We start from the raw sequence: 53,175 nt of genomic DNA, 5'->3' as shown, positions 1-53,175 counted from the left end.
TTTTTTGGGGCGCTTCCCCTACCCGTTTATGGTGTATTTTTTTAGTTCAGTAAATCTGTTGCTGTTATTTTCTGTTTGCTTCCATTTAGTCTAAACTCCAGTTATTCGGCAAAAAAATAACCTGTATTGTTTGAGGCAATACATGGTTATTCTGGGTTATTATTCTGTCAATTACTGAGAATAAGTCGGAGTTATTTAATCGTCCTCATCTTCTTCATCTAATTCGTCATCTTCATCTAAATCTTCGTCAAGTTCATCTTCAATATCCTCCTCATCTTCATCCAGGTCTTCGTCTAGTTCGTCATCTAAATCGTCAAGTTCTTCCTCTTCTTGTTCTTGGAAAGAATTACGACGTTCCAAAGATGCGCGGTTGAATTCAACTAAATCTGCTATTGCTTGCTCTGGGTCAGTGCTGATAGTGTCGTACAGCATACTCATGAAAATTGCCACTACTTCTGGTGCATATTTGAGTGCATCTGGTTGTCCAAACAATTTAGTAAATAATTTGGTATTCCATTTTTGCCAATCAAACTTTTTGTTACCACCTTTCTTTTTCACCTGAGCAGCAATATCAAGTCCGAGTTTTTCACGCGCTGCATGACCGATTTTAGTTGAAACACGCGAATCCCGTAGCTGCAACTTAACGCCATATTCTTTGAAGATTAGGTTCCGCAATTCCTTCAACAATGCTAATGCCTCTTCTTGTGGTGAAGCATTCGCTACCTTTGATTTAGTTGTTGCAGATGCGCCATTAGTTTTGGCAGATGTTTTAGTATTAGCTCCGTTGCGATTGTTGTTATTGGTTCTAGCTCTAGCGATAGCCATTTTACAGCTTCCTTTAATGAAGTTAATTTTTCACCTCCTTGCCGCAATCGCGGCTTTTACATCCATTCCCCTTCAATTTCAAACCTATTTTTTTAGATGAACCGGAATTTTGGCGGAGTAGTTTCTGAAATTAACGCTGTGCTGGAGCCGATCGCTCTTTTTCACACAAGAAATATAGCCAACCCGTTAGTAATAATTATCCGTGTGGCTAAAGCATCAGTAATAAATTTGCTCTAAAAGGGGAAAGTAAGTTGTTGAAGTCAGATTTATGAAGTTGACAGACTGGCCTGCTCTAGCTAACCAAAATACTCCAATTGTGGCTGTGGAGTATCATACGCCTGACAGAATGCAAATACTACAGCAGTTTTACCATTGGGGTGAAGAACGTTCTTTGTCAGTCTTTGTCTGGAATCCTGGTTACTGTGGACTACAGCAATTAATTCAGCATCAAAGTCAGTACATCTTACAGTCAACTGACAGGGGTAAAGACGGGGACATTATTCAGTATCTTCTGGAGGAATATCAACCAGGCATTTATTTACTGGAGGGAGTTCTAAATGAGGGTGATGGTAGCAAAATAAGTCAAAAATTTAGCTATCAATTACTAAATGCCTGTCATCAAGCTCTCTGGAGTCAGCAACGTCATTACTGGGTGTTATTGGAAACTTACGTTCAACTACCTCTAGAATTACAGCCTTTTATTCCTGTGCTATCAAATCCACTTCCAGATCAACAGCAGGTACAGATGGTTGTAGAGCAGTTTTGTGATGCCTGGGTTGGAAGTAGCCATCCCCAGCTTCAGCAGTTTGCAGAGTGCGATCGGCTGCGCCGTGCCGTAGGCGATCGCAATTCTTGGTTAAAGACAACAGAAAAAACATCAGCGCTGCAATTGCTCTTTCGTGCCTGTCAGGGTTTACCCATAGGCGAGATAAATATGCTACTACAGCAATGTTTAGGTTTTACAGAGCAGCTTGAGGAAATCGCCCAATTAGTGCTAGAGCATAAAGTTAGCAAACTGCGGGGTCGGGGTTTAGAGTACATTGCTCAACCGGATGTACCTTCAGCCGGGGGATTAGATTTACTGGAGAAAAGGTTGGAAACTATTACCTGTCTACTTCAACCTCAAGCAAAGCAATATGGATTGAAGTTTCCCACTGGGATGCTCTTATGGGGCCCACCAGGTACTGGTAAAAGTCTTTCTGCCAAGTTAGCAGCTAAGAAAATGGGATTGCCACTGTTAGCAGCTAATTGGGGTGTACTACTGGGCGATCCTCATCCCGACAGAGCATTAAAGGAGTTTATTGCTTTGGTGACTTCCCTTTCTCCCTGCGTACTTTATTGGGATGACTTTGATAAAGGCTTTGCTGGCTGGGACTCCAATGCAGATGGAGGTGTAGCACGGCGGCTATCTGCGGCTTTGTTGACTTGGATGCAAGAGCATCAAGAGCCAGTTTATACCATTGCTACTGTCAATCGCTTGTCAATGCTACCTGCGGAGTTAGTTCGCCGTTTTGATGATATCTTTTTTGTGGACTTACCCCATGAAGGGGCAAGATATGAAGTTTTCAATCTACATCTAGCTAAGTATTTTCCAGCATTTCGAGATAATAACTCACCTTGGAGTGATGATCAATGGCGTAGACTTTTGGCTGAATATCGCATTTGCAGTCCAGCAGAAATTGGTAATGCAGTCCGTCGTTGTGCTGAAGAGGCTTTTTATCAAGGTAGACCAGGGGAAATTAAGTTTGAGGATTTGCTGAAACAGCGACAAGAATTCACACCAGCTATGGAGCGAGAGTCAGAACAGATACAGGCAATTCGCAATCAGGCTATTTATGCTAAACCTGTGGCTAGTCTGGATGTTTCTCGATTTGCTTATCAGCATCGGGAGTTATTTGGGTGAGTCGAATGTAATTTTTGAAATTCAGCTTGTGTCGGATTTTAAAATACCGATGGTAGAAGTATGGTTGGGATTATTGCTGGGTGGGTTTACATTAGAACAACGTGGTAATTTTTATCACAACCAAAATATCTGGGTGAAAAGCTCTCTAACTTCGACTGGTGACATCCTTGGGCGCTGACTCTGAGACTACAGCACCGGCTGACCAACCTCACGGGAGCCCTATATTTCCCTTACAAATCAAAATCAAGGCTGAAGGTTTGGTCATCAGAATCCTCTGGTTTAGAGTCTGTAGATAGCTCTTTAGTCGGCTGAATAAGTTGGTTTGACTCAGTATTAATCGGGGTGAAAGCTACTTGTTGAGTAGGGAATGTACCCTTTCTGAAAGCAAAATAACAATCAATGATAAAGTAAAGCGTCTCCAGGTAACTTTTACCTAATTGCTGTGATTCTGCAAATATCCGCTCACGATAGCTATCTTTGATCCGAACTTTTTCCGGTGTCAAGTCTTGTTTGTCTGTCATTGTTATAGCTTCCCAGATGTGTTTGGTGAATTCTTGCTCATAATGGTTTTTGCCATTTCTAGAAGCCCAAAGACATTAGCTTCCACTGGATTATCCAGAATTTTGAAACCGTTCTTTTCTAAGAGCTTCTTAAATCCAGGTAAGAGGCAACCTCCACCTATAGCCCAGATTTCATCCCCTTGGTGCTTGGCATCAAGTGTCAGATTCACCACTTTCTTCAAGTATTTTTCATACCAATCTTTCAAGCAAGCGCTGTAGACATCTTTGATATCTATGTCACGGCTGTACTTGGTATGTCCCATTTCCAGACAAAATCGGATTTTGGAGGCATCCCCGATTTTTCCCCCATTTAGATGTTTCATTTTTTGAGAGATATCATCGATGAGAACTTCTACACCGATGGGATAGGCAGTGTGAACTTCTCGTTTCCCCTGGTTGTAACGAGAATACAGAGTCGTTCCATTGCCAAAGTCCAAAATTGTTAATTTTTTCGGCAGTTGATGGCCAAATAATGCACCCATTCCCTCTAGCACAACTTTCAGCACTTCTACTTTCACCTCTGATTGTTTGCCAGCAAGTATCGGCTGATATTCTCCATTTAGTACTTTTTGCAGTTCGTCAGCCAGACCAACATCATGTAAGCTGACAACTAATTTTAAGTGCCAAGCCTTACGGTGTGGCAGATGTGCCAATGCACCAAATAAAGTCAACAACGCATTATTGACTTTATTTTCATTGTTGTCTGTATTCCGGTCAAAATGATAACCTGTGCGGAAGGCTGATTCTCCAACAGTGTAAGCAGTACCATTAAAAACTACTCGTCCGGGTACATCTTCCATCTCGGCATTGGTTATATAGCTGGGGACACGAACTACTTCAAAGCCATCGACTAAAAGTTTTAGGCTTCCATAACCGTTATCAAAGCCAGCAGGAAAAATTTTTTGTAAGGTATGAATGTTCGACATTGGAGGAAAGGTAATACGGTTCAATTTGTAAAAGTTAGCAGTTGACGAGATATGGGGCAGCAGAGGAGAGAAGAATAAAATGACTACCTCTTTTTTCTCCAGCCTCAAGAGCTTATCATACCCCCTTGGGGGCTAAGTGGGGTATAAAGTGTCAGTCAGTCAAGTGTACCCCATAAAACACCCATATATACCCTATATAGGTGTCAAATACTCATCGAAGTCCTGAATCGTTTTTGGGGTACATATAACCCCTATATAGCCCCCAGCATCATTTTTGAAGTTTTATTTTATTCATAAAATAAAACTGGTTTACTAGATTGCGTCGTTATATAATTTAGCCATTTATGAATGACTAAATTCTGTCTTGATTAAAATCAGCAGCAACTAAATAGGACAAAAACCTATCTTTACAGAACAGCCATCTTCCTTCCCAAAGAGCAAGACTTTTTGAGAGCTAAAGTAATGGCTAAATAGCGTTAAGTACAATTTAGTCATTTACAAATGACTAAATTATATAATGACTAAACAACTTAAAAACAACATTATGCATTATGATATTGACTAACTTACACCATGCTGCTGGTAGTCAGTAAAATGTTAATTCTTACTTGTGCATCCTTGTCCGGTGGCCAGGGAAAAACAACTGTTGCAATCTTGTTGGGTAGAATGCTTGCTCAAACAGGACAGCGTGTACTGATGATTGATGCCGATCCCCAAGCGAACCTAACTTTTTACCTGGGGCACGAAGTTCAGCAGAATCAACCCACACTTTTAGAAGTTCTCAAAAAACAGATAAATACTGAAGACGGTATTTACGAAATCGGAGAAAACCTATGGTTAATTCCTGCTGATGATGGATTAGATAATGCTCAGGAATTTTTGTCCGGGAGCGGTATGGGAGCTATTGTTCTGAGCAAACGCTTAAAAGAGATATCAGATTTATTCCAATACTGCATTGTCGATGCGCCACCTCAGCGATCGCAAATCTGCCTTACATCGTTGGGGGCAGCTGACCATATCATCATTCCTGTAGAAGCATCATCCAAAGGTGTAAATTCTCTCATCCGAACTCTAAGTTTAGTTGAGGAACTTCAAGAAATTGATGCTTTTTCAGGGATAGTGCTTGGCATCTTGCCATTCAGAGATAAATGGGTAGGTAATAACCAAGTCGCACAAAGTAAGGCGAGTATCAGTGCAATGCGAACAATTGCCGAAGAAATAGTCGTTTTACCTTCAATTTTAGAATCTGAACAATTTAAAAAGGCCATAGATAAAGGTGTAAGTTTGTCCTCTCTAGGCTTTGAACAACTCGAAACTCCTTTCCAAGAAATTATCGAGAGGTTACAAAAGAATGTCTGATGTTTTTGAGCGCCTTAAGAAAAAGACACGTCCAAGTGTTCCAGCACGGGATACAACACTTGTAAAAGTACAACATGATAACTTACTAAATGACCAAATTACTGAATTTAGTCATTTATCTGAGAAACCAAAACCGGATTTAGATAGTGAGGAAGTAATAAACGATAAGGTAAGCACTTCTAATCAAGAACAGCAGTTAGAGTTACCCCAGATCATCAGGCGAACAATCAGGTTAGAACAGGATATTGATACCAAGCTAGATACGTTTTGCAATGTAAATAAAATTACTAGAGATACTTTCCTAGAAGGTGCATTTATCGTCTGCTCAGAAAATGAGGAATTATTGCAAGAGGTACTAAACCAAGCTAGAAAACGTTATCAACAGCGTAAACAAGCTGGTGAACAACGCAAATTTCAGACATTGGCTAAGAAAATTAACGTTAACGATTAAGTTAACCCTAATCCATCCGTGATAGGCTACGGGTATTAGCGTTTGCCTAAAGATGCCAGAAGACACTTCAAACTGAGCGCTCCTCATCAGAAAACTGAACAGTCTAGGGTATTGGCTGCCTCTTGTAACAGTTCCACAGTTGTTGCCAAAAGCGTTCGTACACGAGTTAACTGATTTCGGCGCTCAATCCCCAGCCGTGCTTCAGTGTTTCGCGGATCGTCATCATGGCTTAAATGAACAACTTTCACTTTCTGCTGTTTTTCGGATGGTTCAAATATTGGCTCAGTCGCAGTGAGTTTGTTGTATCCATAAACTCCACTTGGGCGCTTCACATTATAATGATGTACTTCACAGCCACCAGGAGCAATGTAGCATCCTTCTAGATTATTTAAGTTATGATGCAATCGTTCAACACAGGCGGCGATCGCTTCCATTTGTGCAGCAACGCCCAGCGATTGTACACTTTGAGGACAACCTCTCGACATCAGCATCATCACTGCCGCTTCGCGGCGCGTGGTTCTAAAGATTTCCTCTCTGCGTTCCCACTCCTGTTGCCGTTGTTGAGAGGCAATCTCCCGCACGCGAATTAGTTCGATTTCCTCGTCTGGAGTCAACTTAATAGCTGCTCCACAAGTTGGATAATTGAAGCATTCTCCAGGGTCAATACCCGGTTGCAACATCATTGAGGCACAGTCAAAGCCAAGTCCACATATCTTACGTGGCATAATTTCAAATTAGTTCTAGCTTAATAAATTTATTTTAATAGCTAGAACCGGAGGCTGTGGGAGGGCATTAATATTAATCGTAGTTTATGTCGGATAAAAGATAAGGGTATCTTATTTTGTCTTCACACCGCGATCGTGTATACTGAATTTTTAAATTCAGAGCCACCGAGTGCGATCGCATAATTATTGTGAATAACCCTGAACTAAATAATTTACCTCCGATTAAACTCATTCCTCTGAACGCTGAAACAGCATTGCTGACTGGGCGCACGGCTAGTACAAGACCACCAACCGATATTCGGTGGGTAAAAGTTCTGGAATTTTTACGCAGCAACAATCTCGCACCCAACAGCCGCAAACTCTACGAACGCGAACTCAAAAGGTTTTTGGCTTGGAGTGAGCTGCACTATCATGAACTGCGTCCACGTCACCTTGCGCTATATAAAGAATATCTCCATGATGAAATACGGACTGATGCAGGTAAACCGCTTTCAAAAAGCAGCATCAATGCGGGAATTGCGGCACTCAAAAGCTTTTTCAAATGGATGTGTTACACGTATCCTGAGATTATTGCTACTAATCCTACACTGGGGATAAAACTGGAAAAAGTGCCACTACCACCAGCCCAGAGTTTAACCCCAGAACAGATGGAACGGGTTTGGTCAGCGTTGGAATTGCTGGGAGAAACAAAGCAACGGGATACAGCACTAGTTCACATTCTCAGTCATGGACTCCGGGCTGGGGAAGTTGTACAGCTAAATGTTGGATCATTTGATGGCAAGCTGCTATTTTTACCAGACACCAAAACCAATGAACCGCGCCTAGTGCCACTGCGAAAAGAGAGCCGGGAGGTTTTAGCAGAGTATTTGCTTACGCGCTCACAGCAAGGAGAGGTGTTGTCCAGCCTTAGCCCACTGATGATTTCACACCATGCTTCATACAAAGGTGAACGCTTAAGTTATCACGGCATTTACTTCGCTGTGGAAAAAATTGGTGAAATAGCTCACATTGAGGATTTACATCCTCACTCCTTTCGTCACACCTACGCTACTGACTTATTGCTATTGGGAGTTGACCCCAGCCATGCACGAAAATTAACAGGGCATCAAAGCGAGAAAGCGTTTCGGCGGTACACGCTTCGCAGTGAACAAGAAGCGGCGATCGCTGCCTACTATCGTGCCATTGGCGAAGAAGTGGAGTAAGGTATGCCCAAGCCACTTGATCCCAAATGTCAGCTATGCTCCAAATTACCAGCTTCTCAAGCTAAACTACTGCATGGGCCACAAGGGGACGGGTGTTGGAATCCAAAAGTCTGCCACAATCGCCGTTCGTTTTACCGCCACCGCTCGCAGAAGAATTCAGCAGAAATTGATGCGATGGGCTACGCCCGACCGGAGGTCATCGCAGTCGAACCACCAGCAACATATTTTGCAGTGCTGTATTTGTATAAAGAACCGGGGGATAAGCCGTTGCACGCCTTGGGTGCAGAACTCTGGCTTGGGCAAAAGCCTATTTGTCGCCTAGAACCAATTCACTGTTTTGGGCTAACTGTCCTTTGAATCATAATGTGAGAAAAATTTTGATCCATAAATTAGAAAAGAGTTAACGAAAATTCAGGCTTTCGCGCCAATCACAAAATTAAACTTTGCATTCATACATGAGAGAGAGTTGAAATTCTGAATCATAATTAGAGAATGAGTTGAAAAAACACATTTGGACAAAACTTGTACAAAAAATCTCTAAAAAAATTGCCCAATTATAAACTTTCAATTCAAAATATGGTTCAAATGCCCATGTTATGGTTCAAAACTTCTGTTTTAGTAGATATCTGAGTAAAAATAAAATATTTCATTGTCCAAGCGATCGCTCTGTTGTTGGGCGATCGCCTACTCAAATCGTGGCTGAATAATAATGATAATCAAACCGAAAGGAGGGATACGAGCGGCGCTCGTATCCCTCCTTTCATCTTCTAAACGATAATCATTATTAGTAAAAAAACTCGAATGTTAAAAGTGAAGGATAAACTGAGGTACTCATTTTTGAAGCATATCATGAGTTAAAATCTCATTTTTTGTTTCAAATCACACTAACGGCTGGCAAGATCCGTGCCTATACAGATCAGGTATTGCAAGCATTTGCATTTCAATATGGTGTCTCACTGTATCAATATAAGGATATGTTTGAGATTACCTCAAGCTACTGCCCAGTGCGACCCTGCCCATTAAATCCTGAATCTTTTCGATGACCACATACCGCCAATTAACAATCTGGGATGTGCTGGATGAGATGTCAGAAGCTCCACCAACATCAACACTAGCACCGGTGTGGGAATGTTTAGATGTCGAGCTAGAAAATTTACCCTTGGAGGCACAGTTATCAACCGCAGCGTTTGCCTTCAGTCAAATTGCGGATATTCTTAAGTCTCGTGCCGAAGTGCTGTTGCAAGATACCCGCTCTCTTCATAGCCCAAAGGGGCCAATTGTTAGTACCGATATATTTGCTGGGTTAGTACGGACAACAATGCACTTAGATTTAGATGATTTGATTGAACCGGAAATACCACAAACGTTTAAACCGCATAGGCCACACCAATTTTCACATCCTACTGAAGAAGGTGATTCTGTAATAGCACCTGTTGAGAAAGCGAATGTTTTGGCAATGCTCGATGAGGTGACGAGTTTAGAAGATGTTTACAAGTTGGCAGGTGATGAAGATGTGCAAGAATGGCAAGGCGCGATCGCCAAATATCTTCTACATGTAAAAGACGAAATTTCCTTAAATAAACTACAAAGTGCATTGAAAATATCTATAGTTGAGGTATGGCTGGGACTGTTGCTAGGTAATTTTACATTAGAGCAACGTGGAGATTTTTATAACAGCCAGGATATTTGGATAATTACAAACGCTGATAAACTTGTTATAAAATAGGCTTATAGCTAGGATAAAGTGGATGAAAATAGTCTATAAATTAATTTTTGGCTATTAAGTAGTAGAAATTTTTGTATGAACAATTCAATTATTTGCTGACAAAATTAAATTGAGAAGATTTAGAGAGCGAGAGTTAAGAAAGTAATTTGCTTTAAACAAACTACGACGAATTTGTGCCAAATCGTAACTTTTAAAAATTACCCAAGGAAAATCAGGGTAGCCATTACCAATAGGAAGAAAATCATTAGTAGGGTATAAAGCTTTAATATAACGCTCTAGTAAAATACGAAAATCAAAACTCATAGGAGAATTTGCATCTCCTATGAATGAGGATTGAAGAATTTCATCCTTTAACAAAAAATGTAGGGGAATAGCTAAGTACTGATCGCTAAAATTACTAGAATCGCTTATTTGCTGAGTGTTACCCTCATTTTGGAGCAGGTGTTCTATAAAATCAATGGCAAACAAAATTTCATTTTTGATATTTTCTGAGTAATCACCTTGACTGATATTTTTTAGTGCATTCCTAAAGTTTGTTGTTATATAAGAGCGAATTTGAGAATAAGGATCTATACTATAACGTGATGTTACAGTATGATTATTCATTGGGATAATCAATAATGAACCGTCCATGTAAACCTGCGGACTAATTTCTATTTCTAACAATTCAGCCATACAGGAACATTGGTCAAAGAAAAAATCCACTCCTAGCTCCAATAAGGACAGCAAGCTAATTTTTTTTCTAGCTGGTTGCTGGACAACAGAAGAATTGGATATGCGAGGAGATTGAATTAGAAATTCGGATGACTTAAATAAAGTAAACAGATTTTCACAAACAAGTTTAATATCCTGATCATCTGGATGTAACCGCTGGTGACTTCGTAGTAACTGCATCAAAGATTTAATCCGAGTGCTGAAAGTCTCACCGCTTGAATATATCGCTTTACCACCGACGGGAATCATGGCTACGTTGTGTCCACCTAAATTCCCAGCACCCAAAATTCGCGTCATTATCGCCGCCCGTAAGACGAGTAGAGAACCTATTAAATTCGCGGCGCGGGTACTTTTACTTTGTTGATTATTAGGTGCATTTGTAAAAACTTTTTCAATAATGTAAACTGTTATTTTCTTATGAGCGCGGTCATTATTTTGTCCCTCACCAAACTCACCTCTACCTCGATAAATTACCTGAATTATCTCCATCAGGTTATTTTCTATCTGAAATCTTGGTAGTTCAACAATTATGTGTTTAGCAAGGGGAAAAGAAATACCACGAGCCGCAGATGATGTCATAAACACTACCCGTACCTGATTCTTGCGTTTGAGCAGCATTTCCAGATCAGCTACTTGGGAATGTATCTCTAGATAAATATCATTTTTCTCGAAGCCAAAAAGTCTCTTTTTGACTAGGGAAATTAATTGTCTTAGACGTTGTTTATCCTGGATATAAACAATTAATTGTCCTAATTCTGGGTGATTAACATAGTGGATTATTTCGTTTATTAAAGACTCATCTCGTGCTGATTGACCAGGTGTAAATTTAATGGAACCATCATCGTTGATTTTGTTCACTTCAAAAAACACTTGGTAAGTTATCTCAATTTGTTTAGCTGGATATGAGTTAACATTAATAACAGCAGAATCAACATTGCCTGGCGGTGCAGAATAACCGCCAAAAGAGAGATAACTAACTTCTAATGGTTCTTGCTTTTTATCAACAAAAGAACAATAGATTTTATCTGGTTCCGCTTCCTTTGTACCGAGATGCGGTTTAACAACATCAAGACCTGTAAGAGAAGCATCGGCAATAATCAACTTTGTATTGAAACCGTATGAAGGGTCAAATAACTCAAGTTTTTTTCCTAACCATTTCTTCATAGAGTGAAACCACTCAACTCCAGCATTGTCACCTGTTACTTCGTCAATCATGACAATGATATGCTTTAGGCGTGAAGATAATTCACTCATTAACTCCGGAATTACATCACCATTATTTGTAACTGAACGAAATAGTCTCTCGAAATTATCTAATGAGTCACCTCCACTATTCAATTTGCGGAGGGATTGAGTTGAGCAGGTAATTACAATTTTATTTTTTTGCTGTTTGATGAGAATATGACCTGCGTCACATAAACTTCTAATAACTCCGGTTCCGGATTTGTTGTTGTAGCCGAGCGAAGAGCGGGACTGACGATTTATTAAATTCTTTCGGTTGGTATTCCGTTTTTTATCATATTCTGCACCATGAAAAGTTACCCCTAAGCTTTCAAAAGTTTGGTTATTGCCATTAGAATAATATCTCACCGTAGGCTGGTTATTATTGGTAGCAATCAGAGCGTGACTCGTGGAAATACAATACAGGTCATCAGCGAACAAATTACCTGTTTTTCTATCTATAAATTTATTAACCGTGTCTTCGTTTACAGAGAGACGCGGACTAATGTAGAAAAACAGGAAACCCTCGTGAGCATGTTCGCGGATAAAATTCACCACCGCTGTTGTTTTACCAATACCCGGATTCCCGGTTAGAAACAGATTACGATAATTACCTGACAGATGTTCCTGAATTATTTTTGCGTGGGCATTTATTAAAGAAATTTGCTCAGTTAGATGGTATTTTTCACTGATTGAAGTATCTAAAAAATCTGAGGGATTATTAAAATTTGTAAGTATTTCACTGAAACACACAGTTTTATCTTCTGTAACATTAGTATCACATAATGAGTCCATAAAATTGTGGACTTTTTGTTCATGAGAAAGTTTATCTGGCTGAGATTTTTCTATTAATTCTTCTCTTACCGAAATTCCTACTTGTTCAAGCGAACGTGAAAGACAATATACAGTATTTTTTTTAATTAAATTAAGCATCTTAAACAGCGTATTTTCATAAGTATTGATGGAATTTTCTCTATCCGACTTTTGCCGTCCCTTCATCGATTTATATGCCTCGGCGCAAAGGTCAAGAATGTGAAAGTCCTCCCGGCTAACATTTAAGGTGCTAATTCCTCGTGTAGTGTAACCTATCGTTGTCACTTGTACGGTCGCATCCTTGGGTATTCTATTTTCTGAATCAAGAAATTTGACGAAACTTGCTGAGTATGATGCTGCCTGTACCAACTTAACAAAATCTTTGTCGTAATAAGAAAAAGCTGTAAGATAATCCTGAATATATTGCCCTATTAATTGCTGATTAGTCCCTTTTTGGGTGTCAATTTTTAATTGATGATAAACACTTTTGGACATTAAATAACGCAGTTCTGCTTTTAAATATCCAAGAATAGACGAAGCGCTTGATAAATTCCATAACTCAAACTGTTCTTGTTCATGTCTTGACTCATCATTATCTTTCTGAGAATTCAATTCATTATCCTGATTATTCTCCACAGTAAAGGCGGACAAATCAACACAAATAATGTAATATTCCTTGTTTTTTTCTCCGTCTTTCGACATCAGCATCAATGTATCCGCTTTTAAAAATTCTCCTGTGTCGGCATACTTATTTATATAAGGTGTAACCTTATCTGCGGTAATATCAAACTGCGAAAGAATCTGAGAGTATCGGTCATGCTGATGTTTTTCTAGCGTTCTCATGCTGGCTTCATCTGAGAGGCAGCATTGCATATACAGTAGTTCCCAGTTTCTATTAGAAGCGGACGAAAATTCCAAGGAGTCCATCAATTCCTTCCATAAACCTAAACCACCGAGATGACCTCGTAAGAGTAAAAATTTACCCCATGCAGCCCATATTCTTTGACTCTCCGCATCAATAAATCCTTCTAACAGTTTCATCTCAACAAGTTTATTGACTACTCCTCGATGATTGATACGTTTCAGGTCATCAATGAATAAATCCATGTGGGCATATTTCATCCCTGATTGATGAATTGCTGTCAATATTCCTGCATTGAATGCTAACTCGAAAAGATGTCCCTGAGCTTCTCTTATTTTCATTTTTAATTTATTATAAGAATTATATTCAGCTTTTCAACAATAATTTGCTGAGTTCATCAAGGTGTGATTGATATAAATAAAATGTCTTATAGTTCAATTAAAATTGAACTTGAACATTACCGTTTTCAATCTCCCAACGATTATTTTCTAGTATCAAGTAAATTCGTTCTCGTAAAATTGGGTGGTTATAGTGCCTCACTAAGAAATCATTATAATCTCTAGGAAGTTCTGTCCACGGGTCTGTTATTTCGTGTTTATCCAAAAAATTCTCAATCTCTTGAAGAAAGGCAAGTAGGGTTTGAGATGAATTGGCAGAATCATTAATCACATCTTTTACATCTCTTGAGTCACCCAAGGCGTTGTCAACTTCTGTCAACCATGCAAGATAATTCATCTGCACCCCAGGAATGCAATGCTTACCTCTTGCCGATGATCTGCCGATTGCATTATCGCCAATTATATCGTTAAGTGGGTCAAGCTTAGGTAACAATTTCTCCGACTTACTTTGTTTCTTTTCGTATCTGGAATAATGCAATAGTGTCAAATAAAACGTAATATCATTTTTTAATTGACCTTCCTTAATTAGACCATTCATAACCTTCGTCATGTCGAGTGCATCACCTGGATGAGCATTCAAAAGTGTTGAATAAGTCGTTGCAGTGTTATAAAAAGTCCTATCTTTCTCTATGGTCTTTACTGTAAGCAAATTAAAAAATATTACCTGGGAGCGATTGGGGTCGTTAAATAAGTTACTTAGTTGTCGTACATCCTGAATATATAAGGTTTCTTCTTGAGTTTTATCGTCAATGCACAAGGCACTGTAACTGTCATATAAAGCAGGGTATATTATTAGATCATCGGCAATATCTTTGAGGAACTTTATTATATCGGGTGACATAAAAAATAATTCATTTTGTTGGTCTGTCACTCGCAATTGTTCAGAAAAGGGAGTTTTAGCGATGTATAAAACATCCTTAAAACCCTTATCGTACATCTCATTAATTACATCTCGAAGCGCCCACGGAGTGCGATGCAATTCATCTAACCAGTAATTACCTGCTAAAGTTTTAACTCGATTTATCTTTATACCAGTTTCGGTGTCCTCCACCGCTACTATTTCACCTGTCAAATTCGCAATATAATTATCTTCCAAACGTGACGAACGAGCATCACACTTGTTACTAGACACCATTACTATTAATAATTTTTTTAGTATCCGTTTATCGTTATTTTTGCTATGGTATTTTTGAGGTAATACAGAGTACAGTGATTTCTTCGCATTAGCAATTCTAAAACGGTCAATTTCCGGTAAAACTATCCCTTGAGAATTGATGAACATAAAATCACTTAATAAGTGATTCCATTCTTTAACCGTTTGACGAATTAGTGCTTCCTGTTGTGTTGTTTTTTCTTCCGGTGTTTCATGCAGTATCCACTGCCCTACAAATAAACTTTTGTTTTTTTTCACCCTACTAGTGAGAAGTTCTAGGATTATAAATCCAAGGGTCTTTAATGTAAGCTCGTATTTGAAACGCCCTTCTTCTGTAGCTTTTTCTAAAGAAACCTCCCCTATTTGAAACTCTATAATTGAGCCATCAAATACAACACTGCTGAGTAAATCACTAGCTTCGTCAGCATTGTTAAGTGTATTAACTTGCTTCAGGAGATCAGGTTTTTTACCTAATAATTGTGCAAGTTGTTTTATATTTTTTTTATCGCGCTCAAACTGTTGTGCATTATTAGATTTTACAAACTTATGAAAGACAGTGAGCATTTGTATATCGTCAGTTTGATAAGCCATATCAAACTCACATTTTTTTGCTGCTCGATAGAAATTATCTGTCTCAAATTTCAGCTTTACGGGTAGCTGGATAATTGCTTCTTTTGTTACCCCCTGTAGGGAAATAAAGATATGCTTGAGACATTGTTTCAAATTACCCGAAGAAAGTTCTTCTGCAAAAAATCTATCGGTACTACTTATTTCTGTCAATTCAGAAACCAGTAATTTCTTTGATATCCCAATACTTATTTGTTTCTCATCTGATAATAAAAAATTTGGATATTTTAAATATTTTTGGATAAGTTTTACTATTGTTTTTAGGTTGTGTGAAACTAAATCTTGATTAATATCACTAACAAACTGCACCAACAAGTTTTGCTTATTTGCATCACTCTGATTATCTGGGTTACTGAAAATAGGCAATACTTTGTCTGTAAAATCCTTAACTACATCAAATTGGAGAACATCTTGATAACGATAATTTACTTCTGAGGGATCTGAGGGATTAGGACACGCAAATGCAAAATAATAAAGAATAAAATATTTAATTATTTTTTCAACCTGCCAATCTCTTTCTTGCGGGGGTTTTTCATCAATTTGTTGATTATTTAAGTTTGAATTTGGGTTAATTATGTCAAGTCCGTAAGCGAATGAAGTAGCGTATTTAACTGGATTATTGACGCGCCCATTGAATTTAAATTTTAATCCAAAAGTTATTGATGTTATACCTAAACGTGGGTCATCTGTCTGCCCAATACAACCATTAATTTGCCCAACAATAGGTAATTCAAAAAAAGCATCCCTACGAGAAAATAATTCTTTAATATTTACGGTCACACCCTGATATATTAAATCGTAATAATCATCAGCTTTCTTCGGGTCATTGATGAATTTTTCTAATAATCTAATGCGTCTACTGTAGTCTTTCAAATAAAATGATGCTTCGTGGGATGATATTTGACGTGAATTTTCTCCTTTACCATCCTTATATATGACTTCTCTGTTTTTACTTAAATCGTTACATTCTTCACCAATCACTTCTGCCCAAAATTCTAAAAAATTTATCTCCGCTTCTCTTTTTAATCTTCCGATTGTTTCTTGATTAATTAATTTTTCAAGTAATGATAATTCCTGAGAGCCATGAATCTTGATAGACTCCAGATTAGTTCTTACATTGCGAATTACATAATCAGATAGTTCTGACTCATCATTCATCTTCAGACGAACATAGTTTTCTAGTGCCGTTAATACAAGTTCGCGGAATCGAGTTGCACTATTTATTTCTATGGTGACTTTGTGGTTTATAATCGCAGGATTATCAAACTCAGACTCTAAGGCTAGTTCTTGGCTACCTAATCCAGGCGACTGGGGAAAATCCCAGGTAAATAAGGAAGAGTTTTGAGGTTTTTTTGCCAAGGGCGTAAGCATTGAATCAATTAATTGCTCAATGATATTATCTGCGATTTGTGCATTGGAATTTAAACCTGTGCTATTCCTAATTTCATCTATTAAAAGTTTGGATAAAGTCGCTTTTATTGATTTAATTTTATTTTTAAATACCTCGCGACAAGCATCGGTCATATTTATTGACGCTCGATATGTTTTTTCGTCTTTTGACAACGGTAATCTTATATCTTTAGCTTTAGCTATCTGGTAAGCAAAGGCATGAATATCAACGATTAATCTTAATCTCCCGTTATTAGAGTCTTTTTTCAAAAAAAATATTTTTCCTCCTGACTCTCCATTCAATTCCTCATCTATTTTTGAGAGCAAATCTCTATAATCTGGTCGCGGTAGTCGATTTCTTTCTTCCCTTAACTGATTCTGATTCTCCACTCTGTATCGCCCCTTTTTTAGTTAAGTGAAACCGGGTTATGTGTTGTTTAGCTTCTTATAATTAGCTCAATATAATACAACTAATATTACGAAGAAATCATTTTATATTCACAAAAATAGACCCTTTTCAGGGAAAGTATATAGCCATTGCCTGTACCCCACATTTCGCAGGTGCGATCGTAAATACTTTATTTTGAAAAATGACCTAAATGCAGCATTTTGGAAGCATTACAGCATCACCATTAGATATAAGAGTACAGGATATTGACCACTGCGGGATAGTCGCAGGCATCTGTGACGAAATGGAACTAGTAGAGCAAATCAATGGCTGCTTGTTGCCGTTGCCATCCGCAAGAAATAATCAGTGCAGGTCAAGTGGTAAAAGCAATGATTCTCAACGGATTAGGGTTTGTCAGCGCCCCATTATATCTGTTTGAAAAATTTTTTATTGGCAAAGCTACAGAACACCTACTGGGAGAGGAGATACATCCAGAACACTTAAACGATGACCGTCTAGTTCATTATCAACAAATAACTTTTGCTTGAATGCTAATCACTCGTCTTAATTTCATCCTAATTTCATATCTGTGTGAAAAACTATTAAGTTAAGTGGTTAAGTTAGCTTCGCGAACAAATTCCAAGAGCGAAACGCTAGCTTGCTTGCCAAAAGCGGTTCCCCAAATCCCGCTTAAAAAGTCAACCAACGTCTAAGCACAAATCCAGACCATAGTAACTCAAGGACACAAAATAGCGATGGGAATCTCTAACAGTCTCCAACCACCTACAGTAATTCGTTGTGTTTCCGGCACAGTCCTGAGCCTTTTATTACTGACAACTCCCACATCTGTGTTAGCTGGTGCTGGACACGATCATACTGGTGGAAGTTCATTTCAGGGTAGTGGAAGCGAAGCAAGTGGTTCTGTCGAAGTTGATGCCGAAACCGCCCAGAGGTTGGGAATTAAAGTCGAACCAGTGAAACGGCAACGGCTAGCTTTGGGTATTAAAAGCACTGGACAGATTGAAACCTTACCTAGCCAAAAAGTGGAAGTGAATACCCCTATTACAGGGGCAAAAGTGGTTGAATTGTTGGTGGAACCCGGTGCTGTAGTCAAAAAAGGTCAACCCCTTGCCGTTGTCACCAGTCCTGACTTGGTGGAGTTACGGGTGAGTTCCCAAGAAAAACGAGCGGAAGCTATAGCTTCTTTGCAGCAAGCGCAAGCCGATTCAAGATTAGCTCAACAAAATTATCAAAGATATTTACAAATATCTAACGCCGACATTGCCCAAGCACAAAGCCAGGTAGCATTTGCTGAAGAAAAATATAATAAGGATTTACAGTTAGCTAATGAAGGCGCTTTACCACGTCGCAACGCGCTCGAATCTCAAACACAATTAGCGGAAGCAAAAGCCAAACTCACCTCAGCTAACAGCAGACGAGATATCATTGAAAGCGAAGCCCAAATGAAACGTGCTCAGTCTGCTGTTCAAGTAGCACAAGAGCGTTTACGTCTTAGTGATTCTGCTTATAATACTAGACTGCAACAAATAGGCAACCGTCCTAACGCCAAGGGATTGGTGACAGTGACTGCTCCCATCTCCGGTAAAGTTGCCGATCGCCAAGTTACCCTTGGTCAAACTTTTAATGATGCAGGTGGCACACTCATGACTATTGTCAATGATAGTCGGGTTTTTGCCACAGCCAATATTTATGAAAAAGATTTAGACAAAGTAAAAGTAGGTCAAAGAGTAAGTCTAAAAGTTGCTAGCTTACCAGACCGTACCTTTTCTGGAAGGATTACACAGATTGGTGCGGTAGTACAAGGGGAAACACGGGTTGTCCCAGTACAAGCTGAAGTAAATAATCCAGGCGGACAACTCAAACCTGGAATGTTTGCGGAATTGGAGGTACTAACAAACCAAGCATCCGCACCTATCTTGGCGGTTCCTAGCTCGGCTGTAGTTGATGCGAATGGGAAAAAAATGATCTACGTCCAAAATGGGAATGCTTTCCAATCTGCGGAAGTGACCTTGGGCCAAACCTCTGGGGACATGGTTGAGGTGAAGACGGGTTTGTTTGAGGGAGATGCGATCGTCACCCAACGTGCGCCCCAACTTTACGCTCAATCATTGCGGGGTGATAATAAACCAAAAGAAGAACACAACGAAGAAAGCGGTTCTCCCGCAGAAGAAACTGAAGTTAAAACTAACAGTTTCTCACCACCCTTGTGGTTAACAGCAGGTGGAGGAGCAGCACTTGCGACAGTTGCTTTCATGGGAGGTGCTTTTTGGTCTAATCGTCGTACCCGTTCACGTTTAGTACCAGCAGGTAATTTAGAGTACGACGGGTTCAATTATGAAACAGAGGTTTATCTCGATAACCACAAGCAACCAACCCTGTCTACTTCTGATAAAAATGTTGAGGAGCATGATCGTCCTCGAAATTCAGATGGTATTTAGAAATTAGTGAAGTTGCAGATAATAACTGAAGTTGGGTTCTGTTAGATTTTCTAACATCAAACCAACCTACAGCAAGACTATTTAGATTGTAAACAGAACAGTTTATAAATCTCATGCTCCAGACGTAAAGATTATAAGAATGTAGTTTGTTCATATCCTATTTAGGAATGCTGTAAATTTAGAACAATTATCAACTCCTTGTGTACTTATGAGTGAGACAGTAGTTCGCCAACAGTATGACCAAATGGCGCATTTCTATGACCAGAGGTGGAATACTTATATCACCAAGACACTTACTTTTCTCAAAACTTGGACGCATATCTCGCCACAAGCCACAATTCTTGATGTCGCCTGTGGAACAGGGGAATTTGAGCATTTACTACTCAATGACAATCCAACACAACAGATTATGGGAGTAGATATTTCTGAAAATATGCTGCTCGTTGCTAAACAGAAATGTCGTAATTACCTTAATGTCTCATTTTCCACTGCATCTGCATCGGCATTACCTTTTAGTAGTAGCAGTTTTGATGTAGTTGTATCTGCTAATTCGTTTCACTATTTTGATGACCCCGATGCTGCATTGGCGGAAATGAAAAGGGTTCTCAAGCCTGATGGTAAATTAGTAATTTTGGATTGGTGCAGAGATTATATTTTGTGTAAAATATGCGACTTTTTATTGAAAATATTTGATTCAGGACACAAGCAGTGTTACTCCCAAGCTGAATTTCATCAACTGCTTACTTCCTCAAACTTTGAAATATGTGGCGCAACTAAAGTTCGCCTTGGGTTGATTTGGGGCTTGATGCTAGCAACAGCCACACCTAATATTTAAATTTTCTCACCCGTTTATCACAAAGAAACAAACCCTTCGCCATTTCTTAACCAAAAACTAAATGATTAGTACAGTTGCTAGATGGGTAATTTCTCGACGCTGGCTCGTAGTAATTGCTGCACTCATTTCCACATTAGTCATCATCTTTAATACCATCCCCAAAATGCCCCTGGATGTTTTTCCAGCCTTTGCACCTCCCCAAGTCGAAATTGAGACAGCAGCCCCTGGACTAGCACCAGAAGAAATCGAATCTTTGGTGACATTACCAATTGAAAGTGCCATTAATGGAACCCCAGGCTTAACTACCGTTCGTTCCTCTTCTTCAGCCGGACTTTCTGTAGTCAGAGTTGTTTTTGGCTGGGGAACAGATATCTTTCAAGCCCGCCAGTTGATACAAGAACGACTGCAACAAGCCATAAGCAAGCTACCAGAAGGAGTCGAAACCCCACGAATTGCCCCCACAAGCTCCCCCATCGGTACTGTATTAAAGTACGCCTTGACTGTGGAAGGGGAAGGCAATAACCAATCTGCCACCAAAATCGACCTCATGGAAGTCCGCAGAATTGTTGATTGGCAAGTGACGAATCGCCTTTTAGCAGTTCCCGGTGTCAGTCAAGTACTTGTGTATGGCGGCGATGTGCGTCAGTATCAAGTGTTAGTAGACCCCAATAAACTACAAGCTTTTAATGTATCTTTACAACAGGTAAGTGAAGCCGTACAAGCGGCAAATGTCAATGCTCCTGGTGGCTTTTTGACTACTCCTGACAAACAAACTTTAATTCGGGGAATTGGGCGGATTGAATCCCTTGATGATCTTCAACAATCTGTCATTGTCGCTCGTCAAGGAACGCCCGTCCGCCTGAGAGATGTCGCCCAAGTGCAAATTGGTGGTGCTGTGAAAATCGGCGATGGTAGTTTAAATGGGAAAGATGCTGTTGTGGTGATGGTGAATAAACAACCCCTAGCTGATACTCCCACCGTCACCCGCGCTATTGAAGCCGCAATATCTGAGCTAAAAGCAGGTTTACCGAAAGAAATTAAAGTAAATCAAACCTTCCGCCAAGCAGATTATATCGATACTTCGGTGGAAAATGTCAGGTCAGCCTTGGTGGAAGGTAGTATCATTGCAGCAGTTATCCTCATCCCTTTTTTAATGAATTGGCGGACTCTTGGAGTTGTGCTGTTGAATTTTGCCCTGACTTTTATATTTTCATTGCAAGTATTATCTTTTTTGGGCTTGGGGCTGAATACAATGACTTTGGGAGGATTAGCGATCGCCATTGGTACAGCGATCGATGATGCCATTGTCTATGCAGAAAATGTTTTTCGTTTGTTGCGACAAAATAAATACTCTCCCAACCCGCGTCCAGTACTGGAAATTGTTTTTGAAGGAGTACAGGAAGTCCAGGAATCTCTAATTGGGGCAACTTTAATTACTATAGTCGTCTTTTCTCCAATATTTGCCCTCGCTGGTGTGGAAGGTCGGATTTTTGGCCCAATGGGTCTTAGTTATCTGGTGGTAGTTGTAGTCTCTAGCTTAGAAGCGCTGCTTGTAAGTCCGGCTTTATGTGCAATTTTATTACCTCACAATAAAATGTCAGTGAGGGAACCCTTTGTACCAAGAGTTTGTAAAAGGATTTATTACCCTTTTCTCGATTTTGCTATCAGAAATTCGATAGTTGTTATTACTGTGGCTGCGGCGGGAATGATAGCAGGAATTATTATTTTTCCAACTTTAGGACGGGCATTTTTACCTGAATTCCAAGAAACAACTTTGGTAAATACTTTAGCACTTTACCCAGGTACATCTTTAGAAGCTACCAATAGTGCTGCTTTTGCTTTGGAAGATAAACTCAAAGACGACCCTAGATTAAAGTATATTCAATTACGCGCCGGACGCGCCCCCAATGATCCGGATGCTGCACCTGTGAATTTGGCTCACCTTGATATTGGGTTGAGTGACAAAGGAATGAAAAATCGTGCAGCTACTGTGGAATGGTTGCGCGAAGAATTTAACAAAATACCAGGGGCTGCATCTAATATTGGGGGATTTATTGCTCACCGTATTGATGAAATTTTGTCTGGGGTCAGGAGTCAAATCGCGGTCAAAATTTTTGGTTCCGACTTAGAAGAACTTCGCAAGCTTGGAAAGCAAGTTGAAGACGCAATAAAATCTATTCCGGGAATTGTAGATTTACAACTAGAACCACAGATCCCTGTTGAACAAATTCAAATTAAGTTTGACCGTGTTGCTGCATCTCGTTATGGTTTAACTATTGGACAATTATCTAATATTATTGAAACTGCGCTCAATGGAAGAACAGTATCTCAAGTTTTAGAGAAGCAACAAAGCTTTGATTTGGTTGTGTGGTTGCAACCACAGTATCGCAAAAATCTACAAACAATTGAGAATTTGTTAGTTGATACCCCTGATGGGAATAAAATTCCCTTAGCTAAAGTTGCTACGGTTGCCTATGGCACTGGCCCTAATACTATAAATAGAGAAAATGTTTCGCGTTTAATTGTGGTATCTGCTAACGCTAAAGGCAGAGATTTGCGCTCTGTAGTGACAGATATTCAAAATAAAGTTAAGGCACAAGTGCAACTTACTTCAGGTTATTTTATCCAATATGGGGGTCAATTTGAAGCAGAAGAACGAGCCTCACAAAATATTCTGGTTTTCAGTGCTATTTCCTTTGTTGTGATTACAGTACTAATGTATCTTTCTGTGAAATCAATCGCTTCAACAGCAATGATTATGATTAACTTGCCCATTGCACTAGTGGGTGGAGTAATTGCGGTAGCTTTTACAGGTGGAGTTGTTTCTGTAGCCTCATTGGTGGGGTTTGTAACTTTGTTTGGTGTGGCTACTCGAAACGGATTATTATTAGTAGATAATTACACTACAAAAGTTGCGATAGGAATGTCTTTAAAAGAAGTATTGATTGCTGGGTCAATGGAACGACTCAACGCTATTTTGATGACATCTTTAACTTCAGCTTTGGGTTTAGTTCCGTTGATAATTTCAGTGGGGCCAGGGAAGGAAATTTTGCAACCTCTTTCGATTGTAGTGTTAGGTGGGTTGTTTACTTCTACGGCGTTAACTTTGCTGGTTTTACCTGCTTTATATTCTAAGTTTGGTCGGTTTTTGTTACCTAAGCGAATTGCGGCTGTTGTGGAAAATGGGAAGGTAGCGGGATCTGTGTTGGAAAATTGATTTTGGGGATAGGGATGAAATGCGAATTTTACAGCTTTCATCTTCTAAAACAATCAACTGTCAAAAATATTTACCCTCCCTTTTATTTGTTAAGATTCTAGATATTAAAAGCTTTGATAACTATATTTCTTGTTTAATGAACACCTTTACAGTTTTTTAAAGTTTAATAAACTCTGTAAAACCTCACGGAAAAGTGTTTCAGATGGAGCTAGATAAGAAGTTTGTAAGATTTATCAGTATCGATTAATTAGTGTTTCATTTATATTTTTATAAATATCTTAATTTATTCAATATTTATTCAATGGAGGTTAACCTATTCATGCCTAACTCAGCATCTCAGGTAACTAAACTTAAGAGCAAGAATAACGAATTTTCATCTACAGCAGATATAGTGCGTATCTATCTTCATCAAATTGGACGTATACCTCTGTTAACCCATGAGCAAGAAATTTTTTTTGCTCAACAAGTTCAGCAAATGATAGCAATTATTACTGCGAAGGAAAAACTATCTGAAAAATTACAGCGTGAACCCACTCTGCAAGAATGGGCTAACAAGATGCAGTTGAAAGAAGATGTGCTGCTGCAACAACTCAGTCAAGGAAAAATTGCCAAGCAGAAGATGATTCAGGCTAATCTGCGGCTGGTGGTGTCTATTGCTAAAAAATACCAGAAACGCAATATTGAGTTTCTAGACTTAATTCAAGAGGGTACATTGGGGCTAGAACGAGGGGTAGAGAAATTTGATCCAACTCTTGGATACAAGTTTTCTACTTATGCTTACTGGTGGATTCGTCAGGAAATTACACGAGCGATTGCACAACAATCCCGCACCATTCGTTTACCCATTCACATGGGTGATAAGCTGAACAAAATTAAGCGTGTTCAACGAGAGTTATCTCAAAAGCTTGGTTACACTGCCGACGTGACTGAAATCGCCCAAGCGCTTAATCTGGAACCCAGTCAGATTCGAGAATGTTTGCAGTTTGCTCGTCAACCTGTTTCCTTAGATATGCGAATTGGGCCTGAGCAGGATACTCAATTGCAAGATATGCTGGAGGATCATGGAATATCTCCCGAACGCTACGCGGAGCGGGAATTACTCTATCAAGACATTCACAACCTATTAGCAAAGCTGACTCCCCAGCAAAAGGAAGTATTAATCTTGCGCTTTGGTTTAGCAGGTGAACACGAACTTACTCTGGTACAGATTAGTCAACGTATGGGCATTTGTCGGGAACGAGTGCGACAAGTGGAACAACAAGCTCTCACACTTCTACGAAGATATGGGGTTAACTCACACAGCTATCTGGCTGATGCTCCTTAATTTTGAACGCTTGTAGCAGTTATTTGACTTTCACCCTTTGCTTCATCCACCAAAAGGTTCCCAAACCTGCAATAATGACACTGATCGCCATAGCTCCAGTAAACCATTGATTCCCAGACTTGGTTGACTGACTTGATGGTAATTCTTGCTCAATTTTTTGAGAACTTGTAACTGGTGCTGGTGTCGATGCTGCTACACCACTAGCTACTATTACCTCATACTGCATCTGGAAGGGTTTAAAATTACTTTCGACTTTGGGAGTGCAACCTAACTCTAACTGATAAGCTCCTGTTTTAGGAAAAACAACATCTGCACCAGGAATACCCTGATATCTCTCAACTGAAATCGCTTGCACCGCAGGCTGTAGTACAGGCGAATCTTCCTGTTTACGGGGTTGAGAGTAGACAGCCATTTGGCAATTCGCCTCCGACACTGGCAAGATTTTCCCTCCCTTGCGGGTGAGTGCAACCCAGACTCTCGCTGTTTCTCCTGCTTTGGGACTGTGATTTGGTTCAACGTGCCAAGTACCAGCCACATCCCCCGATAGTTGAATGTTATGTGCTAACACTGGGGTGACGAGCAGTGACAGAAATACCGCTCCCATCAAGCTTACATTAATCTTTGATTGGTGTGACATTGTGGTGCATGGCAGCTGGTAGTCGAATTCTTAACTATGGCGATCGCTTCTGTCAAGAGACAAGGTGTCAAACTGAACCGAACGTCATAGCTTGCAAGTAAGTTGAAACTGCCTCAGACTATCTTTAATTAGAGAAATAGCACTGATGCTCAAAAACAAGGCAACCATTAAACTAGCTACTGCATCTGCCCATAGCCAATTAAAAAAATAAACACAACCAGCGGCCAGAATTACACCGATAGAACTGCCAGCATCAGCAATCCCATGTAAGAAAACTCCCCGCAGATTCAAATCATGATGACTATGTTTGTGCAATGGTTGGATAGTTAAACCGTTAATTACTATGCTCAAGGTAGCTACAGCCAGCATGGGTAAGCCTGATACAGGTTGAGGATATTGAAGACGTTCCACAGCTTCTAAAGCAATGAAACCAGCTAAAGTTACTAAACTCGCCCCATTTAGTAACCCTACCCAAGCTTCTATTTGCTGGTACTTAAAATTCGTTTCACCTGAAGATTGACGCTCTGTTAACCAGACTACTAACACTGTCAATCCCAAAGTCACAACATCGGAGAATAGGTGTCCCGAACCTGCTAAAAGTGACAGGCTACCTCCCAAAATTCCAACTCCTAATTCTATTAAAAATAGGCTACTCCGCAGCCCTAAAATTACCCAAAGTAACTTTAACTTTTGCGTATCATCTACAGTTGTGGTGTAGTAATGGTGGGAATATCGCAATTTTTTGTTGGTAAAATTCATCTTTATTTTTTACATTCAAAGCTTCTAGTTTAAAAATTGAGGATAGATGAAAATTAAAGCAATGGAATATAACGGATACTCAACGATGTTTTAATGCCGGTGACAGTATTGAATACATTTGAAATAGTCGAATATAAAGCCTAGCATCTTTGTGTTGTTGCCACTCAATCCAGGCAATCACCCACTGAGATTTACTATGCACTAATAACCAATACCAAAGACGTTTGCTCCAAGTATCTAAATCCTGGGGTACTGTAACATTCAAGTGTAATAACCGGATGGCGTAGGTAGCAGCAGATTTCTCGGCATTTCTAGCAAAGATGAGTAACAATTCTCGTCGATATGCCAAAACTTCCCGTTCAGCCAAGGCTTGGTAAAGTCGGAATGCAGCTCGTTGATGACGATAACTGCATTGGAATCCAAAACATAGGAGCGTTCGCCAATGCAGAACAGAGTTCTTTCGCAATATGTCTTTGTCCATAAAATTTACCGTCTTAGTTAAGAGTAAATTGCAGAACGAGGAGATAGAAAGAGAAACAGAAATTTATTGATCCAGATGCTCTTGTGTTTCAATTTACCGATTATCTATGACCAAGCAAATAAACCTTTCCCCTTTTACCGGACTTACACCCATTATGTTTGAATTGGTGAACTACAAGTTTATCTACCCTTACTTAATTAGTTTTAAACAACGTTTTCTTGAGCAAGAGGACATGGGTAACTCGGATCGCCAGTTTCTATCTGAAACGTGGTGTGTTCAATTCCAAAATGATCTTGAAGCTCTCGATTTACCTGGACTAAAAAAGCATCGCCGGGATGTCCTGTGGGCATTACCAAGTGGGCTGTAAGGGCTGTCTCTGTGGTACTCATACCCCAAATATGAAGGTCATGGACACCAGCTACATCGCGGAGTTCAGCTAGATAAGTGCGGACGGCAAGCGGTTCAATACCTGCTGGTACAGCATCTAATGCCAGGTCTAGAGAGTCTTTCAACAGTTGCCAGGTTCCAACTACCACTACGACAACGATAATTAAACTTACAACTGGATCAAACCACAACCAGCCAGTAAAAACAATGGCAATGCCAGCTAATACAACCCCCAACGAAACTCCGGCATCAGCCGCCATGTGCAGAAACGCTCCTCGAATATTTAAGTCCTTTTGACGACCGGACATAAACATCAAGGCAGTAACTGTGTTGATGATAATCCCTACTACAGCAACGCCGATGACTGTACCTCCCGATACTGAGCTAGGTTCGCTAAAGCGACGAACTGCTTCCCAAGCGATCGCACCCATCGCTAGAAGGAGAACAAGTGCGTTGACGAGAGCCGCCAAAATTGAGGAACGACGCAATCCGTAGGTATGCCGTCGGGTTGGTGGTCGTAGGGTGAGGGCACTTGCTCCCCAAGCTAATAGTAGTCCCAATACATCACTCAAATTGTGACCAGCATCGGCAACCAAAGCAAGCGAGTTTGCTCGGTAGCCATAGACTGCTTCGACAATCACAAATCCGATATTGAGGGCAGTACCAATTGCGAAAGCGCGGTTGTAGTTGCCATGAACGTGTTCATGTCCCTGATGCTTGTGGTCGTGTACCATTGCTTAACCCTTCACAGTCTTAGTTCTAAATAGCCGCATTCCATTTGCAGTAACTAATAAGGAAGTCCCTGTATCTGCTAAGACGGCTACAGCTAACCCAACAAATCCAAAGGTTCCCAACAGCAGAAATAAACCTTTTGTGACTAAAGAAAAGACAACATTCTGTTGAATTACAGATACAGTGCGACGGCTTAGTTCTACTGCATAAGCAAGTCGTCTCAGGTCACTTCCCACGATCACGACATCTGCTGTCTCCAGAGCAATATCTATTCCACCAACCGCAAAACTGATATCCGCAGCAGCAAGCGCAGGGGCATCGTTAATACCATCCCCAACCATACCTACTACTCCTTTTTGACGCAGGAGTTGAATTTCTTCAAGTTTATCTTCGGGTAGCAGTTCTGCTCGGTACTCTGTAATTCCAACTTGCTGGGCAATCTGCTTGGCAACAGCAGTGCGATCGCCTGTCAACATTACCAACCGCTTTAATCCAACCCGCCTCAACTGTCGCAGGGCTTCTGTCGCTTCCAAGCGGATGCCATCGGAAAGTGCGATCGCTCCTAATAACCCTTCATTTGTCCCTATCAGCACCGGAATTTGACCGAGTTGTTCAATGGAAGCTAACAAAGATTCAGCTTCACCAGATAAGCGAATACCTTGGTCTAAAAATAACCGTTGATTGCCTATGAAGTACAGTTGCTCCCTAAAGTTAGCCTGAATCCCTTTCCCAGGTAGTGCTGTAAAATTAATAGGTGCTTCTAACTCCATACCTTGCTCATGAGCCTTGGCTACAATTGCCTTGGAGAGCGGATGTTCAGACTGTTGCTCAACTGAAGCTGCAATCTGTAACACCATGTTTGCGCTTACCTTGCCAAGGTCATAAACCTTTTGTACAATGGGTAGCCCTTGCGTGATTGTACCAGTTTTATCAAAAGCAAAAGTAGTCAAACGTCCGGCGGTTTCCAGGGCATTACCCCCTTTGAACAAAACGCCCTTACGAGTTGCTGCACCAATGGCGCTGACGATTGAAACAGGAGTAGAAATGACTAAAGCACAGGGACAAGCTATTACCAACATCACTAGCGCCCGATAAACCCAGACGTTAAAAGGTTGAGCAAAAGCCAAGGGCGGAATTAGGGCAATGGCGATCGCAATCAAAATTACAATTGGGGTGTATATCTCTGCAAACCGATCTACCCACTGCTGAGAAGGAGCGCGACTTCCTTGGGCTGATTCTACCAAATGAATAATTTTAGAAACAGTCGTATCACTAACAGTGTGAGTTACTTTAACTTCTAAAAAGCCTGATTGGTTCAACGTCCCAGCAAAGACAGTATCGCCTGGAGCTTTATCTTCTGGAATTGACTCTCCTGTAATTGGCGATTGGTCAATGGCACTGCTGCCAGAAATAACTATGCCATCCAACGCCACGCGCCCTCCGGGTCGAAGCGTCAAAATTTCACCAACTTGAATACTTTCAACAGGAACTGTAACTTCTTTATTCCCTCGCTTGACAGTAGCAGTAGGTGGAGTCAAATCCATGAGAGCGCTGATAGCATTACGCGTGCGACCAAAGGTGAAAACTTGCAGTGTTGTACCCAAAGAAAACAAAAACAGGACTAGCGTTGCCTCAAACCAGTCCCCCAAAATTACTGCCCCAATAACTGAAATAGTCATTAGCAAATTCATATCGGCACGGCGCAAGCGCAACTCAAATAAACCTGCCCGTGCAATAGGATAGCCTGCAATTACTATGCCAATTCCATAAAAAGCCCTTGCTATCCAAACCGATAGTGCCAAATGTTGAGTCAGCAAACCCAGTACTAACCCCAATCCTGCTAAAATTACGCTCTGTCCTCGGCGGTTGTTAATCCAGAATTTCCAGCTTGCTGGGTCGCGTTTTTGAGTTGGTTTCGAGACTGAATTATCGTGGTTACGAGTGTGGGTAGGTTGATGAGAACTTGCCTCACCAATCTGTTCAAATGTATAACCCAGAGTCCGAACTCGATCTGAAATTGTCTGTTCATTTACCTGTTGGGGGTCATAGGATACCTGCATTCTTTCAGTCGCAAAGCTAACCGATACCTCTAAAACCCCGGCGATTTGCTGCAAGCCAACCTCAACAGTTTTGGCACAGCTGCCACAATCCATCCCACCGATTTTTGCTTGTAGTTTTTGAGGAGAAGCTACTTCCAAATGCTCATGGTCGCTGTCATGGGAGTGGATGTGATTATGGGGCTTTACTTCATGACTCTGTTCAACTGTATAACCTAAAGCTTTAACTCGGTCGGAAATTGTTTTTTCACTAACCTGTTGCGGATCGTAAGATACCTGCATTCTTTCAGTCGCAAAGCTAACCGATGCCTCTAAAACCCCGGCGATTTGCTGCAAGGCAGCTTCAACAGTTTTGGCACAGTTACCACAGTCCATTCCACCAACTCTTGCCTGTAGTTTTCCAATAACGGCCATTTCAACATCACCGTGATCGTGATTATGGTCGTGTTCACCTTCACAAGAATCGCTGTGATTATGAGACTTTACTTCACTACTCTGCTCAACTGTATAACCCAAGGCAGTTATACGATTTATAATTTCAGCTTCTTTCAGGATCTCTGGGTTATATAAAACTTCGGTTTTTGCAGTTGCAAAGCTCACCGATACTCCCATTACACCGCGCAACTGCTGCAAGCCAGCTTCAATTTTCTTAGCACAGCCTCCGCAGTCCATACCATCAACTTTAAAAAACTGGGTTTTGAAGTCAGGGGTTTGAGTCATAGCAGCTTTACATAAAAAACTACAAAGTTAACTGCCAATATCTTACTACAACAATTGATAAACTATTCAATTGTACAATGATTCTCATTTTAGGTATGATTGGAATTGATAACCATTACTTACGCACAAGACCATGAACAAGGGCAAGGCAAAACAAGACTTCGACAACCGACAAAACTCTGATGTGCCAAGCTGTGACACTCATTTGGTGCATTTAGATCATGTGCGTTCAACTCAAACGCAAATATTAGCAACTTCTAAAGCACAGCAAATAGCAGAAGTTTTTGCAATCCTGGCAGATCCGAATCGCCTACGCCTCCTCTCAGCTTTGGCTAACCAAGAGTTGTGTGTTTGCGATTTAGCCGCATTAACAAAAATGACCGAATCAGCTGTTTGTCATCAACTGCGATTATTTAAAGCGATGCGTTTAGTCAACTATCGTCGAGAAGGTAAAAATGTCTATTACAGTGTGGCTGACAGTCATATCATTAACCTGTACCGTTCTGTAGAGGAACATTTAGATGAAAATAATATAAGTACAAACTTTGTTACGCAACGTGTTTAGCTTTCAAAAATGTTAAGAAAAACTTTGCTTTTTTATTTTTTTGATCTACGATGAGTACTGATTAAAGGGAAGTAGCTAGTAGTTACTTACTTAACCAGTCATCTAAATTAACATACCTAATGCTGATGCCTGTGATAACGCTCATCAATAGCATTGGTGTCAGCCAATCGCCCCAACGCACATATAAGGTCTGCGTATGCTGCCGATAAACTGTATGTATATGAACATCATAAGTATTAATCCTAGAAATCCATAAAGTTCTACCATGAGGGTTTACGATGCCGGAATAGCCTGTATTTGTGGCTCGAACTGCCCAGCGGTCAGTTTCAATAGCCCGCATTACATCCTGGGCATGGTGCTGGGCTGGCATTGCTTTACTATAATGGGCATTGTTAGATGCTGTGAGGATAAACTGCCCACCTGCTGCTGCCTGACGTTGAAAATGCTGGGCAAAAGCCGACTCGTAGCAAATCCCCACAATTGCTCGACCAAAAGGTGTCTCAAATAGCTGGTTTGGCTCCCCAGCAACTAGGTTAGCCTTCAAAGGTGAAAGCCTATTAACGATACTGCCTAAAAGTTGCTCAAAGGGAATGTACTCCCCCAAAGGCACCAGCTTTACTTTGTCATAACGACTGAAAGTCTCGCCAGTGCCGATGATAGTAAATAAACTATTTGTATAAGCACGCCTCCGCTCTCCATACGCTCCTACCCAGGTAACAATGCCTTTGTCCAAAATGGCTAAGTAGAATGACTTGCGCTTTAATTCATTCAAAAAAAATGGTAAGGCTCCTTCTGGTGTTAAAACCGCCTGGACTCTTTGGTTTGCTAAAGTCTGATAGCCATTAGTGTATCTTTCCAAAGCGCGACGCTTACCTTCTGAGAAAAGCTTGATGTTGTTGGGGATGTTCCCCTGAATAATACCCACCTTCAATGCCGCTTCTGGTTGCTCTCTGAGAGGATGGCTGTACAGTCCAAATCCGAGCAGGTGCAACCCCACCAATAGTCCAGTGGCTAGGTTTAAATAGCTCAAATTAAGATGGATGGAATTTAAGCTTGTGGAGATGTGATGAATCGTATTTTTGCCACGGTTAATCCACGCCTCTGCCATCAATCCATTTACTGCTACGAGCGCAGCTGTAACGGTACTAGGGCCAGAGAGTTGACCCAAATGCAAAATCGCCAGATTATAGGGACTCTGAGTAAAAGACAGGGAAGTCCACCACAGTGGCCCAGTGCTCCAGATTGCTTCAAGACTACACCACAGGGCAACGCCAATTAGGACACGATAGCATGTTGGAATTGGGGAATTGGGGAATTGGGAATTGGGAGGAATTAAAAGTGAGCAGAGAAACGTCATCCCAACTGCCCAGATGACGACTAATGCAGTTCCCCAGAAGGTGATGAAAAGCCAGCAAAAGAGGGCGATCGCCAAGCTTGCCCACCAGTTCACTCCCATCCAAGTCATAGGGTGAATTCCAGTGATCCAGGACAGTGCAAGTCCGTGATAGCCAATGCCCCACCAAACTGAAGGATGAAAAACGAAGGATGTACGCTCTTGGCGTTTGGGTTCCCCATTCCTCGAAAAGAGGGTTAAGGGCTTTTTCTGCTTCGCTCTGGTAATAACCAATACCCAGAGAGGAGCCAAGGCAATCCATGCTAGAGGCCATGCCCCCACGGGCACAATACTAAGTCCCATCAAGATACCACTTACCATTGGCAGGTAGAAGTTAGAAGGCAGAAGGCGAAAGACAGAATAATAATTCTTCATTTATCAAAGTTGGTCACGGCAAAAGTTTTTATTTCTATGGGAATTGCGGTTATCAGACAACCCACACTGTCCTTAAGTTTTATACACTTCTAGAGCCAGTGAAGAGGTTTTAACTTGTTTCTACCAATGGTAGTAAACGAGAAACATCTATATAGTGCATAGTGCCATTTCAAAGTTTATGGATTGTTAATTGGAGACAAGGGCTATGTCAGTTAGTTTCTAAATAAAAGCTGATTCGTAAATAAAATCTTAAGGATACCTAATCCAGTACTAGGCATGACTTTCAGAGAATAAACGCTTGACTATTTCAAACCACTGAAATCCTTAAGAGATAAAGACTTTACTCTAGTTTACAAATTAGCTCTAAGGAGTAAATATCCTTATATTAAAACTCCGGTTCGATTAATGAAAAGTTTTTAAGCTCAAAGCCTTGTTGAACAAAAATTGTAGTCTCACTATACTTTCAAAATTCAAGTCAGGTTCCTATATGTTCAAATTTTGTATAACTAAACATATAAACGTTTGAAATATCTAAAATTAATACTGAAAAACTCTGCGTATAATCAAAGAGCCTTTTTACTAAAAACTAAACATGAGCAGCGGAGCAAATGGGTCAATCTTTTAATCTGCCGGACTGAATATAAATTATTTTAATATTAAACATTATCTACAAATATTGGATTTTGTCTATTCAGTATCACAATACTTGAAACAAAAAAATATCACTCATAAAAAAATTAGAGCAGCTAACAGATGAAGCTGTTTGGTGATCGAACACTATTGTAGTACATTTAGTACCTTGAAATCATTGCTTCAAACAGCAATTTTTGACAATAAAAATCATTCTTATTAATATCTAAATTGTTAATGATTTTTATTCTCGCACGGAGATTTATAGAATAATAATAGTTCTCACTCCAAATTATAATTTAATTTTGACTTGAGACGTTGAATCAACAATGGTTTTCATCTAAAATCAAGATTTATAGCCATTATTTTAGCTTGACTAAAAGCTAAATCTTTGACATAAATTAAGTAAGAAGTGGGCAGCTTTATCAAAAAACTTATTGAGTTAGCTATAGAGCTATTTTTAAGATTAATTAGAGATAAACATAAGAAAACTGTTTTCTCCGTTATCGGTTCTGCTCCTGTAGCATTTAAGATTTCAAATTCTGTTCTTCGCTGTTCAAAAAAATACAATCATGCCAAAGTCACATTCAAACCATTCGGATTGTTGCGGTCATGATGACGATCATAGTCAGGTTAATCACAACCCCAGAGTCCATAATCATGACCATGACGATGACCATGACCATGACCATGATCACGGGCATAATCATGGTGACGGAGACTTCAGCCTCAAGAAGGAACTAGCTCCTGTTGTTTTAGTTGTTATTCTGTTTATCCTCGGTTCAATTTTTGAAAAACAACTTCACGATACGCCTTACTCAGTTGGCGAATATCTGGTTTTCATCCTTGCCTATCTCTTAAGTGGCTGGAATGTCTTGACTAGCGCTGGTCGCAACATCCTTAAAGGCAGAGTCTTTGACGAGAATTTCTTGATGACTGTGGCGACCTTGGGCGCAATTGCCATTCACAAACTACCAGAAGCCGTCGGCGTAATGTTGTTCTTCAAGGTTGGCGAATTATTTCAGGAAGTCGCAGTTAGTCGTTCTAAAAAATCGATCAAATCTCTTTTAGAGATACGCCCTGACTATGCCAACTTGCAGACGAATGGAAAAATCGAAAAAGTATCACCAGATCAAGTAGCGATCGGGGATGTTATCCTTGTCAAGCCTGGGGAAAAGATTCCCTTAGACGGTGAGATTTTACAAGGTACTTCTCAACTCGATACATCGGCTTTAACCGGAGAATCAGTGCCTCGCACTGTGAAAGTTAAAGAATCCGTGATGGCTGGGATGATCAATAAAACGGGTGTTCTCAGTATCAAAGTTACCAAACTCTTTGGTGAGTCTTCAATCTCTAGGATTTTGGAACTGGTACAAAATGCCTCTAGCAAAAAAGCTAATACCGAGAAATTTATTACCAAGTTTGCCAGATACTACACACCATTTGTCGTTTTTGGTTCACTAGCAGTGGCTCTACTTCCCCCTCTATTTATTTCAGGAGCAACCGCAGCTGATCGATATCTATGGGTTTACCGCGCCCTCATCCTGTTAGTTATTTCTTGTCCCTGTGGACTCGTCATTAGCATCCCACTGGGATACTTTGGTGGTGTTGGGGGTGCTGCCAAGCGAGGGATTTTAGTCAAAGGCTCTACCTTCCTAGATACGCTCACAGCCGTTAAGACAGTCGTTTTTGATAAAACAGGAACCCTGACTAGAGGTGTTTTCAAAGTAACGCAAATTCAACCTCAGAATGGGTTTAGTGAAGCCGAGTTACTTGCTCTGGCCGCAAAGGTAGAATCGCAATCTAATCATCCTGTCGCTCAATCTATCCGAGAAGCCTATGGGAAAAAGATTGATTTATCTGAAGTTGAAGATTACGAAGAAATAGCCGGTCACGGCATCCGAGCTAAGGTACAAAACAAGCTAGTTATTGCTGGAAATGACCGCCTGTTGCATCTAGAAAACATTGAACACAATACCTGCAATGTTGAGGGTACAGTCGTTCATTTAGCGGTAGATAATCGCTACGTTGGGTATATTTTGATTGCTGACGAAATTAAGCAAGATGCGGCACAAGCAATTATTGCCCTAAAGAAACTGGGTGTTAAGCAAATCGTGATGTTAACGGGAGATAATGAGGCAGTCGCTGCAAATATTGCTCAAAGGTTGGGTCTAGATTCTTACGTAGCTGGGTTACTGCCTGAAGGAAAAGTTGATGCAATTGAAAAACTCCTTCAAGCAGCTGGAAAAGATCATAAGGTTGTCTTTGTCGGTGATGGAATTAATGATGCACCCGTTATTGCTAGAGCCGATGTGGGTATGGCGATGGGTGGGCTAGGCTCTGATGCGGCGATTGAAACGGCTGATGTTGTACTCATGACAGATGCACCTTCAAAAGTAGCTGAAGCAATAAAAGTTGGCAGAAAGACTCATCAAATTGTTTGGCAAAATATTATTTTTGCCATGTCTGTCAAAGCTGTATTTATCGTACTGGGTATTCTTGGAGTTGCAACCATGTGGGAGGCAGTTTTTGCGGATGTCGGTGTCGCTTTAGTTGCCATCTTTAACTCAACCCGAGTCATGAGCGCGAATTGATCTGGAAATAACAATGCTAATAGATACTTGCAACCTGCTCTTGTAACTAATGTCTTTCATTAATTGCGTTTTGAGTTAAATAGTGTCATGAGTCGCCAACGTTCTACTTCTTGGATTCATCGCTGGTCGCGTCTGCTAATAGCAGCGATCGCCACTGTGGGTGTAGTAGTAACAGCTTATCTAACAACAGTCAAGTTAGCAGGAGGAACGGCTGTCTGTCCTACCAGTGGATGCGATCGGGTTCTCTCAAGCCCTTATGCCACGGTTTTTGGTCTACCTCTCACCCTGTTTGGCTTCCTCGCCTACGCCAGCCTGATAGTTTTTGCAGTTACTCCTCTATTGGTGAAGTCAACACATAAGAAAGAACTCCCTTCAAAACTAGAGAGCTGGACCTGGCTGTTGATGTTTGGAGGTGCAACAGCAATGATGATTTTCAGCGGCTACTTGATGTATCTACTAGCTTTTCAAATCAAGGTAGTTTGTATCTATTGCGTCGCCTCAGCACTCTTCTCCACCAGCCTATTTGTACTAATTTTAATCGGTCGTGATTGGGAGGACATTGGGCAATTGTTTTTCATTGCGATCGTAGTTGGGATGATTACCCTAATTGGGACGTTGGGTATTTATGCTAACGTTAATAACCCTGTTGCTAGAATCAACAGTTCTGTTTCTGGAGAAGCAGGCTTACCTATTACCACCACTTCCGGCGCAGCAGAAATAGGTCTAGCACAGCATTTGAAACAGGCGGGAGTCAAAATGTATGGAGCATACTGGTGTCCCCACTGCCACGCGCAGAAGCAACTGTTTGGTCAAGAGGCGTTTGGTCAAATCGATTACATTGAGTGTGACCCCAAGGGCAAAAACCCACAGACAGACCGCTGCCAAGCCGCCAAAGTTAAGGGCTATCCAACCTGGGAAATCAATGGTCAATCTTACTCTGGTACACAATCTTTGGAGAAACTAGCAGAGTTATCTGGCTATAGCAAACCCCGTAATTTTAAGAATACGGTCTCTCAACCTTAGCTTAGGAATTGCGAAGAAAGCTTTATAGAACAACGGGTTAGAGAATACAAATTGCTTCTAGTTTTATCTGCTACTTATAGCAACTGTAGCAATCCGATATCTGTAGACTGTGAAGTGAAATTTTTTGAACGAGGTGAAGATTATGAAGTGTCCTATTTGTCAGATTGAACTAAGACGGGCAGATCGTCAGGGGGTTGAAATTGATTACTGCCCTGAATGTCGAGGAATTTGGTTAGACCGTGGTGAACTTGAGAAACTGATTGAACGATCAACTACGATGCCCTTTGAAGGTGAAGATCATCGAGGTGGACATTATAGAGAAGGGGATCGAGGTAGGCATCAAAGAGAAGAGTATCGAGGTGAGCGTAAACGTAAATCATTTCTAGGAGAATTATTTGATTTTTAATTAGCAATTTCTCTTACCGAACGCTCTTTTTTCAGTGATGTCCAAATTGGCTTAGTTTTCGTATTGAATCAAATGATTTCTAATGAAACGACACATTTATCAAAAGAATGTTCTGATGTTAACAACTTGATCGCTGATCGTGACGACAGACCATCCCATCTGAGCCATACAAAATTTACACAAGCTACACAAAAGCTACGGCTCCTTTGGATGGTTTTGGGACTGCGGAGTATTTTTTTCGTGGTGGAACTGGGAGTTGGCCTAATTAGCCACAGCCTTTCACTTCTAGCTGGTGCGGGGCATTTACTCTCGGATCTGGTTGCTCTGGGATTGACGCTACTGGCAACAAAGCTGGCGCAACGTCCTGCCGTAGGTCAGGCTACCTTTGGATATCAGCGCTTAGAAATTTTGGTAGCGCTGTTGAATGGATTGGCACTGATAGCGATCGCACTCTTCATTGCTTGGGAAGCCATCAATCGCTTCCAATCCCCAGAGCCATTGTTAGGCTTACCGATGCTAATGGTAGCAGGACTGGGTTTTGTAATTAACAGCTTGAACATCGGCTTGTTACACTCTGATAGCTATCATGACCTAAATCTGCGGGGTGCTTTCCTTCATGTAATTGCCGATGCTGCCAGTTCTGTGGGTGTGATTCTAGCGGCAGTCTCCGTTTACTACTTCAATTGGTTGTGGGCAGATGCCGTCGCCAGTTTACTCGTTGCCTGTCTGATCACGCTCAGTGCTATCCCCTTAGTTCGGGATAGCTTGAGAATTCTGATGGAATATGCTCCTCACGATCTTGACGTGGCTAAGGTTGAAGCCGCCCTGAGTTCTCTTGCAGGCGTCCGACAAGTGCAAAAGCTACACATCTGGACAATTACATCTGGGCAAGTGGCGCTATGCGCCCAATTAGCTGTGGAATCTCTGAGTGCTCAGGAGCGGGATAGACTGATCTTTCAGTTGCAAAACTACTTAACTCAAGAGTTTGACATTGGCGAATCTACCGTACAGATAGTAGCTTTTGATGAAAGCGATGTCGTTAGCGTTGAGGGAATATGTAATTAATCAATTAATGTAGTATTTATGACAAATATTGATATTAAATAGACAGTCAATTCCGCAGGCGCTGTTTGGCTATACGCAAAGGCTATATGTCTTTCAGGCACTAAGTTATGGGGTGTTACTGATTACATCTGAGGGTATTTATTTCCAAAGCCTATCAGGTCAGGCAATTTTTCCAACAAGAAATAGCAAGTCGGCTCGAAACTGAGAATTGGATATTATGTCTTCCATTAAGCGTTTCAATAACCATAGAGGGTACAACATTGGCTAGCGTACTCCTGAATGTGTTGACCTACACCCTGATCCCCGTGGCATCGGCTACCGTAGGTGGGGTAATTGCTGCATGGCGAACGCCGGGAGCGAGGCTAATAAGCTATGTCCAGCATTTTGCAGCAGGTGTGGTAGTGGCAGCAGCAGCGGGTGAATTGTTGCCGAATGTAGTCCACGAAAAGTCGTTATGGGCGGTCGTGATTGGTGGTGGACTTGGAGTTTTGGTAATGCTTGCCGTGAAGGAACTGGCGAAGAAAGCCGAAGGCTACATAAGTTTGATTGCAACGGTGGGTGTAGATGTTCTGATTGATGGACTTATTATTGGGATTGGGTTTGCGGCGGGAGCTAAAGAAGGAATTTTGCTCACGATTGCTTTGACTATCGAACTTTTGTTCCTCAGTTTGTCCGTTGCAGCTATGCTCAGCCAAGCTAAGGCATCGCGTGGGAAGGTAATAGCTACAACTTTTGGGATTGCCTTGTTGCTCCCACTCGGTGCTGTGATAGGTGTGGTTTTGCTTGCGGGGCTTTCAGGTTCTACATTGGCAGGATTCTTTGCGTTTGGGCTAGTTGCACTGCTGTACTTGGTAACAGAGGAACTGCTAGTTGAAGCACATGAAATACCCGACACACCGTTAACCACTGCCACATTCTTTGTGGGGTTCTTGTTGTTAATTATTATCGAGGAAACGCTGTAGTAGGTTGATTGATGTTAGGGAGATTTAATAAAAAAATGCCCCTGTTGAGGCGCGCCCTGGGGGCAAAAGCGCCAAAATAAGCGTCATGTAGCAACAATTTTCTTGATATGCAAGAGTGCTTTTTTTCGCGGGCTTGTGCCTTATGGACAAAAGCTGGGTATAGGGGAGAAGCTCAGATGAGAACTCTCGACAGTAAATTGATCAAATGCCGACACCTAATTTGAACTTTGCTTATTTTGCTCGCTATCCCGCACCCGCGCGGTTAGGTATCTTTGTGCTGGCTTTGCTTGTACTATGGCTACCTTTTGCTGTACCCATCTACTTGCTTTTGGGTACTGGCAATACAGTCAGTATCATTACGATGCTCGTGTTGTATAGCGATTTCGTGTTTCTCCTGCGACTATGGGGAACAAAAGTTCATTTCTTACCCCACCCACTTGAGAGTCACGGTTTAGTACGAACTAGGAAGAACGGGTTGGAGCTATTAAAAGGACTATGTTTGGGACTAATCAGCCTTTTGTGCCTGTTTTTCTTGGAAGCTAGATTTGGCTGGTTAATTTGGCAACAAACTCCCCAATTTTTACCCAAGATTATACTGGAAGGATTGCTTGTAGCTTTGGGAGTTGGGTTAGCAGAAGAGCTGCTGTTTCGAGGCTGGCTGGTAGATGAGTTGCAATTTGATTATGGTTTCAAAGCGGCTTTATGGGCTAGCAGCACCATTTATGCAGCATTACATTTCATCAAACCTTGGGCAGAAATTTTGCGGACTTTACCTAGTTTTCCAGGGCTGTTGCTGCTTGGTCTAACATTGGGGTGGGCAAGGCAATTGTGTAAAGGGCAGTTAGGATTTGCTATTGGATTACACGCAGGTTTAGTTTGGGGCTACTACATTATCAATGTAGGGGATTTGTTATTATACACAGGTCAAGTTCCCGTTTGGATAACGGGTATTGACCACAATCCCCTAGCAGGCATAATGGGGTTGCTGTTTCTTAGTTTAATCGCTCTGGGATTACGCGTAATTTCAGTAATTAAAGGACGACATAAATACAGTTAATTAATATGCCTAAGCCAGTGAGTCACCTATCAAAAGATTGGTTTCGGGCGGAACTTTTTCAAGGAAAGTCTTAAGTAGAATTTCATCTTCTAGAAATAAGTGATGATTAGAAACTTAGGCTACTGAAACTTAACCTATGCAATCATTAACCTATGCAATCACAAAATAACTTAATAGTGATAAGTTGATCAACTCTGACATCAAACAAAACTTAATTCTAAATGTAACTAGGCATCGGTTGAATATGCTGAAGAGAATAGACAATAGTAATGGTAAGAAATGAATCTGTAGGGCGCATATTGATGTTGCTCTGTTTTGGTACAGCAATTCTATCTCTCGCTGTCCATTGGCGTATTAGTACTTCTATGAAACCTTATAGTAAGGTGGCTACAGGTGGAAATTCCATATCTATTGGAGCTTCAGTAGCAAAGACACCAAGGAGCTTGATACAGAGTGAAAAACAAAATACAACTCTAAATAACTTGCTTCCATCGTTATTGGCTCAAGTTTCAGCTAAACAAAAACCATCCAGTAACCTTGCCGCTAATGAGACACAAGTAGTCGTTGATTTAAGCGATTACCGAGTCTATATTTACCGTTTAGAGCAGGTAATAGCTAGCTACCCAATAGGTGTAGGTAAGAAGGGTTGGGAAACTCCTACAGGTTCTTTCCAGGTAATACACAAGCAACTCAATCCTATCTGGCGTCACCCGATTACTGGCAAAGTATTTCCACCTGGCCCTGATAGTCCTTTAGGAGACCGATGGGTTGGTTTTTGGTCAGATGGACGTAATCAAATTGGCTTTCACGGTACACCGGATAGTGGACAAGTAGGCACTGCTGTATCCCACGGTTGCTTGAGAATGCGTAATCCTGATGTCCGATTGTTATACAAGCAGGTAAAAATGGGGACACCAGTGGAGGTACGCCTTTAATAAAGATTAGCGATCGCCAAGCAATTGTTCAGGCTTATGGAGGTAGTATACAGGTTGCCTAGTTTTGTAGATGGTTCCACTCAGCACTCTAGTACAGGTTATACCAACATCTTTGTAACTATAGCTGGTAGCGACTATCCAGTCATCTTTACAACTTGCTGCTCGTCCGCTCCAACTCCAGATCGTTCCAAGAGGTAGGGTCTTCCAGCGGTTCCAAGTGCGTTGTCACACTGGTTAGAGGCAATGCCTGAATGATGGCAAGCTCAATCGCCTCGCACAAATCATGCCCCTGCCGCACTGTCCAAGCTCCAGGCACGAGAACATGGAAGGAGACAAAGCGGCGCGTTCCAGCAATACGAGTTCGCAGCGCATGAAATTGGATACCTTGAGGTTTGTATTCGTCTAGGATTCCAAAAATTCTGTCAAGCTCTTCTTTGGGTAAGGCAGCATCCAGTAGCCCTGAACCAGTTTCCCGCAGCAAACGAAATCCTGTCCAGACAATGTTTACTGCTACAAAAAGAGCGATAATCGGGTCAAGCACTTCTAAGCCTGTTACCTTGACTAAAAGAATTCCAAGTACTACACCACCTGAAGTCCAGACATCAGTAAACAGATGGTGAGCATCAGCCCGGAGTGTAATCGAACGTAACCGCCGCCCCGCCCGCAGCAAGACAAAGGCAACAACGCCGTTGACTGCCGTTGCCAACAGCGAGAGTACTAATCCCACCCCAAGCTGTGTTAGCGGTTCTGGATGCAACAAGCGCCCCCAAGCTTCGATCGCTATGATGATGGCTGCCACTATAATCAACGTGCCTTCGGCTGCACTAGAAAAGTATTCAGCTTTGTCATGCCCAAAGGCGTGTTCTGCATCGGCTGGTTTGGCAGCATAAGTCAATGCCCACAGTGCAACCGATGCTGCCACAAGATTTACGCATGACTCAATGGCATCTGAAAGCAGCCCTACTGAACCAGTTAGCAGGTAAGCCCCAAACTTCAGGGCAATTGTGACGATCGCCGCTGCAATCGACAAAAAAGCGTAGGAGCGAGCTGTTCGACTACTCATTAAGGTTAAGTAACAGAGATGAGCGAGCTAACAGTAACAAATCTTGCTTTAACCTTCATCATCCCTAAGATGGCTACCGAGAGCTGACTATACTAAATTGGGAATGAAGTACTAGCTTGCCCTTGCTTTCGGTGTTTGCCTCTGTTGTATTAGCAATCCTATTGCCATACCAATGCCGACAATGGCAGTAAAGTAAAATAAACCAATCAACCGGATATAAATCGGTGGTGCAATTCCTTCAACTTCTACCTCTTGGGCTACTTTCACTGGTGAAAATTGACGACTAGAACCCGGTAGGGGAGTTGCTGACACCTCACAAAGTTGAGGTGAGCCATCAAAAAATTGTTCAAGCCATGTTAACTTGCCTTCTGGGTTCGGAATCCCTTTGTAGGCAAAAACTGTTAAATCATGTTCCAGGGCGATCGCTTTGACTTGCAACGTGACATCTTTAATAGGTTGACCTGTGTTGCTATCCTTTACCTGCACTGTTGAGAGCAATTCAAAATGCTCTTTTTTATGCCTGAGTGCATACGTGAATATCTATATTGAGTATAGTGATATTTCTGCCAGTTTTTTTCACATTATGAGAAAATTATGAAAATCTTTCCGGCAGAATAGATGACTATCCCAGAAAACAAACCCAGCTTACCAGAGGTTCACCGTAGCATCAGAGTCCCCAACAGCAAGAGCTTTTGGCGCAAAATGCTGGCTTATGCAGGGCCAGGATATCTGGTTTCAGTAGGATACATGGACCCTGGAAACTGGGCTACAGACATCGCTGGGGGAGCCAAGTTTGGCTACACCTTATTGACAGTCATTCTGCTGTCGAACCTGATGGCGATATTACTGCAATCGCTCTGTGTGCGTTTGGGTGTTGCTACAGGGCGAGATTTAGCACAGGCTTGTCGAGATTATTTCAATGCAAGAGTTAACTTTTGTTTGTGGGTACTGTGTGAAATTGCTATTGCGGCTTGTGACTTGGCAGAACTACTGGGAAGTGCGATCGCCCTGCAACTTTTATTCGGTATTCCCTTGATATGGGGTGTGTGCATCACTGCGCTGGATGTCCTGGTATTGTTATTCCTGCAACACAAAGGCTTTCGCTATACAGAAGCCTTGGTAATAATGCTGGTAGCAACCGTAGGCATCTGTTTTACAGCAGAAATTCTGTTCTCCCGACCTGATATGGGAGGGATTTTATTGGGATATCTGCCCAAAGGAGAAATTTTACAAAACCCAAAAATGCTCTACATTGCTATTGGCATTTTAGGCGCAACAGTGATGCCTCACAACTTATATTTACACTCTTCTATTGTGCAAACCCGTGATTGGCAACCTACTACTGAAAAAAGATGGGAAGCAATTAAGTTTGGCACAATTGATTCAACTTTTGCTCTATCGTTGGCACTGTTTATCAACTCAGCGATTTTAATTGTGTCTGCTGCTACATTTCATTTTTCTGGTAATCAGAATGTGACAGAAATTCAATCAGCTTACAAACTGCTTTCACCATTGTTAGGTGTTAGTGCTGCTAGTGCCATCTTTGGGATTGCCTTACTTGCTTCTGGGCAAAGTTCGACACTAACTGCAACCCTGGCTGGGCAGATTGTCATGGAAGGCTTTCTACAATTTCGCCTTCCATCCTGGTTACGGCGTTTAGTTACCCGTCTGCTTGCTATCATTCCAGCGTTGATTACAATTATTATCTTTGGGGAACGTAGCACAAGCAGCCTCATAGTTCTTAGTCAAGTTATCCTTAGCTTGCAGTTACCCTTTGCAGTAATTCCATTGGTAATGTTTACAAGTAACCGTCGCTTAATGGGAGAATTTGTAAATCCTTTGTGGCTCAAATCTCTAGCTTGGCTGGTTGCTATTATTATCGTCGGGTTAAATGTTTGGTTGCTATTACAAAGTATTTTGGTTTGGCTGGGTTTAAATCTCTAAATCTGTTTAAACCGCTTAGGATGGATCTAGTCGAGGACAATCCCGTGCATCTGTCTTGATATATCTATCAAGGAGAAAGTCAAGCTATGAACTATATTCACAAAGCTACTATCATCTTAGGAATAACAACTAGCGTACTGAGTGGAATACCTGTTGCTGTCTATGCTGCACAGGAAGCACCAACGCGCATCCAACAGATGAATTTTCAGGAATACTATAACCAGGGTGTGCAAAAGCTTGAGCAAGGTAACTTCAACGACGCAATAGAAGATTTTAGTCGAGTAGTGCAGTTAAATCCCCTATACTACGAGGGTTTCTGCCTAAGAGGTTTGGCAAAGTCTCAATTAAAAGACTTTAAAGCAGCCGTTAGCGACTTTGATCAAGCACTGCGATTAAATCCCAATCATACAGATGCTTACAACGGTCGGGGGACTGCTCATGCGGAACTAGGAAGCATTCAAGCGGCGATTACTGACTTTAACCACGTAATAAAAATTGATCCGAAGTCTGTAGATGCTTACTACAATAGGGGCTTTTTGAATTATAGACAGGGAAATCATAAACTGGCGATCGCAGATTTTAACCAAGCACTACAAATCAACCCCAACTTAGCTGATGCCTACGGCAACCGAGGACTTGCTGAATATGCTTTAGGCGATCGCAAAAGCGCCATTAATGATTTAGAGCAAGCTGCAAGTCTGTTTCAACGGCAAGGAGATACCCCAAGGTATCAGCAAACACAAGCTCTCCTTCAGCAGATTCAGATGTAACTAATTCAAATAATTGTCAAACCCAACTTTTCAAAAAACCTTACGAAATAGTTGGGTTATTCAATTTTGTTATCGAATTGTTGAGGAAACTATGGGCTGCTTTAGCTCAATTTTTTCCAGTTATTACCGCCATTTTGTGATTGAAAGACATTATTGATAGTCTGCTGATTTAGCTCATACGCGCCAAAGGGTAATACCCGCTTGTGTTGTCACTTTCTCTATTATTTTTCCCCAGGCGATTGAATTGTCTGATAAATGAGACTTGGGTATGATAACCGAGTTCGACTTTAATAAAAATGAACTTAATTCTGGATAAAATTTAGTTTTTGTGAATAGCGTTACCCTTGGCTATACAATTAACTCTAGATTGGGTACTTATTTTGGCTAGAATATAAACACTTAAGTCTGTTTGATTGTTAGATAAATTACCGTTGCTTTAGCCCGGTGAGGATGTCAAGACAGGAAGTTTTGAAAGAAGTTCCTAGACGATAACATTTGCGGATCATATCTAAGGCAGAGTATGGTAGGCGCAATCGAAGTGGGTAAAACACGGGGAGATATAGGCAGTAATAAGCCTTTTTCAGGTCATTCCACTTTGAGCAGGCTTCTGGATGCAGAAAATCTGATATGTCTACGACTAATCCTTTGCCTTGGTGCATCATGACATTACGACCGTGGACATCATGAGGGTGGAGTCCACGACTTTGAGCATAGTCAAGAGCTTTATCGATGTCCTGTATTACTTGTTTGGGAATAGGTAAACCCAAGTACATACAATCATAGAGCGTTGTTCCATAAAGCCGTTTCAAGACTAAAAAGGCATCTTTGGCATAGAAACATTCAGAGAATGCCGGATGAGAACCTAGACGATGGTAAACTTCTACGTCCTCTTCATAGCCTGGCCGTCCCGGGGCATAAATCTTGACTACAGACTCAGGGTGGTTAGGGTGATAGACTACTGCGGCATAATTTCCTTTACCAAGCAGCCGCCAGGGTTTTGGAAGATAGCTAACCTTGATTGGATTCCGGGGATTGACGCTTTCAATTTGTAAGCTAGGCAGTAGTTGCTGATAAATACTTTCAAGCAGCTGCTTTGGAGGCGATTTGTCCATATTGGATTGGATAAGTATATTACACCCAAGAAGAAATTAAACTACTTTATGTCAACTATTACGGTAACAATTAGAATCACGTAAAATCATCAAAGTTGATGGTTTAGTCACAAGGCCCAAAAATTCATCCCACGCTTCCCGAAGGGACAGACGTGGGGCAACTTTAAGTTAAAGCTAAAAATTTCATCTCAATTTCATCTTCATTTGGGAGAGTAGGTAAAGTACTTGATCTTTAAACTTACTTAGCTGCACAGCAAGCAGACATCCCTTAAAACGTTTAAAAATGCTTGATTCTATTGTTAAATGGTCGATCGCTCAACGCTGGCTAATAGTTTTTGCTTCCATCCTCATATCTGTTCAGGGCTTTCTCGTCCTTACGCAAATGCCACTGGATGTATTTCCCAACTTTGCCCCGCCCCAGGTCGAAATTATGACGGAGGCCCCAGGACTTGCAGCAGAAGAAGTTGAGTCCCTAGTCACCCGGCCAATAGAAAGTGCCATTAACGGTACCCCTGGACTGGAAGCATTGCGTTCTTCCTCGGCTGTAGGTCTTTCTGCTGTGAGAGCCACTTTTAGGTTGGATACAGAAATTTACCGCGCCCGCCAATTGGTGACGGAACGGTTGCAACAAGCACGCAGTCAACTACCGCAAGGTGTAGAAGATCCAGAGGTTCTTCCCGTTAGTTCCCCTTTAGGGTGGACTGTCAAATACGCCTTTACCTCCGAAACCACTCCAATAATGGAGGTATGGCGGATTGTCAACTGGCAAGTGAAGAACCGCCTGCTGGCTGTCCCTGGTGTAAGTAATATTGTTGTATTTGGTGGGGATGAGCGTCAGTATCAAGTGTTGGTTAACCCTGATAAGCTGAAAGCGTTTAATGTTTCCCTTGATGATGTCACCAAGGCAGCACAAGCAGCTAACGCCAATGCACCAGGGGGATTTTTAATTACTCCTGACCAAGAGACATTGGTGCGAGGGGTAGGGCGGATTGAATCTATTGAGCAGTTGAAAAAATCAGTAATTAAAGCCAAAAATGGCACGCCAGTTCTGTTGGAACAAGTGGCGGATGTACAAATAGGTGCAGCACTCAAACGCGGCGATGGCAGTTTTGCGGGTAAAAAAGCGGTAATTTTGACAGTCAACAAACAGCCAACAGCAGATACGCCAAAAGTAACGAAGGCAGTTGAGACAGCAATCGAGGAAATTCAAGCCGGTCTGCCCAAAGATGTCAAAATTACAACTACTTTCCGTCAGGAAGATTTTATCGAAGCCTCGATCAAAAACGTCGAAGAAGCTTTGCGTGATGGCACTATCATCGTTTCTATTATCCTGATTCTGTTTTTGATGAATTGGCGCACGGTAATCATTAGTTTGAGCGCCTTACCCGTATCCTTATTATTAGGAATGATGATTCTGAACTGGACAGGACAAGGCATCAACACCATGACTTTGGGCGGACTGGTTGTGGCTATTGGTTCAGTAGTGGATGATGCCATTGTAGATATGGAAAACGTCTACCGCCGCTTGCGGGAAAACCAACTAGCGGGTAATCCCATTCCACCATTGCAAGTAGTCTTCAATGGTTCAGTGGAGGTGCGGGTTAGCGTCCTCTTCGCCACAATTATTATTGCAGTTGTCTTCGCACCGATTTTCGCCCTCTCTGGTGTGGAAGGTCGAATTTTTACACCAATGGGTTTAGCCTATCTGCTATCAATTGCTGCTTCCACCCTAGTAGCGCTGACATTAACCCCAGCAATGTGCGCCCTGTTGCTAACGAATACAAGATTACCTAGTACAGAAACTTGGTTGGAAAAACAAACCCATAAACTTTACCGTCCAGCTTTGAAATTTTCTATGCGCCGCCCCAAAATTATTTTGGGAATGGCAATGGCTGGCTTTGTGGCTTCATTGGTAATTATGCTGGGTTTAGGGCAAGTTTTTTTACCAGAATTCCAAGACCGCTCCTTGGTGATCGCCGCAGTTTTAATGCCTGGTCAATCTCTGGATGCGACTAATCAAGTAGGGTTAGCGATCGAAGAAGCCCTGAAAAAAAATCCTGGGGTTGAAACGGCTCAATTGCGCTCTGGACGCGCTCAGGGTGATACTGAGGTGGCTGGTGTAAACGGTGCGGAAATAGATGTCCAACTCAGCGAGGAGGGGGCAAAAGATCGAGACAAGACGATTGAAACGATTCGTAAAGAGTTTGAAAAAATTCCCGGAGTCGTTCCCAATATCGGCGGGTTCATTTCGCACCGGATGGATGAGGTACTCTCAGGTGTACGGAGTGCGATCGCTGTGAAAATTTTTGGCCCCGATTTAGAACAACTCCGCACCCTTGGTCAACAAGTACAATCAGCTATGGGCCAGGTTTCGGGTCTAGTAGATTTGCAACTAGAACCGCAAGTACCGATTAAACAGGTACAAATTCAATTTGACCGCGACGCAGCAGCCCGCTATGGTTTAACTATTGGTGAATTGTCAGAGATAGTAGAAACTGCACTGAATGGGCGAGTCGTTTCCCAAGTATTGGAGCAACAACAAACCTTTGATATGGTGGTTTGGTTGCAAGAAAAATACCGTAACAATATTGAAATTATCGGTAATTTGCTAGTTGATACACCCAACGGACAAAAAATTCCCTTAGCTCAAGTCGCAAAAATCAACTATGGTACAGGCCCCAATACCATCAACCGCGAAAACGTCTCCCGCTATATTGTTGTATCCAGCAACGTAGGTGGACGAGATTTAGGTTCTGTAATTAAGGATATTCGGGAGAGAGTTAAGCAACAGGTGCAATTACCCTCTGGATATTTTATTGAATACGGCGGTCAATTTGAAGCACAAGAAGGAGCGACAAAAACTTTACTTTCGGCTGGTGGATTAGCTTTTGTTGCGATCGCAGTCATACTTTACTTTGCCGTCAAGTCAATTCCTGCAACCATCATGATTTTAATTAATTTACCCTTGGCGTTAATTGGTGGTGTGGTTTCCATTGCCTTGACAAGTGGCATCATTTCCGTAGCTTCAATGGTAGGATTTATTACTCTATTTGGTGTGGCAGCACGTAACGGACTTTTGTTGGTTGAGAACTACAATGCAAGATTGGCAGAAGGACAACCTTTACCGCAGGTTTTGATGGAAGGTTCGATGGAACGCTTGACTGCTATTTTAATGACAGCGTTAGCATCTGCTCTGGGTATGGTGCCATTGGTAATTGGTAGTGGCGCTGGAAAGGAAATTCTTCAGCCACTAGCCGTTGTAGTATTAGGTGGATTGTTTACCTGTACCGCTTTAACCCTGTTAGTACTTCCAGCTTCCTATGTGCAGTTTAGGAGATTCTTAGTACCAAGAAAGGCTGAACCAATTATTCAGCCAGAAATTGCACGAGAAGCCAGAGCCTAATACAGCTTGGCGGAATTTGCAATGGGCTACGCCTCACTACGCTAACGGAATTAGGAATTCCTAATTCCTAAAGGTTTCATTGATTTGAAATAGGTGGTTTACTTACAACGTGCTGTATTAGTTTTTAATTTACAAAACATCAAGGAGTGTGAATTCATGAAATTTCTGAAAACCAGTTTAGTAATTGTTAGCAGTGTAGGATTAATTTTTTTGGGTGCTTGTAATGGTGGGAATCAAGCTGCTAACTCGGAAAGTGCTACTAAAACAGCAACTACAAAAACAGCTGCCAAAACTGAACCCGTTGCTAAAACTGGGGAAGCGCATAATGAAAACGACGGTCATGCTCATGATGAAAAAGGCGATCAATCTAATAATGGAGAGCATAAGGGTCAAGTTATAGAGTCGGGCAAATATCATTTAGAGTTCAAACCAGATATAGAAAAAGATTCTACTCATTTAGATATAAGCGTACACGGCGAGCAGGACAAAGCAATTACTGATGCCAAGCTCACGGCTCAAGTTCAGCTACCAGATGGCAGTAACAAAACCCTACAAGTTCCTTATAATAACGACGAGAAGCAATATTCAGCAAAGCTACCTGCAACTGCAACGGGAGAGTATAAAGTTGTGATTCAAACGGATGTCAAAGGTGAAAAATTTAATGGCCGCTTTACCTTTAAACGATAATCCGAGCAAATAAATAATTAGCGATAATAGACCTGTCTTGAAAATAGGGAGTGGGGAGTAGGGAGTAGGGAAAATAAATTTTCATTGCTCCTTGTGAGTGCAACTCATGGAATCTCTTGCAAAAATAAATTATGGTGCAATGGGGGATTTTAAAAATTTGCTTTCTATCTCTATCAGACATCCTAATGAGGTAACAAAAGTTCTCTGTATAGATTCTGATATGGATTTTTTCTAAAACTCTTAAATGTACCACAAAATAATTATGCAAGAGGTCTAATAGCAATATAAAGATAACCTGAGTTCGGGTTAAGCCAGAAGCTAAAAAGCTTATTCTGCAAGGATTGAGCAAAACTCTAAGTGATATAAGAAGCGAGTAAAGTGGAATCATTTTGTCAACATGGCTTACAAATGAGACTGAATATCAACAATATGCCTTATTGAGAATAGATTAAAACAGAGCTTCAGACCGAACAATGAGAAATCAAGGGTTTTGAGGATTTCTTATCCCGAACTCAGGTTAAAGATAGCTATTGTTCACCAACACAACTACGGTAGCCTAACAGTTATAGCGATTCACGACCTGGTGAGATACATTTTTAAAGCTACTAAACCTTTGCTAAAAAAACTTAGGTGTACCTCAGCTGCTAATGTTGAGAAAGACCCGGGTAATGAATAGCTTAGTAGGCAAGGGGGAGCTAAACTGCCCCTTCAAGTATTACTTAATTGGTGTTCTAGGTTGAACCTGGTAACGAGGTTTTGGAGGCTCCGCTTTCTGGCTATTGGGACTGGCGTATACTTGAGTTGAATAAACTCGTTTTGAAATTACTGCCTTTGAATGTCTAAATTTTTGGTAGAGAGTGAATTATTCAGTTAAATAATTATAGCGATTCTCGATCAGATGAGGTATATCCTCAAAGTTGAAATGATTTATATATGAAGTTATAAATATACCTCACCAGCATAGGAAACGCTATATGACAACATGGAAACAATTAACAATTTATGTTAGCGAGTTTGATTGTTGGGAACATCAACCCCTTCATCAAATTCTGCTCGGAATGGCTCGCAGACAAGGATTAACAGGGGTAACGGTAGTGCGAGCAATTTCTGGATATGGCAAACATGGCGTTTTTCGTACTCTAAATGAACTAGACCCGTCTACTGAGTCATCTGCATTACCGCTTCTCGTTACGGTTATTGATAGTGAAACTGCAATAACCGAATTTTTTTCCTTGGTCAAACATATGCTTAAAGACAAGTTTGTTACTTGTCAAACCATAGAAGTTCTCTCCACCGGAGTGTGAAAAACAGTCATGTCTCATAATCATAGTCATGGACACGACCACGGTGGCAGTAATTACAACCGCGCCTTTGTTATCAGTGTTGCCCTTAACACTGCTTTTGTCGTCATTGAGGCAACCTATGGCATTGTTGCTAACTCCCTTGCCTTGATTGCCGATGCAGGTCACAATTTGAGTGATGTTTTGGGTTTACTACTTGCTTGGGGAGCAAGCATCCTCGTCCGTCGTCGCCCGACATCACGTCGCACCTACGGGCTGCGTCGTTCTTCAATTTTGGCTGCGCTTTTAAACGCCGCTTTTCTCCTAGTTGTTTCTGGCGGTATTGGCTGGGAAGCAATTCAACGGTTTCGTGAACCTGCTCCGGTAGCAGGAGGAACGGTAATTACAGTAGCAGCTATAGGAGTTTTCATTAATACAGTAAGTGCTTTGATGTTCTTGTCGGGGCGTAAAAGTGACTTGAACATTAGAGGCGCATTTTTGCATCTAGTTGCAGATGCTGCGGTATCTGTAGGGGTTGTACTAGCTGGTATTGCAATTATTGCTACAGGTTGGCTGTGGTTTGATCCAGCGGTGAGTTTGATTGTTACTGTGGTGATTGTAGTTGGCACTTGGGGACTTTTGCAGGAATCCTTGAATTTGATTACAGATTCTGTACCAGCGGGAATAGAACCTTTGGCTGTCCGTACTTATCTAACCGAACTCCCTGGCGTGGCTCAAGTTCATGACCTACATATTTGGGCAATGAGTACCACAGAAACAGCGCTCACTGTTCACCTTGTCATCCCAGCAGGTTATCCCGGTGATACTTTTTTAGCACGGGTAGTCCGTGAGCTTCACGATAATTTCAGCATTGAACACCCAACCATTCAGGTGGAGACAGGCGATCCGAGTTACCAATGTCCTTTCGTTCCTGACAACCTAATTTAAGTCAATTGTTAGCTAGCTTGAAAAATAGCTTAGGGCGGAGGTAGGCAGCAAGATATGTTGCTGTAGTTGGAAAAATTCGCTCTTCAGCAAGTAATTAACATCACTAGTAGTTG

At 41.3% G+C, this 53,175-nt stretch carries 39 protein-coding genes and 3 pseudogenes; 27 read left to right on the top strand and 15 right to left on the bottom strand.

Translation table 11 applies throughout. The features are described 5' to 3' along the window. Positions 1–195: 195 nt before the first annotated feature. Complete coding sequence (locus AACW45_RS29585) at positions 196–825, bottom strand: primosomal protein (protein ID WP_190636610.1); 630 nt, start codon at positions 823–825, stop codon at positions 196–198. A gap of 268 nt (positions 826–1,093) precedes the next feature. Between AACW45_RS29585 and AACW45_RS29580 the strand changes: the two genes are divergently transcribed. Continuing rightward, positions 1,094–2,728, top strand: a complete 1,635-nt coding sequence (locus AACW45_RS29580) for an ATP-binding protein (protein WP_190636608.1) — start codon at positions 1,094–1,096, stop codon at positions 2,726–2,728. Between the two features lie 28 nt (positions 2,729–2,756). Further along, positions 2,757–2,906: a hypothetical protein gene (locus AACW45_RS29575; RefSeq protein ID WP_190636619.1), complete on the top strand. Its 150-nt coding sequence runs from the start codon at positions 2,757–2,759 to the stop codon at positions 2,904–2,906. Positions 2,907–2,958: 52 nt separating this feature from the next. Here AACW45_RS29575 and AACW45_RS29570 read toward each other — a convergent pair whose 3' ends face one another. Further along, positions 2,959–3,249, bottom strand: coding sequence for a hypothetical protein (locus AACW45_RS29570; RefSeq protein ID WP_104902259.1), 291 nt, complete (start codon positions 3,247–3,249; stop codon positions 2,959–2,961). A gap of 2 nt (positions 3,250–3,251) precedes the next feature. Next, a complete protein-coding gene (locus tag AACW45_RS29565; RefSeq protein ID WP_190636607.1) occupies positions 3,252–4,214 on the bottom strand; it encodes a ParM/StbA family protein in 963 nt (320 codons plus the stop codon). Between the two features lie 573 nt (positions 4,215–4,787). Between AACW45_RS29565 and AACW45_RS29560 the strand changes: the two genes are divergently transcribed. Beyond that, a complete protein-coding gene (locus AACW45_RS29560; RefSeq protein ID WP_306415014.1) occupies positions 4,788–5,573 on the top strand; it encodes a ParA family protein in 786 nt (261 codons plus the stop codon). Continuing rightward, complete coding sequence (locus tag AACW45_RS29555; protein ID WP_190636605.1) at positions 5,566–6,024, top strand: hypothetical protein; 459 nt, start codon at positions 5,566–5,568, stop codon at positions 6,022–6,024. Before AACW45_RS29560 ends, AACW45_RS29555 begins: the two co-directional genes overlap by 8 nt. An 86-nt stretch (positions 6,025–6,110) precedes the next feature. On the opposite strand, the gene AACW45_RS29550 is transcribed toward AACW45_RS29555, so the two are convergent. Continuing rightward, positions 6,111–6,749, bottom strand: coding sequence for a hypothetical protein (locus tag AACW45_RS29550; protein WP_199331262.1), 639 nt, complete (start codon positions 6,747–6,749; stop codon positions 6,111–6,113). A 185-nt stretch (positions 6,750–6,934) separates the two neighbouring features. On the opposite strand from AACW45_RS29550, the gene AACW45_RS29545 reads away from it, so the two are divergent. The 3 genes and pseudogenes from AACW45_RS29545 to AACW45_RS29535 all read left to right on the top strand — a co-directional run bounded on the left by AACW45_RS29545 (position 6,935) and on the right by AACW45_RS29535 (position 9,677). Then, positions 6,935–7,951 carry a tyrosine-type recombinase/integrase gene (locus AACW45_RS29545; protein ID WP_190636614.1) on the top strand — a complete coding sequence of 339 codons (1,017 nt, stop codon included), beginning with the start codon at positions 6,935–6,937 and terminating at the stop codon, positions 7,949–7,951. 3 nt (positions 7,952–7,954) lie between these two features. Then, a pseudogene (locus tag AACW45_RS29540) lies at positions 7,955–8,299 on the top strand (hypothetical protein); the annotation flags it as partial. Between the two features lie 691 nt (positions 8,300–8,990). Beyond that, the gene (locus AACW45_RS29535) at positions 8,991–9,677 is read left to right on the top strand and encodes a hypothetical protein (protein ID WP_190636603.1); all 687 of its coding nucleotides are present in this window, start codon (positions 8,991–8,993) and stop codon (positions 9,675–9,677) included. An 84-nt stretch (positions 9,678–9,761) separates the two neighbouring features. On the opposite strand, the gene AACW45_RS29530 is transcribed toward AACW45_RS29535, so the two are convergent. Both AACW45_RS29530 and AACW45_RS29525 read right to left on the bottom strand, forming a co-directional pair. Further along, positions 9,762–13,628 carry an ATP-binding protein gene (locus AACW45_RS29530; RefSeq protein WP_190636602.1) on the bottom strand — a complete coding sequence of 1,289 codons (3,867 nt, stop codon included), beginning with the start codon at positions 13,626–13,628 and terminating at the stop codon, positions 9,762–9,764. Between the two features lie 97 nt (positions 13,629–13,725). Continuing rightward, the gene (locus AACW45_RS29525; RefSeq protein WP_190636600.1) at positions 13,726–17,244 is read right to left on the bottom strand and encodes a hypothetical protein; all 3,519 of its coding nucleotides are present in this window, start codon (positions 17,242–17,244) and stop codon (positions 13,726–13,728) included. A gap of 209 nt (positions 17,245–17,453) precedes the next feature. Between AACW45_RS29525 and AACW45_RS29520 the strand changes: the two are divergent. The 6 genes and pseudogenes from AACW45_RS29520 to sigB all read left to right on the top strand — a co-directional run. Then, a pseudogene (locus tag AACW45_RS29520) lies at positions 17,454–17,760 on the top strand (DUF4277 domain-containing protein); the annotation flags it as partial. A gap of 93 nt (positions 17,761–17,853) precedes the next feature. Further along, positions 17,854–17,955, top strand: coding sequence for a tail fiber protein (locus AACW45_RS38500; RefSeq protein ID WP_368736700.1), 102 nt, complete (start codon positions 17,854–17,856; stop codon positions 17,953–17,955). Between the two features lie 42 nt (positions 17,956–17,997). After that, on the top strand, positions 17,998–19,701 hold the full coding sequence (locus AACW45_RS29515; RefSeq protein WP_190636598.1) for an efflux RND transporter periplasmic adaptor subunit: 1,704 nt from the start codon (positions 17,998–18,000) through the stop codon (positions 19,699–19,701). 208 nt (positions 19,702–19,909) lie between these two features. Further along, positions 19,910–20,536: a class I SAM-dependent methyltransferase gene (locus AACW45_RS29510; RefSeq protein ID WP_190636596.1), complete on the top strand. Its 627-nt coding sequence runs from the start codon at positions 19,910–19,912 to the stop codon at positions 20,534–20,536. Positions 20,537–20,597: 61 nt separating this feature from the next. Next, positions 20,598–23,753, top strand: a complete 3,156-nt coding sequence (locus tag AACW45_RS29505) for an efflux RND transporter permease subunit (RefSeq protein WP_190636594.1) — start codon at positions 20,598–20,600, stop codon at positions 23,751–23,753. Between the two features lie 319 nt (positions 23,754–24,072). Continuing rightward, entirely contained in the window at positions 24,073–25,077 is a 1,005-nt protein-coding gene (gene sigB / locus AACW45_RS29500) for a sigma-70 family RNA polymerase sigma factor SigB (protein ID WP_190636593.1), read from the top strand. A gap of 19 nt (positions 25,078–25,096) precedes the next feature. Here sigB and AACW45_RS29495 read toward each other — a convergent pair whose 3' ends face one another. From AACW45_RS29495 to AACW45_RS29475, 5 genes are all read right to left on the bottom strand, one after another. Then, positions 25,097–25,714: a hypothetical protein gene (locus AACW45_RS29495; protein WP_190636591.1), complete on the bottom strand. Its 618-nt coding sequence runs from the start codon at positions 25,712–25,714 to the stop codon at positions 25,097–25,099. Between the two features lie 84 nt (positions 25,715–25,798). Next, positions 25,799–26,473 carry a cation diffusion facilitator family transporter gene (locus tag AACW45_RS29490; RefSeq protein ID WP_190636589.1) on the bottom strand — a complete coding sequence of 225 codons (675 nt, stop codon included), beginning with the start codon at positions 26,471–26,473 and terminating at the stop codon, positions 25,799–25,801. Between the two features lie 79 nt (positions 26,474–26,552). Beyond that, positions 26,553–26,954 carry a hypothetical protein gene (locus AACW45_RS29485; protein ID WP_190636587.1) on the bottom strand — a complete coding sequence of 134 codons (402 nt, stop codon included), beginning with the start codon at positions 26,952–26,954 and terminating at the stop codon, positions 26,553–26,555. A 203-nt stretch (positions 26,955–27,157) separates the two neighbouring features. After that, positions 27,158–28,075 (bottom strand): cation diffusion facilitator family transporter, encoded by a 918-nt coding sequence (locus tag AACW45_RS29480; RefSeq protein WP_190636585.1) that lies wholly within the window; start codon positions 28,073–28,075, stop codon positions 27,158–27,160. Positions 28,076–28,078: 3 nt separating this feature from the next. Beyond that, positions 28,079–30,850: a heavy metal translocating P-type ATPase gene (locus AACW45_RS29475; RefSeq protein WP_190636565.1), complete on the bottom strand. Its 2,772-nt coding sequence runs from the start codon at positions 30,848–30,850 to the stop codon at positions 28,079–28,081. Between the two features lie 133 nt (positions 30,851–30,983). On the opposite strand from AACW45_RS29475, the gene AACW45_RS29470 reads away from it, so the two are divergent. Further along, positions 30,984–31,415 carry an ArsR/SmtB family transcription factor gene (locus tag AACW45_RS29470; protein WP_190636563.1) on the top strand — a complete coding sequence of 144 codons (432 nt, stop codon included), beginning with the start codon at positions 30,984–30,986 and terminating at the stop codon, positions 31,413–31,415. A gap of 82 nt (positions 31,416–31,497) precedes the next feature. On the opposite strand, the gene lnt is transcribed toward AACW45_RS29470, so the two are convergent. After that, positions 31,498–33,183, bottom strand: a complete 1,686-nt coding sequence (lnt, locus tag AACW45_RS29465) for an apolipoprotein N-acyltransferase (RefSeq protein WP_190636561.1) — start codon at positions 33,181–33,183, stop codon at positions 31,498–31,500. 1,202 nt (positions 33,184–34,385) lie between these two features. Here lnt and AACW45_RS29460 point away from each other — a divergent pair. From AACW45_RS29460 to AACW45_RS29430, 7 genes are all read left to right on the top strand, one after another. Beyond that, positions 34,386–36,407, top strand: coding sequence for a heavy metal translocating P-type ATPase (locus AACW45_RS29460; RefSeq protein WP_190636559.1), 2,022 nt, complete (start codon positions 34,386–34,388; stop codon positions 36,405–36,407). A gap of 87 nt (positions 36,408–36,494) precedes the next feature. Continuing rightward, the gene (locus AACW45_RS29455; protein ID WP_190636557.1) at positions 36,495–37,430 is read left to right on the top strand and encodes a vitamin K epoxide reductase family protein; all 936 of its coding nucleotides are present in this window, start codon (positions 36,495–36,497) and stop codon (positions 37,428–37,430) included. A 142-nt stretch (positions 37,431–37,572) separates the two neighbouring features. Beyond that, the gene (locus AACW45_RS29450) at positions 37,573–37,836 is read left to right on the top strand and encodes a TFIIB-type zinc ribbon-containing protein (protein WP_190636555.1); all 264 of its coding nucleotides are present in this window, start codon (positions 37,573–37,575) and stop codon (positions 37,834–37,836) included. Positions 37,837–37,908: 72 nt separating this feature from the next. After that, on the top strand, positions 37,909–38,901 hold the full coding sequence (locus tag AACW45_RS29445) for a cation diffusion facilitator family transporter (protein ID WP_190636553.1): 993 nt from the start codon (positions 37,909–37,911) through the stop codon (positions 38,899–38,901). Between the two features lie 260 nt (positions 38,902–39,161). Continuing rightward, positions 39,162–39,863 carry a ZIP family metal transporter gene (locus AACW45_RS29440; protein WP_103125709.1) on the top strand — a complete coding sequence of 234 codons (702 nt, stop codon included), beginning with the start codon at positions 39,162–39,164 and terminating at the stop codon, positions 39,861–39,863. A 205-nt stretch (positions 39,864–40,068) separates the two neighbouring features. Further along, positions 40,069–40,920, top strand: coding sequence for a CPBP family intramembrane glutamic endopeptidase (locus tag AACW45_RS29435; RefSeq protein ID WP_190636551.1), 852 nt, complete (start codon positions 40,069–40,071; stop codon positions 40,918–40,920). A 269-nt stretch (positions 40,921–41,189) separates the two neighbouring features. Next, positions 41,190–41,855 (top strand): L,D-transpeptidase, encoded by a 666-nt coding sequence (locus AACW45_RS29430; protein WP_199331261.1) that lies wholly within the window; start codon positions 41,190–41,192, stop codon positions 41,853–41,855. A gap of 148 nt (positions 41,856–42,003) precedes the next feature. On the opposite strand, the gene AACW45_RS29425 is transcribed toward AACW45_RS29430, so the two are convergent. Then, positions 42,004–42,918 (bottom strand): cation diffusion facilitator family transporter, encoded by a 915-nt coding sequence (locus AACW45_RS29425; RefSeq protein WP_190636549.1) that lies wholly within the window; start codon positions 42,916–42,918, stop codon positions 42,004–42,006. Positions 42,919–43,029: 111 nt separating this feature from the next. Beyond that, positions 43,030–43,404 (bottom strand): annotated as a pseudogene (locus tag AACW45_RS29420) (hypothetical protein); the annotation flags it as partial. 132 nt (positions 43,405–43,536) lie between these two features. Between AACW45_RS29420 and AACW45_RS29415 the strand changes: the two are divergent. Together AACW45_RS29415 and AACW45_RS29410 are read left to right on the top strand one after the other, a co-directional pair. Further along, positions 43,537–44,862, top strand: a complete 1,326-nt coding sequence (locus AACW45_RS29415; protein WP_190636546.1) for an Nramp family divalent metal transporter — start codon at positions 43,537–43,539, stop codon at positions 44,860–44,862. A gap of 86 nt (positions 44,863–44,948) precedes the next feature. Then, positions 44,949–45,632 (top strand): tetratricopeptide repeat protein, encoded by a 684-nt coding sequence (locus tag AACW45_RS29410; protein ID WP_190636544.1) that lies wholly within the window; start codon positions 44,949–44,951, stop codon positions 45,630–45,632. 425 nt (positions 45,633–46,057) lie between these two features. Here the strand turns inward: AACW45_RS29410 and AACW45_RS29405 are convergent, their stop codons facing one another. Then, positions 46,058–46,744 carry a serine/threonine protein kinase gene (locus tag AACW45_RS29405; protein WP_190636542.1) on the bottom strand — a complete coding sequence of 229 codons (687 nt, stop codon included), beginning with the start codon at positions 46,742–46,744 and terminating at the stop codon, positions 46,058–46,060. 283 nt (positions 46,745–47,027) lie between these two features. Here AACW45_RS29405 and AACW45_RS29400 point away from each other — a divergent pair, with 283 nt between their 5' ends. The 4 genes from AACW45_RS29400 (at position 47,028) to AACW45_RS29385 (ending at position 53,062) form a co-directional block, all read left to right on the top strand. Then, positions 47,028–50,147 (top strand): efflux RND transporter permease subunit, encoded by a 3,120-nt coding sequence (locus tag AACW45_RS29400; RefSeq protein WP_190636540.1) that lies wholly within the window; start codon positions 47,028–47,030, stop codon positions 50,145–50,147. A 156-nt stretch (positions 50,148–50,303) separates the two neighbouring features. Further along, a complete protein-coding gene (locus tag AACW45_RS29395; protein ID WP_190636538.1) occupies positions 50,304–50,834 on the top strand; it encodes a hypothetical protein in 531 nt (176 codons plus the stop codon). A 974-nt stretch (positions 50,835–51,808) separates the two neighbouring features. Continuing rightward, on the top strand, positions 51,809–52,138 hold the full coding sequence (locus tag AACW45_RS29390; protein ID WP_190636535.1) for a DUF190 domain-containing protein: 330 nt from the start codon (positions 51,809–51,811) through the stop codon (positions 52,136–52,138). A 9-nt stretch (positions 52,139–52,147) separates the two neighbouring features. Next, complete coding sequence (locus AACW45_RS29385) at positions 52,148–53,062, top strand: cation diffusion facilitator family transporter (protein ID WP_190636533.1); 915 nt, start codon at positions 52,148–52,150, stop codon at positions 53,060–53,062. The last annotated feature ends 113 nt before the right edge of the window (positions 53,063–53,175 follow it).

This window comes from Calothrix sp. FACHB-168, from assembly GCF_963889195.1.
In the GTDB taxonomy this organism is placed as follows: Bacteria; Cyanobacteriota; Cyanobacteriia; order Cyanobacteriales; family Nostocaceae; genus Aulosira; species Aulosira anomala_A.
This window is presented reverse-complemented; position numbering and strand designations above follow the sequence as displayed.

Coding starts and splice junctions, on each gene's coding strand:
- AACW45_RS29405 (WP_190636542.1), bottom strand. CDS start 46,744: ATGGACAAATCGCCTCCAAAGCAGCTGCTTGAAAGTATTTATCAGCAA.
- AACW45_RS29425 (WP_190636549.1), bottom strand. CDS start 42,918: ATGAGTAGTCGAACAGCTCGCTCCTACGCTTTTTTGTCGATTGCAGCG.
- AACW45_RS29490 (WP_190636589.1), bottom strand. CDS start 26,473: ATGAATTTTACCAACAAAAAATTGCGATATTCCCACCATTACTACACC.
- AACW45_RS29430 (WP_199331261.1), top strand. CDS start 41,190: ATGGTAAGAAATGAATCTGTAGGGCGCATATTGATGTTGCTCTGTTTT.
- AACW45_RS29535 (WP_190636603.1), top strand. CDS start 8,991: ATGACCACATACCGCCAATTAACAATCTGGGATGTGCTGGATGAGATG.
- AACW45_RS29530 (WP_190636602.1), bottom strand. CDS start 13,628: ATGAAAATAAGAGAAGCTCAGGGACATCTTTTCGAGTTAGCATTCAAT.
- AACW45_RS29390 (WP_190636535.1), top strand. CDS start 51,809: ATGACAACATGGAAACAATTAACAATTTATGTTAGCGAGTTTGATTGT.
- AACW45_RS29475 (WP_190636565.1), bottom strand. CDS start 30,850: ATGACTCAAACCCCTGACTTCAAAACCCAGTTTTTTAAAGTTGATGGT.
- AACW45_RS29555 (WP_190636605.1), top strand. CDS start 5,566: ATGTCTGATGTTTTTGAGCGCCTTAAGAAAAAGACACGTCCAAGTGTT.
- lnt (WP_190636561.1), bottom strand. CDS start 33,183: ATGAAGAATTATTATTCTGTCTTTCGCCTTCTGCCTTCTAACTTCTAC.
- AACW45_RS29580 (WP_190636608.1), top strand. CDS start 1,094: ATGAAGTTGACAGACTGGCCTGCTCTAGCTAACCAAAATACTCCAATT.
- AACW45_RS29550 (WP_199331262.1), bottom strand. CDS start 6,749: ATGCCACGTAAGATATGTGGACTTGGCTTTGACTGTGCCTCAATGATG.
- AACW45_RS29485 (WP_190636587.1), bottom strand. CDS start 26,954: ATGGACAAAGACATATTGCGAAAGAACTCTGTTCTGCATTGGCGAACG.
- AACW45_RS29565 (WP_190636607.1), bottom strand. CDS start 4,214: ATGTCGAACATTCATACCTTACAAAAAATTTTTCCTGCTGGCTTTGAT.
- sigB (WP_190636593.1), top strand. CDS start 24,073: ATGCCTAACTCAGCATCTCAGGTAACTAAACTTAAGAGCAAGAATAAC.
- AACW45_RS29480 (WP_190636585.1), bottom strand. CDS start 28,075: ATGGTACACGACCACAAGCATCAGGGACATGAACACGTTCATGGCAAC.
- AACW45_RS29470 (WP_190636563.1), top strand. CDS start 30,984: ATGAACAAGGGCAAGGCAAAACAAGACTTCGACAACCGACAAAACTCT.
- AACW45_RS29570 (WP_104902259.1), bottom strand. CDS start 3,249: ATGACAGACAAACAAGACTTGACACCGGAAAAAGTTCGGATCAAAGAT.
- AACW45_RS29515 (WP_190636598.1), top strand. CDS start 17,998: ATGGGAATCTCTAACAGTCTCCAACCACCTACAGTAATTCGTTGTGTT.
- AACW45_RS29450 (WP_190636555.1), top strand. CDS start 37,573: ATGAAGTGTCCTATTTGTCAGATTGAACTAAGACGGGCAGATCGTCAG.
- AACW45_RS29385 (WP_190636533.1), top strand. CDS start 52,148: ATGTCTCATAATCATAGTCATGGACACGACCACGGTGGCAGTAATTAC.
- AACW45_RS29400 (WP_190636540.1), top strand. CDS start 47,028: ATGCTTGATTCTATTGTTAAATGGTCGATCGCTCAACGCTGGCTAATA.
- AACW45_RS29510 (WP_190636596.1), top strand. CDS start 19,910: ATGAGTGAGACAGTAGTTCGCCAACAGTATGACCAAATGGCGCATTTC.
- AACW45_RS29410 (WP_190636544.1), top strand. CDS start 44,949: ATGAACTATATTCACAAAGCTACTATCATCTTAGGAATAACAACTAGC.
- AACW45_RS29415 (WP_190636546.1), top strand. CDS start 43,537: ATGACTATCCCAGAAAACAAACCCAGCTTACCAGAGGTTCACCGTAGC.
- AACW45_RS29585 (WP_190636610.1), bottom strand. CDS start 825: ATGGCTATCGCTAGAGCTAGAACCAATAACAACAATCGCAACGGAGCT.
- AACW45_RS29560 (WP_306415014.1), top strand. CDS start 4,788: ATGCTGCTGGTAGTCAGTAAAATGTTAATTCTTACTTGTGCATCCTTG.
- AACW45_RS29395 (WP_190636538.1), top strand. CDS start 50,304: ATGAAATTTCTGAAAACCAGTTTAGTAATTGTTAGCAGTGTAGGATTA.
- AACW45_RS29495 (WP_190636591.1), bottom strand. CDS start 25,714: ATGTCACACCAATCAAAGATTAATGTAAGCTTGATGGGAGCGGTATTT.
- AACW45_RS29505 (WP_190636594.1), top strand. CDS start 20,598: ATGATTAGTACAGTTGCTAGATGGGTAATTTCTCGACGCTGGCTCGTA.
- AACW45_RS29435 (WP_190636551.1), top strand. CDS start 40,069: ATGCCGACACCTAATTTGAACTTTGCTTATTTTGCTCGCTATCCCGCA.
- AACW45_RS29460 (WP_190636559.1), top strand. CDS start 34,386: ATGCCAAAGTCACATTCAAACCATTCGGATTGTTGCGGTCATGATGAC.
- AACW45_RS29455 (WP_190636557.1), top strand. CDS start 36,495: ATGAGTCGCCAACGTTCTACTTCTTGGATTCATCGCTGGTCGCGTCTG.
- AACW45_RS29445 (WP_190636553.1), top strand. CDS start 37,909: ATGATTTCTAATGAAACGACACATTTATCAAAAGAATGTTCTGATGTT.